Below are 51,427 nucleotides of genomic sequence, written 5' to 3' on the forward strand. Positions count from 1 at the left end.
CCGTGTTTCGCGACTTTCCGCCCTGCCTTTGCCTCATCCGGTTCGGCCTTTCGGCCCCGGCTGCGGCGACTCGGTTAAAGTACCGGGTGTTTCGGGCTTGTGTCAAATCGCCGTGTTTTGCGATTCTGCCACTTTGCCTTTGCCTCATCCGGTTCGGCCTTTCGGCCCCGGCTGCGGCGACTCGGTGAAGTTACCGATGCTTTCGGGTTTGTGTCAAATCGCTCCGGACTCGCCGGCGACTGCCACTCTTTCCAACCTTACCGCACTGTTTTCGGGCTCTGTCCTCGGGGGGTCTGCGCCCCCTCGGAGGATCCTGGGCCCGCCAACCATCGGTTCTTCCGTTCCGATCAGGCGGTAAGGAGGAACTATACACGAGGGATCGGGGGTGTGGACGCACCCCGCCCGCCACATGCATCGCCGGCCTACCGGGCCTGGCGCAACGGCCGCCCACGGCGCTCGCGGCCCCCGGTCGACCCGCCGGGCGCAGCCGGTCGATCCGCACGACGTGCCGCCCCGGTCCGCGCTGAATGTGTGAACAGTCCGTTCCGATGAACGTGCGGACGCCGAATCCGCTACAAACCCACCGGTGTGCGGACGTCGGCCAGGACGGACCGCGGTGCGATCCCCACGGGATGGTTCAGCGGCTCGAACGGCCTACCGGCGCGAGCGGTCGCCCGCCAGCTCTGGTCGCTGCGCCGCCCAGCGCGCCCAGGCGGCCAACGCCTCGTACAGGCGCGCGCCGCCCTCTATCGCGATACGCAGTGACCTCTGTTGTGGCGTGTCCGGCACATTTCCCTGGTCGGCGGCATCGGCGTACGTCCGATACCTGCTGGCTGCGGCGGCGAAGAAGTCGGCCTCCCGCACCAGATGTGCGTTGAGGTCACCCGGGTCCATCAGCCAGAAGAAGAAGGACCGCAGCAGCGGCTGCAGCCGGGTGGTGTGGTCGACCTCGGACGGCTCGCTCAGCCAACGCCGGATCTCGGCCAGGCCGGCGTCCGTGATGCGGTAGGCCTTGCGGCCACGCGGCCCCTCACTGTCGATCTCGATGAGTCCGTCGCTGGCGAGGCGGCTCAGCTCGCCGTAGATCTGGGGATGCCCGGCCGGCCAGACTGCCCCCAGCACCTGCTCGAACCGTCGGGTGAGGTCGTAGCCACTGGCCGGCCCTTCGGCCAGCAGGCCCAGCAGCCCGTGACGTAGTGACACTCAGATACCTCCCGCCGCCCCATCGCTACGTAGCGTAACCGAGAAGCTGTCGGCGAGGGGCCGAGATGAGGCAGCGAGGAGGCCGCGAAGAGCTGCGCGGAGTCAGTAATGCCGACGGCCGGGTGCGGCCCCCTGTCGGAGGAACCACACCCGGCCGTCCTGCCCGCCCGGGCCGTCGATGCGGCCGGCCGGACACAGCACCGGATCGGGCGATCAGCCCGCCTTGTGCTTCTCGATCTCCGTGGTGAGCTGCGGGACGACGTTGAACAGGTCGCCGACCAGCCCGTAGTCCGCGAACTCGAAGATCGGGGCCTCGGGGTCCTTGTTGATGGCCACGATCGTCTTCGAGGTCTGCATACCGGCCCGGTGCTGGATCGCACCGGAGATGCCGACCGCGATGTAGAGCTGCGGCGACACGGTCTTGCCGGTCTGGCCGACCTGGTTCTGGTGCGGGTACCACCCGGCGTCGGTCGCGGCGCGCGAGGCACCGACGGCGGCACCGAGTGTGTCCGCCAGCTTCTCGACCAGGCCGAAGTGCTCGGCGGCACCGAGACCACGCCCACCGGAGACCACGACCTGCGCCTCGGTGAGGTCGGGCCGGCCCGACTTGGCCTCGACGACACGGTCCACGATCTTCGCGCCCTTGGCGGCGTCGGAGATCGCGATGTCGACCGTGGTCTCCGCCGGAGTCGACGGCGCGGCCTCTGGCGCGGTGGAGTTCGGACGAACGACGACGATCGGGGTGCCCTTGGTGACCTTCGAGCTGACGATCGTCGAACCGCCGAAGATGCCCTGGGTGGCCGTGAGGTCCGGGGCCAGCGCGGTCGCGTCCCAGATCAGGCCCGAGTCCGTCCGGGCGGCGGTGCGGGCCGCGACCTCGCGGGAGTCCGGCGTCGCGGCGGCCAGCACGGCGACCGGCGACGTGTCGGCGACCAGCTTCGACAGGACCTCGGCCGCGGGCGCGCCGATGAAGTTCGCGACGTCGTCGGACTCGACCACGTAGATCTTCGCGGCGCCGTACTGGGCCAGGTAGTCCTTCGCCTTCGCGAGGGTGCCCGGGGCGCCCAGGAACACCGCCGACGGCTCGCCCAGGGTGCGGGCCAGGGTCAGCAGCTCGGCCGTGACCTTCTTCGGCTCACCGTCGGTGTGCTCGACGAGAACAAGTACTTCAGCCATCGAACAGCCTTCCTCAGATGAGCTTCTGCGCCGCGAGGAACGAAGCGACCTTCGCGCCGCCGTCGCCCTCGTCCTTGACGATGGTGCCACTCTGCCGCGGCGGTGCCGGCTGCGACTCAACGACCGTGGAGGCTGCGCCGGCGAGGCCGACCGAGGCCGCGTCCAGGCCGGCGTCCGCCGCCGAGAGCTTGGTCAGCGGCTTCTTCTTGGCCGCCATGATGCCCTTGAACGACGGGTAGCGCGGCTGGTTGATCTTCTCAACCACGCCGACGACCGCGGGGAGAGCCGCCTCGACCAGGGCGTAGCCGTTGTCGGCGAGGCGCTCCACCGTGACCTTGCCCGCGCCCGGGTCGACCGTGACCTTGCGGGCCTGGGTGAGCTGCGGAAGCCCGAGCCGCTCCGCAAGCAGGGCACCCATCACACCGCCACGGGCGTCGGAGGCCTCCGACGACGTGATGACGAGGTCGGGCGAAAGGGTGGAGATCACCTTGGCGAGCGCGGCGGAGGTGGCGAGCGCGTCCGAGCCGTGCAGCGAGTCGTCGCTGAGGTGAACCGCCTTGTCCGCACCCATCGACAGCGCCTTGCGGATCGTCTCGACGGCCTTCTCGGGCCCCATCGTGACGACCGTCACCTCGCCGCCGTGGGCTTCCTTGATCTTCAGAGCCTCTTCGACCCCGTACTCGTCCATCTCGTTCATGACGTTGTCGACGCTCTTGCGGTCGACGGTCTTGTCCGAGGCGTCGAGCTTCTTCTCCGCCCAGGTATCGGGAACCTGCTTGACGGTAACGACGATGTTCACGCCTTGGGGCCTCCGTAGCCAGCAAAATCGATGTCGCTCCTCCCCGCATCGTCGCATCTGACGCGCGCACGTGCCCGATGATCCCGGCCCCGGCACAGCGGCCCCCGGGGCCGTTCCCCGGGGCGCCCGCGCCCCCTGGACGACATCCGCGGACATGGACCGGACGACCGGAACACGCCACACCAACGGGATGTCCCTACACAGTCAGGAGATTCCCACCGGATACCGCTGGCGCGGCCGGGATGACGGCGGTCGGCTCCACCTTCGACCAGGGCGTGGAACTGTGAGGTGCCACATACCGCGGGCCACCATGTCGCCCACCCTTCCCGCCGTCGTCGGTGCGGGCGCAGAAAGTACAAGGGTCCCCAGTCCCGGCATGACCGTGCATTGTGTCCCTCTAATGCACACCCCCTTCCTAAATGCGTGACCGATCGGCTACTTTCTGCCCTGTGAGGTCGTCGCGGGCCGACAACGGAGGCCCTCCGGCCACGCCCACGTAGACGGGGGAGACGTAGACATGGTCACGGACGAGCTCACTGCCAAGGCGTCCCCGGAGCAGCGGCGGCCGGGGAATCCGGGCCGGTCGGGCCGCACCTCCACGGGGCCGGAGAAACAGGCCGGCGCGCCGCGGCAGTCGGCGACACGCCCAGCGGCGGGAGCGCCGCGGCAGCCCGCCGTCAGAAGCACCACCGCTACCACCAAAGCCGCCACCACGACCGGGACCTCCGCGGCTGGGACCGCCGCAGCTGGCGCCTCCGCAGCTGGGACCACGGCGACCGGAGCCACCGCGACCGACCGCGATCCGGCCGCACCGGGTCTGTTCGCCCGCCTGCTGGCCGAGGCCGGGATCTCCGACACCCGTTTCGCCCGCCAGGTCAACAACCGCGCCAGAACACAGCGCCGCGTCGAGCTCGGGCTCGCCCGGACCACCGTCGGCCACTGGCGGCGCGGCATGAAGCCGCGGGACCCGATGGTCGCGGAGCTGGCCGCCGCGGAACTCTCCGCCGTGGTCGGCTATCCGGTTCCGCCGGCCGACCTCGGCTGGCGAGGCGAGGGCTACGAACGCGACGACCTGGGCCTCGCCGTCGCAGACCTGCCTGACGACACCCTGAGGACACTCGCGGGACTTTCAGGACGAGACATGCGGCGACGTGACGTGCTCCACGACGGGGCGGCGTTCGCCGCCACCGCCTTCGCCGACCCGGTTCTTTCCAGCCTGACCGGTGTCATCAGCCGCATCACGGGTGGCACACCCGCGTCCCCGTCCGGGGGCGCGATGATCCGCGACATGACGGCGACCTTCCGCCGGCTCGACGCCCGGTTCGGCAGCAGCGAGATCCGCCCCCAGGTCGTCGCCTTCCTGCACGACCGGACCCGGGCCGCGGTGGACGGCCCCGCCGACACCGACACCTTCAGCGCACTCGCCGAGCTGGCGCAGCTCAGCGGCTGGCTCGCCCAGGACTGCAACCGCCACGCCCTCGCTCAGCGCTACTACATCCAGGCGCTGAGCCTCGCCGAGCACGCCGAGGACGTCATGATGGCCGGCAGGGTTCTCTCGGCCATGAGCGACCAGGCCGCCGCGCTGGGGCACCATCGGCACAGCCTGGCGCTCGCCCGCGCGGCCATCGACCGGGCCGCGCGGCAGTCGGCACCCCCCGTTCAGGCGATGCTGCAGGACCGGCTGGCCTGGGCCCTGGCCCGCAACGGCGACGAGTCCGGCTGCATGCGCGCGCTCGCGGAGATGGAACGGGTGATCTCGCGGGAGCCGGGCGAGGCGCCGTCCTGGGCCGGGCACTACAACTCCGGCGACGTCGCCGAGTGCCAGGGCCACTGCTTCATGCTGCTGGGAAAGTCCGCCGTCGCGGAGCAACGGCTGCTGGAGGCGCGCTACCTGCAGGGCGAGGCCCGCGCCCGCAGCCGTGCCTACGCCGAGGCGGACCTCGCGCTGTCCTACCTGCGGCGGCCGCGGCCCGATCTGGAGGCGGCGATCGAGGCCGGCTACCAGGCAGTCGAACTGGCCGGGTCGGTCTCGTCGACCCGAATCACCAACAAGCTCACCGAGCTGGACGAGGCGATCGCCGGATTCTCCAAGGTGGTCGCCGCGCGCGAATGGCGCAACCGGGTCAGCGACGTGGTGGATCGCGGCCGGGAGCAGCCGCGGGTCACCACGGGCTGACAGGCCGCCAGGGGCTGACCGGCCGCCAGACCCGCCCACGCCCTCCCCCAGGCCGGCGCAGCCGCGAAACGACCACCACGAAACGACCACGGCGAACTCGCGCCGGACGCTCCGGTCCGACCCGCGGCGGATGCTCCGTCCGACCCACTGCCGGGCGCTACGCGGTGACCAGTCACGCTTGTCGGGTGAGTCTCGCGAAGGACGTCGGCCGGCGCCTGGGCCTGCGCGCCCCCTCAGCAGGCGGCCGCCTGGCCGCCGGTGGCGACGGCGACCAGCCAGGCGGCACCGGTGGCACGGGCGGCACCGGTGGCACACCGGCGGTCCCCGCCGTCGGACCGACCGGTGCCGGCGGCGGCCGTGGCGGTACCGGCGGTGGCGGTTCCGGCGGCCCGGCGGGACGGCGCGGGGGCGCCGGGGGAAGCGGTGGCACCGCACCGTCCACTGTGACGGGGCGGGAGCTGCTGGTCGCCGCCGCGTGGCTCGTCACGGCCGTTCTCGCCATCATCGCGGTCGGGCGGCTCGTCCACCTCGACGACGCGATCACCTGGCCCTACACGGTGGCCAACGCGCTGACGCCGTTGCTCTATCTGCCCGTGTACGCCGCCCTGGCCGTCGGCTTCGCGCTGCGGCGCGGCCGCCTCATGATGCTCTGCGGCCTGGTCGCGGTGGCACACCTGTTCTGGGCGGTGCCGGAGCTCTTCCCGGGCGGTCCGGAGAACGCCCCACAGGGCTCGGCCCGGCTGCGGGTGATGACGGCGAACCTGCTGTACCACAACGCCGAGGCGGGCCGCCTCGGTGACCAGATCCGCCGCGCCAGCCCGGACGTCCTCGTCCTCGTCGAGCTCTCGCCGCTGACGCTGACGAAGCTGCGCGATTCGGGTGCGCTCGCGGACTACCGCTATTCGGAGGTCCACCCCCAGGAGGGCGCTTTCGGCGCGGCGGTGTTCTCCCGGTTCCCGCTCTCGGACGCGGCGACGCCCGAGGTCGCCGGGTACGCCTCGCTGCGGGCGACGGTGCGGGTCGACGAGCGCCGGTCGTTCGTCGTCCACGCCGTGCACACCATCGCGCCGACGAGCGGGGAGTACGCGCGGGCATGGCGCGACCAGCTTGACCACCTGCGGACGGAGGTGGAGGCGTCCAGCCTCCCGGTTGTTCTCGCCGGGGACTTCAACGCGACCCGTGACAACCGGCCGCTGCGTGAGCTGGTCTCCGCCGGCGTACGCGACGCGCATGACGTCGTGGGCGCGGGGTGGACCCCGACCTGGAACGCGAGCATGTTCGCGGTTCCGCCGATCGCCCGGATCGACCACATCCTGGCCTCACCGGCCTTCGCGATCACCGGCTACCAGGTCGGCTCCGAGTTCGGCAGTGATCACAAGCCGGTACTCGCCGACCTGGCCATGCGCTGAGCCCAGGCTGCGCACCGCGGTCCCACCGGCCCGCGCCTTCGGGCTGCGGCACCGACTGGCGCGGCTACCGGTCAAGATCTGAGGATCATGGTCGTCACAACGACCGAAATCCTCAGTTCTCCGACGGACCAGGCCCCCGAGGGCGGGTCTACCGCCCGACGAAGTCGGCCTTGCCGGGGCCGTTCGCGATGAACGAGTCCATCCCCAGCCTGCGGTCCTCGGTGCCGAACAGGCCGACGAACAGGGCCGACTCCAGCCGCAACGCCTCGGAGAGGGCGAGCTCGGAGCCGTCGTCGATCGCCTGCTTCGCCGCCGCGAGGGCCAGCGCCGGGCCGGCCACATACCGCCCCGCCAGCCGCAGAGCCTCCGCGTACACCTCGCCGGCGGGCACGACCCGGTCGGCGAGGCCGATCGCCTCCGCCTCGGCGGCGCGCACCTGCCGGCCGCTGAACACCAGGTCCTTCGCTCGGGCCGGACCGACGAGCCGGGGCAGCCGCTGCGTGCCGCCGGCGCCGGGGATGACACCGAGCGTGATCTCCGGCAGGCCGACCTTGGCGTTGTCCGCGAAGACCCGGAAGTCGGCGCACAGCGCGAGCTCCAGCCCGCCGCCGAGGGCCCAGCCGGTGACGGCGGCGATGACCGGCTTCGGGATCCGCGCGATCAGCTCGAAGACACCGGTCAGATCACGGACCCAGCTGGCGATGCCGGCGACGTCCAGCCCGGCCATCTCCTTGATGTCCGCCCCCGCGGCGAACACCTTCTCGCCGCCGTAAAGGACGACCGCACGGATGTCGCGACGTTCGGTGGCCTCCTGGACCGCGACCCGCAGGTCGGCGGTGAGCGCGGCGCTCAGCGCGTTCATCGGCGGACGATCCAGCCTGACCGTCCCGACTCCGTCGGCGACCTCCAGCCGCACGAGCGCCATCCCGAACCTCCACCTCGCCGTGAAACCGTGGGCCGCGCATCCGCACCGTGGCCGCGACCACAGCCGGGACCGTGACTGTGCCGTGACCCCTCGGGGACCTGGCAAACCCTAGCCGAGCCGGCCCCGTCGGCGGGGCGGACAGCGTCGAGGGTCACCGCTCGCCGCCGGTTTCATGGCAGCCGACGATGGGCAACCCGCAGCCACCCGCCTCCACCCGCCTCCACCCGTAGCGCCCACCTCGACCCGAGGCAGGCCGGCGGCGGCCGGTGTGATCACGGCGGGTAAGTAGCGAACCCCGGACCGCGTCGATCCGAACAAGGATCCAAGCAAGGAAGTGACGCATCTCACTTGTCTGACCGACAGGACACGTTTCCAGGACCAGCCGGCTCGCCCGCGTTAGCGTCGAAGCCATGATCCGTCCCGGCAGCGCGCAGTCGCTCGGCGTCCGCTGGGACGGGGCCGGCGTCAACATCGCCGTCGCCGCACCGCACGCCGAAGCCGTCGACTTCTGCCTCTTCGACGACGTGGACGGCACCGGCGAGCGCAGGCACCGACTGCCCGAGCGGGATGGCGGCGTCTGGCACGGCTACCTCGACGGGGTCCGCCCGGGCCAGCTCTACGGCCTGCGCGCGCACGGCCCGTACGCGCCGGAGCTCGGCTACCGCTACAACCCGGCGAAACTGCTGCTCGACCCGTACGCGCGCCAGGTGACCGGCGACTTCGTGCCGCATCCGGCGGTGCACGGGTACTCCGACGGTGATCCGTACGGGCGCGAACCGGACGACCGCGACTCGGCGCCGTATGTGCCGAAAGGCGTCGTCACCGGGACGGCCACCGGCCCCGACCCCACCGCGAACCGGCCGGGCATCGGGTGGTCCGACACGATCGTGTACGAGATGCACGTCCGCGGCTTCACCCGGCGCCACCCCGCCGTGCCCGAGCCGCTGCGCGGAACCTACGCGGGCCTGGCGCACCCGGCGGTCATCGACCACCTGCGCCAACTCGGGGTCACCGCCGTCGAGCTGCTGCCCGTCCACGCCCACATCTCCGAGATGTCGCTGCTCGAGCAGGGACTCACCAACTACTGGGGCTACAACACGCTGGGCTTCTTCGCCCCCCATCCGGGCTATGCGGCCACCGCGGACCCGGTGGGCGAGTTCCGCGCCATGGTCGCGGCGCTGCACGAGGCCGGCCTCGAGGTACTGCTGGACGTCGTCTACAACCACACCGCCGAGGGCAACGAGCGCGGGCCGACGCTCAGCCTGCGCGGCCTCGACAACGCCGAGTACTACCGGCTGGAGCCCAACGACCCGCGGCGCTACCGCGATGTGACCGGCTGCGGCAACACCGTCGACCCGACGTCCCCCTATGCCGTGCAGCTGATCTGCGACTCGCTGCGGTACTGGGTCGCCGAGATGGGGGTCGACGGGTTCCGGTTCGATCTCGCCACCGCGCTCGCCCGCGCCCCGGAGGGCTACGACCCGGCCGCTCCCCTGCTCACCGCGATCCACGCCGATCCGCTCCTGGGCTCGGTGAAGCTGATCGCGGAGCCCTGGGACCTGGGCTGGGCCGGCTACCAGGTCGGTGCGTTCCCCGCACCGTGGTCGGAGTGGAACGGCCGGTACCGCGACACGGTGCGGGACGTCTTCAGCGGGCGCACCGGAAGCGTCGCCGATCTCGGGTACCGCGTCACCGGCTCGTCCGACCTGTTCGAGCACGACGGCCGCCGGCCCTGGGCCTCGGTGAACTTCGTGACCGCACACGACGGCTTCCCGCTCGCGGATCTCGTCTCGTACCGGGAGAAGCACAACGAGGCCAACCTCGAGGGCAACCGGGACGGCGAGTCGGAGAACCGGTCGGCGAACTTCGGCGCCGAAGGCCCGACCGACGACCCGCAGATCCTGGCGACCCGCCGGCGGGTGCGGCGCGCGCTGATCAGCACGCTGCTGCTGTCCGCCGGCGTGCCGATGCTGGTGGCGGGCGACGAGCTGGGACGTTCGCAGCAAGGCAACAACAACGCCTACTGCCAGGACAACCCGGTCTCCTGGCTGGCCTGGCCGGCCTGGTCCACGGACGTGCGGGCGCCGGCGGACAGGGAGACACCGGCGGACGGAGAGACACCGGCGGCTGGCCCGGCCCAGGCGGGCTCAGACCCGGACGGCTCAGACCCAGTCGATGTGGACCCGGCCGGCTCGGACCCGGCGCTGCTCGCCCTGGTCAGCGGGCTCACCAGGCTGCGGCGGACGTCCCCGGTGCTGCGCCGGGAGCGGTTCTTCCGCGGTGGGGCGGTCGACGGCGACATCCTGCCGGACATCACCTGGTTGCGGGCGGACGGCGCGGTGATGTCACCGGCGGACTGGAACGCCCCACAGGTGGCGATCCTGGTGGCCCACCTGGCCGGCACGTCGATCGAGTGGTCCGATCCGGCCGGGCAGCCGATCGCCGGGGACAGCCTGCTGCTCGTGATCCATCCCGACGGCGTGGACGGACCGCTCGTGCTTCCCGGCGAACCGTGGGCCGCCGGCTACGAGCTGCTGCTGGACACCGCCGAGGACGACCTCGCCGGCTTCCCCGGCACGATCGACGCACCGCGGCGGTCGCTCGGCCCCGGGGAGACCCTGCTCGTCCGCGGCCACGCCGTCGTCGTCCTGCGGGCACTGCCCGCGCGCCGCGCCACGGTGATCCCCGCATCCGGTGCGGACACGGGGATCACCGAGCCAGGCGAGCCAGCGGCACAGCCCGAACAGCCCGAACAGCCCGAACAGCCCGGGCCAGCCGAACAGCCCGGGCCGGCGGCGCAGTAGCGAACCTCGGTCAGGGGTTGGTGACCAGGCCCAGCTCGGCCGGGCTCGCGAGGAGCGGGTGGCGTGGCAGCACCCGCACCGTGTAGCCGAACGGACCGGTCCGCCCCAACGGGATGGTGCCCTCGAAGCGGTGGCCGTGGCCGCCCTCACCCTCGCCCTCGCCCACCTCGCGCAGCGAGAGGGTGCTGGCGGTGAGGATGCGGTCGGTCTCGTCCACCCGGCCGTACGAGGCGATCACGTCGACGTCGGCGAGGTCCAGGCCGCCGAGGTCGACGGTCGCCCGGACGACCAGCGACTGGCCCACCTGGGGGGTGTCGCCGAGTCCCGCGGAGTCGACGTTGAGCACCCGCACGCCCGACCAGCCCGCGCGCACGCGCTGCTTCCACGCGGCGAGATCACGGGCACCCGCCAGGTCATGCTCGGTCGCCTGGCTGGCGGAGCGGCCGGCCGGCACGTAGTAGCGCTCGACGTACTCGCGCACCATGCGGGTGGCCAGCACCTGCGGCCCGAGGGTCGACAGCGTGTGCTTGACCATCGCCGTCCACCGCGGCGGGTGGGCCGACGGCACCGGCCGGTCGTAGAAGCGCGCGGTGACGGTGTTCTCCAGCAGGTCGTACAGGGCCGCCGACTCGATGTCGTCGCGCCGGTCGGGGTCCTCCACACCGTCCGCGGTCGGGATCGCCCAGCCGTTCTGGCCGTCGAACATCTCGTCCCACCAGCCGTCCCGGATGGACAGGTTCAGGCAGCCGTTGAGGGCGGCCTTCATCCCGGACGTGCCGCACGCCTCCAGCGGGCGCAGCGGGTTGTTCAGCCAGACGTCGCTGCCGGCGTAGAGGTAGCGGGCCATGCCGATGTCGTAGTCCGGCAGGAAGACGATCCGGTGCCGCACGCCGGGGCTGTCGGCGAACTGCACGATCTGCTGGACGAGCAGCTTGCCGCCGTCGTCCGCGGGATGCGCCTTGCCGGCGATGACCATCTGGACGGGGCGCTCGGCGTGCAGCAGCAGGCGCTTGAGCCGCTCGGAGTCGCGCAGCATCAGGGTCAGCCGCTTGTAGGACGGCACCCGGCGGGCGAAGCCGATCGTGAGCACGTCGGGGTCGAACACCGACTCGACCCAGTCGAGCTCGCCCGGCGCGGCACCGCGCTGCAGCCACGACGCGCGCACCCGGCGCCGGATCTCGGCGACGAGCTGTTCACGCAGCTCGCGGCGGGTTGCCCAGATCGCTTCGTCGGACACCCGGTCGAACTGGGCGAAGCCGGCGGCGTCACCGCTGAGCAGGCCGGGACCGGTCTGACGGTCCGCGAGCTCGACGACGGCGCGGGACACCCAGGTCGGTGCGTGCACGCCGTTGGTGACGGAGCCGATCGGCACCTCGCTGTGGTCGAAGCCGGCCCACAGCGCGGCGAACATCTCACGGCTGACGATGCCGTGCAGGCTGCTGACGCCGTTGGAGCGCTGGGCGAGCCGCAGGCCCATGTGGGCCATGTTGAACACGTTGGGGTCAGGCTCGGCGCCGAGTTCGAGGACCCGCTCGACCGGCACGCCGGGCCAGGTGTTGTCGCCACCGAAATGCCGCGCGACCAGGTCCTTGGGGAAGCGGTCGATACCGGCCGGCACCGGCGTGTGGGTGGTGAACAGCGTGCCCGCGCGCGCGGCCTCCAGGGCCTCGTCGAAGCTCAGGCCGGTCTCGGTCAGCTCGCGGATGCGCTCCAGCCCGAGGAAGCCGGCGTGCCCCTCGTTGGTGTGGTAGACGGTCGGGGCGGGTTCCCCGGTGACCGCGGAGTAGGCCCGCAGCGCCCGGACGCCGCCGATGCCCAGCAGCATCTCCTGCAGCAGCCGGTGGTCGGTCCCACCGCCGTAGAGCCGGTCGGTGACGCTGCGTTCGGCGGAGGAGTTGTCCTCGACGTCCGAGTCCAGCAGCAGCAGCGGAACCCGTCCGACCTGCGCCTTCCAGATCTGCGCGTGCAGGGTGCGGCCCTCGGGCAGGCCGACGGCGACCTTCACCGGCACGCCGCCCGAGTCGGTGAGCTGGGTCAGCGGCAGGCCGTGCGGGTCGATCCCGGGGTAGCGCTCCTGCTGCCAGCCGTCCCGCGACAGCGACTGGACGAAGTAGCCGGCCCGGTAGAGCAGGCCGACCCCGATGATCGGCACCCCGAGGTCGCTCGCGGTCTTCAGGTGGTCGCCGGCCAGGATCCCCAGACCACCGGAGTACTGCGGCAGCACCTCGGTGATGCCGAATTCCGGCGAGAAATAGGCGATGGCGCGCGGAGCGTCCGCAATCGCCTGCTTCTGGTACCAGCGATCGGTGGTCAGGTAGTCCTGCAGGTCGTCCGCGGCGTCGGACAGCCGGCGAAGGAACTTCCGGTCCGTCGAGAGCGCCACGAGACGGTCGTGGTCGACCTCTCCGAGCAGCCGGACAGGATCGCCCTTGCAGGCCCGCCACAGCTCCGGATCGACGGACTCGAACAGGTCCAGCGTATCCGGATGCCACGACCAGCGAAGGTTCAGAACCAGCTCTCCCAGAGCAGCGAGCTGCTCTGGGAGCTGGGCACGGACAGTGAATCGGCGCAGCGCTCTCACGAAACGGGAAGCCTAAACAGGGAGCATGAACTTCCCGCACCCGGGTTCGGCGCGGCGGTAAAGAAGCGGGAACAACTTCGCCGCTATCCGCCCAGGACGGCTACTCGTCCGGGGCGGTGGCGACCTTCGCCGCGAGTGCGGCCATGACCGACGGGTCGCGCAGGGTCGTGACATCGCCGAGCTCACGGCCTTCGGCGACGTCCCGGAGCAGCCGCCTCATGATCTTCCCGGAGCGGGTCTTGGGCAGGTCCTCCGCCCAGATCACCCGCCGCGGACGGGCGAGCTTGCCGATCCGGTGGGCCACGTGGTCACGAAGCTCCGCGATCATGTCGTCGTCGCCGACCTGGTCACCGCGCAACGTCACGAAGGCCACGATGGCCTGGCCGGTGTCGGCGTCGGCCTGGGCCACGACCGCGGCCTCGGCGACCGCCTCGTGCGAGACGAGCGCCGACTCGACCTCGGCGGTGGACAGCCGATGACCCGACACGTTGATCACGTCGTCGATCCGGCCGATGATCCAGAAGTACCCGTCGGCGTCGAGGCGCGCCGCGTCCCCGACCAGGTAGGTCCGCGGGCCGAAGCGGGAGAAGTACGTCTGGACGAACCGCTCGTCGTCGCGGTAGAGGGTGCGCAGCATCGACGGCCACGGACTGGTGATCACCAGGACGCCGGTGCCCTCGGCCAGCGGCTCACCGTCCTCGGTCAGCAGCGCCGGGGTGATGCCGGGCAGCGGCCTGGTCGCCGACCCTGGCTTGGTCGAGGTGATCCCCGGAATCGGCGAGATCATGATCGAGCCGGTCTCGGTCTGCCACCAGGTGTCCACGATCGGGCAGCGCCCGCCGCCGATCACCTCGTGGTACCACAGCCACGCCTTCGGGTTGATCGGCTCACCGACCGAGCCGAGCACCCGCAGCGAGGACAGGTCGTGGCGGGCCGGGTACTCGGCGCCCCACTTGATGCACGCCCGGATCGCCGTCGGCGCGGTGTAGAAGATGGTGACCTTGTATTCGGCGATCAGTTGCCACCAGATGTCGAAGTCCGGATAGTCCGGCGCCCCCTCGTACATCACGCTCGTCACGCCGTTCGACAGCGGTCCGTACACGATGTAGGAATGCCCGGTGATCCAGCCGACGTCGGCCGAGCACCAGTAGACGTCCGTCTCCGGGTCGAGGTCGAACACCGCGCGGTGGGTGTAGGTCGCGCCGAGCAGATAGCCGCCGGTCGTGTGCAGAATGCCCTTCGGCTTCGCCGTGGAGCCGGAGCTGTAGAGGATGAACAGCGGGTGCTCGGCGCCGAGCGGCGCCGGCGGGCACACCGGGTCCGCCGCGGCGAGCAGCTCGTCGTACCAGACGTCCCGCCCGGCGCGCATCGCCGTCTCGACCCCGCCGACCGGGCCGGTGGAGCGCACGACCACGACGTGCTCCAGCTTCGGCAGGTCCGCCATCTCCTCGTCCACGCCGGCCTTCACCGCCGCCGTGCGGCCCTTGCGGCGCGCCCCGTCGACGGTGATCAGCACCTTCGCGTCGGAGACCTCCATGCGCTCCCGCACCGCCGACGGCGCGAACCCGCCGAAGACCACGTTGTGGACCGCGCCGATCCGGGCGCAGGCCAGCATCGCGACCGCGACCTCGGGGATCATCGGCAGGTAGATGCCGACCACGTCACCGGCGGCGACGCCCAGCGAAAGCAGGCCGTTGGCCAGCTTCTGCGTGTCGGCGAGCAGCTCGGCGTACGTGACGTCCCGGCGCTCGCCCTCCTCCCCGCGCCAGTGGTAGGCGACCCGCTCCCCCAGCCCGGCCGCGACATGGCGGTCCAGGCAGTTCGCCGACACGTTGAGCTCGCCGTCGTCGAACCAGCGGTAGAACGGCGGGTTCGTGTCGTCGAGCACCCGGGTGAACGGCTTGTCCCAGCTCAGCAGCTCCCGGGCCTTCGCCGCCCAGAACCCGACCGGATCCGCGGCCGCGTCCCGCGCATCGGCCTGCTCGGGCTGGCGCGGCGTGAAACCGGCCGGCGGGTCGAAGCTCTCGACCGCCAGCAGCCGCGCAAGCTCGGCCTCCAGCTCACCGCCGGCGGAGCCGGCACCGGCCCGGTTGGCATCGCCCGTGTCTGTCGCGGCCATGGATTTCCTCCCACAGGCGTCTGCGTGGTCAACCCCCGTGTTTCCACGGTGTATCACGACGTCCCCGGTACGTCCCAGGCCCGCACGGCCTTCGAGCGGCGAGCGGTGCACCGCGGGCGGCGGACGGTCCGGCGACCGAAGAACCGTCCGGTGCCGGACGGACGCCACCGGACAGACGCCACCGGACAGACGACGGGCGACGGGCGGTCAGGCGGTCAGGCGGTCAGGCGGTGGACGGCTGTCCGGCACGCACCCAGGAGTGCAGCAGGCCGAGGAGTTCCTCGGAGGCGAGCAGCCCGGTCCCGCTCGTCACCGTCAGGTTCGGCGCCGCCCAGCCCAGCTCGTGCAGCTCACCGTGCGCCGGGCGCACCGCCCGGTCGGCGGCGGACAGCATCGGCATGTCGAGCACGGAGTCACCGGCGGCGAACACCCGGGACGCACCGGCGCGGCGAGCGACCTCCGCCACCGCCGCCTGTTTGGTGAGCGGTCCCGGAACCAGGTAGACCTTGCGCCCCTGGGACGACAGCGACCACCCGGCGGCGGCCACCTCGGCGGCGACCTCGGACAGGTCCGGAATCATCTCCCGGCTGTGCGCGACCAGGTAGACGAACAGGTCGTCGGCCACCCGGACCAGCCGGGCCCAGTCCTGCGTCCCGAGCCGTTCGGCCAGTTCGAGCACCTGGGCCAGCGGGGCGCACCCGTCGGCGAGGCGCCCGGCGATCTCGTCGGCCCACACCGGATCGGGAACACCGTCGACGAGCAGGTGCCCGCCGTTGGCCGCGACCGCGTACCGGGGCCGCAGCCCCAGGTCGACCCGCTGGTACTGGGCGAGGGTGCGGGTGGTGACCGGGGTGAAGACCGCCGTCCGGTGCAGGTCGGCCAGCAGCCGCAGGCTCACGTCGCTGGAGAACGAGTAAGCGGCGCCGTCGATCTGCTCGACTCCGGTGACCTCGGGTTCCGCGGCGCCGGGCGCCAGCCCGAAGTGCCTGCGGGAGAAGATCAGCGTCAGGTCGAGGTCGCAGGCGAGCAGGGCGGTGCCGGCGCCGGCGCCCGTGCCGGCCCCGGCAGCGGTGCTGACGGTCGTCATGCCACCGGCCGCCAACGCGCCGCCGGCGTGTGGAACACCGGCCCGTCACCGGACTCGGTGCGGACCGGCCGGACCAGGCCGACGCAGGAGAACGGCAGATCCGCCATCTCCTCCACCGGAACTCCGCGCGCCTGCGCGAGCGCGAGCACGTGGGCGAGCTCGTCGAGCCGGTCGGGCGCGACCAGGATGCGCCACGGCACCCGGCGCAGCAGCACCCGGGTGGCCTCCCCGACACCGGGCTTCACCATGATCACATCCGGGATGTCGAACTGGTCCGCGATGCGCTCGACCGCGGCCCAGCCGTCCCAGGTCGGTGTGCGGTCGGCGGACCACAGCCGCGGCCACTCACGGTCGACCTCGTCCGCGACGTCGTCGAACCAGCCGACGATCGTGTCGACGAAGTGCTGCGACAGGTCGTGCTCGGCCAGCTCCCGGTAGAACTTCGCGCCGTGGAAGTCGTCCGGGCCGATGTGCTCGGCGTTCAGGACAGTGCGGCTGACCAGGCCGCTGACGGTCGAGTTCAGGCAGGCGCTGGGGATCAGGAAGTCGTCGCGGGTGCCGAACAGCGGCACGCACCGGGCCGGGTCCGCGAGCACGGCGAGGGTTTCGTCGAGGCGCAGGTCGGGCCCGAGCCCGCGCACCGCGTCGGTCAGCACCCTCGTCATCACGCCCTTGCCGGTCCAGCCGTCGACGAACTGGACCGCCTCGGGGTCGTGCCGGTCGGTGATGTGGCGCACCGCGTTCAGGTCGAGGCCCCGGTCCTTGATGACCGAGATCGCGTAGTGCGGGACGTCGAGGCCGTGCCGGAACAGGTACCAGCGCCGCATCAGGATGCCGATCGGCGTGCCCGCCCGGGCGATCGACGCGAGCACCGGAGCCGGCTTGGTGTGCCGGACGAGCTCGGCCACGATCCCGGTGGCCAGCGCCACCCGCCGCGCCGAACGTTCCAGCGCCTGCCGGTAGATGTCCAGGTACGCGGCATCGGGCTGGTATTCGATCGGCAGGTCCTCGGAGTAGTGCCGGCCGGACTGGAAGCCCTCCTCCCGGTCCTCCGTCGGCCGTTCGAGGTTCGCGTCGCTCAGGTCGGTGAGCAGGAAGGTGACGTCCTCGGGCAGGTAGGAGCCGGAACCGATCAGCGGCCGGCCGCCGGGCCCGAGGGGCTGGGAGAAGCTCATACGGCACCTTCCGCGGGGTGCCCGCCAGCCGCCGGCGCGGGGCGGGGAGGCACGTGGCTGGGAATGGTCACGACGGTCACCGGTGCGCAGGCACCGAGCGCCACGACGAGGCCGTCCACGGCGGGGGCGCCGGGCACGGGCCCGCGGCCGTCCAGTGCCGCGTCGACGACGACCACGATGTCCTCGTAGCGTCCGGGCGCCACGTTGTAGACGTGGCTGACCCGGGATGGGTCGTCCGGCGCGGGGAAGGTCAGCGCCGATCGGATGGCGTACCCGTCCACGTCGAGGGGGTGCACCGGCGAGCGGGTGGTCGACTGGTAGAAGATCCGGCGTTCGGTGCGCTCCGCCAGGCACTGCGCGAGGCGCATCGGCACGTACATCAGCTCCTCGGTGCCCAGGACCAGGATGTCCCCGCCCGCGTTGGGGTCACCGCCGCGGGCGGCGCCGATGCCGGCCAGCACCTCGTCGGCCACGGCGGGGAGCTCCGCGGTGAGCCGCTCCCGGGTGTGCTGGGACCAGCCGTGCCGCGCGCCGTCCGGCAGACCGGCGGGCCAGGGCACCGTGACCCGGGTGACCGCGCCAGCCGGGCCGGCGGAACCCGCGTCGCCGGCGGCGCCACTGGCGGCATCAGCGCCAGCGGCGATGTCAGCGCCAGCGGCGGCGCGTGCCGAGCCGTCGGCCGCGGGTCCGGGTGCCGGTTCGGGCGCGGCGGCGGTGCCGACGCTGCCGCGGATGCGGGTGGCCCGTTCGGTGACGTCCACCGGCACCGCGACCGTCGCAGCGACCAGCGAGACGACGTCGATGCGCACCCCCAGCTCGGCGGCGAGCGCCGCGAAGGCGGCCCGTGCGGCCGGTGGCCGGGCGTCGACGAGCGCGGCCACCGCGTAGTCCGTCCGGGGGGCGAACGCGTGCAGGATGCGGATGGTGCCGAGCGCGGTACGCCCGGTGGACAGTTCGTCGTCGACGAGGAGCAGCCGCCCGGGCTGGGCCAGCACCTCCGGGTCCTGCGGCATGAGCCAGTGGTGGGTCGCGTGCGAATGGGACTCGACGAACTCCAGCAGCGGCGTACTGCCCGGGACCTGCCGGCGCGTCGTGTGCAGGTAGTGGCTGTTCGGCAGTCCGTCGGCGACGGCGTGGCCCAGCGCGGTGGCGGTCTCGCAGTAACCGATGACGATCGGCACCGGCGCCGCCGCGGGCCCCGGCCCGGCCCACCGGCCCGGCTCGGGCAGCGCCCGGACCAGCGCGGCCAGGCGGGCGCCGGCGTCGAGCGCGACCTCGGGTGGCACTGGGAGATGCTTGCCGAGCACCCGGCTGACCAGCAGATGGGCGCGCCGGGGGTTACGCCGCAGCGCGAGTCCCACCAATCGGCGCAGGGCCAGCTCGTCGAGCTCGTCGGCCGGCTCGCCGCCGCGGATCTCCACGCCCAGGCCCAGGGCCTCCCACAGCCAGTCCTCGTCCGCCAGGTTCGCGGCCAGGTTCGCGGCCGGGGTTTGCGCCGGCGGGTCGGCCAGGTGATCGGCCGGCTGCCCTGCCGCGCCGTTGCGGGTGCCCTCGCCGGGCATCACCGCCGTCAACGGAGTGCGTCCTGAGTGGCCGCCAAGACGTCGACGAAGGTCAGGTGCTCGCGCAGCACACCGAAGGCCCGCGCGCGGCGCCGGACGGCCTCGGCCCACAACCGGTGCGGGCGAAGCTCGTTCATCTTGTTCTCATAGCTGCTGGCCCGAACCCCGCCCGCGTCGCCGGCAAGAATCACCTCCGCGTCCTCGTACTCCTCCTGGGTGACCACGTGGAGCGCCTGTACCGCCGGCACATGGCTCGGATGGATCACCGTCTTGCCGATCAGGCCGTTTGCCTTGTCGAGAACGACCTCGCGAATGAGGCGGTCCAGGTCGGCCGAGACGAGCTCGGACCGGATACGCGCTCCGCGCTCGCTGCCCTCGATCAGGTCCGCTTCCTCGAACGGCGTGACTCTCAGTGCACTGACGAACAAACGCTCCGGCTGCGCGAAGTACTCCCAGACCGGCCCGGTGACCACATGGTCGCCGCCCCGGGCGCAGATATTCACGATGTCCGCGATGCAGTCCCGCACGACGGCGATGTCGTAGATCGTGAGGTCCCGGTCACGACGAAGCCCGAACAGCCCGGAGAGATCTGTGGCCCCCAACCGCACCGCCAGCACGTTGTCCGCGTGCTTGTCGATCAGGCGCCGCACCCCGCCCAACGCGTCGACCCTGGTTTCGCGGAAAATGACCGACGGGCTCTCCAGCACCGGCATCGCCCACAGCGGGCGGCCGAGAACCTCCGAACCGCGCAGCACCTCCTCCAGCGCCGCCTCGCCGTTCTCGATGCCGAACTTCGGCAGCACGAAACCCGCGAGAAGTCCGCGGGCCGCCTCGCCCATACGGGCCAGCAGGGTCGACATCTGGGTGACGGTTCGTACCCGGATGAACAGCAGCGGCACGCCATCGCCACAGGTCGGCGGATCCTTGCCGAGCTCCGTCAGGGCCGCGATCACGTTGTCCTCGGCGTCGACCACCTCGTGGTCGGCGATCGCGTCCTCCAGGCAGAGGACCATCGAGGTCACCCCGGCCGCCACCTGCCGCCGGACGTCCCTGGCCAGGCGCGGCCTGGTACCCGGGGCGTAGAGGGTCGCGCCGAGGGCGGTGGCCACCAGCCGACGGTCGTCGCCCGTGACGATCTCCTGGGGAGCGCGGTGGAACAGCGCCCCGGCCGTATCGCCGTCGAGGAAGCTGAAATGACGCAAACTGCGCGCTCCTGTCAGATCGATCCGACGGTGAGGCCGAGGGCGCGACCGTGCAGGTCGCAGGGCCTCCGGCGGGGCCTGGGGCCCGTGGCGCTGACGGTACCCCGACCTTTCACCGATCCGGGACGAAACACCACACGACGACTGGGTGGACAACTCCTTGTCCGACGGCAAACGGGCCGCCGCCCCTGACAGGAGGCGACGGCCCGTTTCACCGACATGTCGTTGTCACCCACCGGGCGGAGCCGGAGGTTCACACCCCGGACCGCTCCGAACCGCTCCGGTCAGAGATCCGGTCGGATCCGGCCACCCGCCGTGGATCCGCTCGCACCCGCCGGTGTGATCGGACCAGATCACACGGAGCCGAACAACTTCCGATAGAGGGTGCCGGCCTTCGGGTTCTGACCACCGTTCTGAATGGTCGAGCAGACGTTCCCGGGAGCGGCGTCATGGAAGTACGCCTCGTACGCCATCACATCGGCGTTCGCCTTGAACGTGTCGTACATCTTCTGAATGTAGAAGGGGTTGTCGCCGCCACCGCCGCGGCTGCACGAGGCGACACCCCACTCTCCGACGCCGACCTTCTTGCCGTGCTCACGGGCGAAGTTGATGAGATAGCACAGACCGTTCGGCGTGTTGCACTGCTTGTTCCACTCCGCCTCGGTCCTCGAGGCCGGGAACCAGTCGTAGGAGTCGATGCCCACATAGTCGACGTACTCGTCCCCGGGGTAGGCGGCCCACGGAGTCCCGGTCTTGGGCACCGGCGAGGCATGCGCGTTGAACGTCCAGTCGATCTTCACTTCCGGATCCGTGGAGCGGATGGCCGTGGAGATCTTGCGGAAGCAGTCACGGAACTCGGTGCCCGCGTTGTCCGCATGCCAGTACATGAAGGTCCCGTTGAACTCCCACCCGATCCGGACGATGGATGCGGCCCGGCCATTGTTCTTCAGGAAGGTGCCGAACGTCTTCCAGTACTTGTCGTATTCACCCCGGGCACACGCCGCGTTGTTGCCCTGCCCCTTCGGGAAGGTCGGCTGGCTGATGATCAGCGTGCCCTGGAAGCCCTTGTACAGGTCCAGCGGCCAGCGCGGCTCGACCATCGCGGACCAACCCTTGCTCCGGACGGTGAAGACATGCGCCACGTCGTTCGCCCGACCGCGCCAGTTACCGAAGGACAGCACCTGCGCCAGGATGTGCGACGGGTAGACACCCGACATCCAGGGCAGCCCGGAGAGCTTCCCGGGCGTGGCGGGCGTCGACCCGGTGCGCGCCGACGGCTTCGGCGCCTCGCCGGTGGACGGCGCCGGCGTCGCGGTCGGCTCGGCGGCCACCGGCTCCGACGTCACGGTGCCCTGCGTCTCGGCCGCCGGTGCGGTCAGCTCCGCGTCGACGACGTCGAGAGTGCCGCTCACCTCCAGCGCGTCCTGCCTGGCGGTCACCGTCACCCGGCCGGAGAAACCGGCAGGCACCTGGAACCCGAGAATGAAGCGGCCGTCCGTACCAGGCTGAGCCGTCGCGGAACCGCCGAGCTCGGCGGTGGCGGCGGTGACGGCGACGTCGCGGCCGGGGCTGAACCCGCGCCCCCCGACCAGCACGATGTCACCGTCGAAGAGCACGACCGTGAGACTCGGCTGGCCGTCGGTGTCCGTGTTCGCCGTCATGCCGGTCACCGGTACCGGACGGGCATCCACCGCGCCGGCCGAGCTGGCCGGGCTCGGGGAGGCGCTCGCCGCGGTACCAGCCGCGCCGGCCGGCACCGGGGCGACCAGCCCCAGCGGCAACAGCAGGGCGGTCACGACCAGCAGCCCCAGCCGCGCCCCGCGGCCGGACCCGTGCCACCGAGGGCCTGGTCGACGAAACCGTGGGGTGTTCTCGGAATTCCGGCGGAAGCCGGTTCGGGATGAGCGGTCGACCTGAGGGGTCGGTCGGCCGCCGGATGTCAGGGCCATGCTCGCGCGCCGCCTTTCGGTCGTGGCGTGGATCATCGGCGGACAAACGGCACCCGGCACACGCGGCAGACCCGATCACGGGTCAGCCCACGGCTCGTCCCCTCCGGGCCACCACCGCCGTGGCGAGATCCCAGCGCGCCGCATCGGTGCCAGAGCCGACCGAGTCCGACGGATTCTCCGGCTACACCGGCCGGATCACGGATGAATCCGGCCATACTCCGTATGAGTGATTGGGCTCATCGTAAGGGACTAACCAGAACGGGGGTGGTCCTACCGGAAAATATCTGGCGCGACGAAAGAAAAACTTGAGATCATCCGCAGCCCAATCACCGTCGGTTTAAGTAACGGATACACAACGGTGTGGATGATGTCCGGGTCGCGGTCCACCCGGTCGACAACGGGAGAAATTCGTCGCGGTTCGACCGAGACGCCGCCGCCGAACCGCGAATGTGCTTTGATGCGCGACCTACCCGGAGCCGGTAGGCGATGTCAGCGGATGACGAGCTGGACGTCCTCGGGATGGTCGACCCACAGCGCCGGCCCGTCCGGCGTCACCACCGGGAGAAGGCGGATACCCCACGGAAGCTGCGCGCCTTCGAGCGTGACCTCCATCGTCCACGAACCCGCGTCCGACGCCGCCTGCAGCTCCGCGAGAACCTGCCCCTCGGCCGGCGTCGTGGGCGGTTCCTCCCCGGGGCGGGCGACGAGCACGAGTCGAGGGACCGGCCCGGTGGACCGCACCTGCACCCGCAGCGTCCGGCGCCGCCAGCCCGCCTTCGCCACGGAGTACGACACCGAGGTCAGCCCATTCAGATCCGGTATGACCACCTGCCCGGTGGGCTGGCTGGGCGGGGGGGCCGCCGCGGCGGCGGCTGCCACGTCAGGCCGCCATTCCGGCGGCGTCGCACCCGGCCTGGCCTGTTGCGGCCCGGCGTCACCGCCCGCGCCCGAGATCTCGGTGACCGGCATGTCGACGGTCGCCGGCCCAGGCATACCGACCGTTTCCGGCCCAGGCATGCCAACCGTCGCCGGACCAGGCATGCCCGCCGTCGCCGGACCGGGCATACCAACCGTCGCGGGTCCAGGCATGCCCGCCGTCGCCGGACCGGGCATACCGACCGTCGGCGGCCCGGCCGGCACCCGGTACGCACCCGTGGCCGGCGCGACACCGGCGAGATCCGCGTCCACCCGCGCCGACGCCATCAGGGGCTCGGCGGGGTGCGGTATGCCCGGAACCCCGCTTGGAGCGGATCTGCGCGGCTCGATCAGCGCTGTCGCCGGTGATGGCACCGGCATCGGTGGTACAGGCGCCACCGGCACTGGCACCGGCGCCTGCACCGGCATCGGCGATGCAGGCGCCGTCGGGGTCGGGGTCGGCGCCGGCGTGACGTCGATGACCACCGGCTGGGTGCCCGGCGAGACGGCTGGCAGCGGGGCGCGGCCGATCGGTGGGGAGGCGACCCGGCCGGAGGAATGATCAATCGGCGACAACGGCGACATCGGTGACATCGGTGACATCGGCGGAGCGGGCGCGGCCGGCGGCCCGACCGGGGGCGCGGCCAGTCGGTGCCGGACCGACCGCCCGATGATGCCGATCTCACCGACGACCGTGACCGGCACGTAGATCAGTTCACTCGCCCCGTGGTCACGTTGGACAGCGGCGTCCCGCAGCTGGCCGTGCCGGCTCGCGCCGACCAGCCGCAGCGGCGGAAGCAGTTCGGCCAGCGGTACTTCCGTGCCCTCCGGTCCCAGCAGCGCCAACGGCCCGGAACCCACACCGGCGATCGTCGGGCCAACGCCCGGCACACCCGACACGCCGATCCCGCCCGACACGCCGATCACACCCGCGGCGCCAGCCGCGGCATCGACCGGTACGGCGACCGCGTACACCCGCACCTGCGCACCGGTCCGGGCGGTCCAGCGCAACGCGATCTGGTCGTGCTCGGCGCCGGCCAGCAGATCGGTCACCGGCCGCGGGCGGGTGACCACCCCGAACTCCGCCTGCGCGCCCGCCGTGCGGGCGGCGTTGCCGTCGACGTCCACGTACTCGACGAACGCGCGGTAGTGGTAGCCCACGCCCGGCAGCACGTCAGGGTCCAGGAAGCTGCTGCCGGTGACCCGGGCCCGGCGGGGCGGCGTGGTGACGGTGGACTCCGGGTCGACCATCCGCTCGATCGTCACGGTGTCCGCCGGCCCGCTCGGCCGCCAGGTCAGACGGACGCCGGTCGGGGTCGCCTCGGCCCGCAGGTCGGCGATGTCACGCACGGCGATGAGCGGCGCGGTGCTCACCGGTCTGGACTGCCGTTCCCCGGACAGCGCCGTCACCTCGTGGCGCACCGTTCGCCACGCCGGCGCGCCGGAGTCGGCGAGCTCGGTGGCGCCGGTCGTGCCCAACGCCCGCCGGTCGACCTGGCCCGAGCCCGGGTCGACGACGATCCGCTCCACCCGGTAGCTGACCGGCCCGGCGGACGCGGACGGCCGCCATCGCAGCAGGACGGCGTCGTCCGCCAGCACGGAGGTCAGGTCGGTCGGCGGCTGCAGCGGCAGCGCCGCCAGCGCGGCCAGCGCGTCATGGCTGTCCGCCGCGGTGGCCAGGACCGCGACGAGCGCCGCCTCCTGCTGGTCCGACGACAGGGCCCGCGCGGCCTCGACCCGGCGCCGGATCACCGCCTGCTCCGCGGTCAGCTCCCCGAGCACCTCGGCCGGCAGGCGGCCGTCCGGCCCGGGGACGTCGGCGGCGCGGGCCACCAGCCAGCGGGCGCGTTCGACCGCCGCGTCCGGGCGCAGGGTGGCACGTTCCTCGGCGAGGGCGCGCCAGCCCGCCTCGGTCGCCGCGAGCGCGGCCCGCACCAGGGAGTCCAGTTCGTCCGCCGCCTGGGCCGCGCTGTTGCCCGCGGCCGGTCCGGCTGCCGCCAGCGCCGCGCGGACCCGGCTCAGACCGTCCCGGGCGGCCCGGGGCCGGCCGTCCTCAAGCGCCTGCCGAACGACGGTCAGCGCGTCACCGGCGGCTCTGACCTGGCGCAGGCTGTACCCGCATCGCCGGCAGGTCACGGCCGCCGCCTCGGTGAGCGAGCCGCAGGCCGGGCAGTCGGTGTACAGCTGTGTGTCGCAGTACCGGCAGGTCGTGGACCCGCCGACCGGCTCGGGACGCCCGCAGCCGGGGCACAGCACGTAGTCGACGGCGCCGCCGGTGCTCACGGCGGCGCCGAGATCGCGGGCGATGCCGATGATGACGCTCTTCACCTGCTCGGTGCCGAGGCCACGGCCCGCGGCCAGCGCCGCCCGGACCAGCCCTTCGTAGGCGACCGCGGTCAGCTCCCCGTCGAGTACGACGTGCTCCTCGACGGCCGGCCGCAGCTCGTCCGCGACGTCGGCTGACAGGCCGGCGGTGTAGGGGGCGGGGTCGCTTTCGATCAGCCGGGACCGCACCATCGCGAGCAGGTCGGCCGTGAGGGTCTTCTCCCGGTCGTGCGGGCGGCGGGCGTTGCCGGCGGCGACCGACTCCCAGGCGGCCCGGATCCGCTGGGGCCCGGCGTCCGGCGCCACCCCCAGGAAGTCCCACAGCGAGGCGGTGCCGACCAGGTCACCGCCACGCAGCACCCGAAGGTCCTCGAGGCGTTGCCGGATCTGGCTGCGGACCTCGGGGGCGAGCGGCGCGGCCCCGCCCTGGTCACCGTCGGGTAGGACCTTCTCCCGGGCCAGCCGGGCGTCGAACTCCGGATCGCTGACGCCGGCGGCGGTGGCGAGGCGGCGCAGGCCCGCGATCCGGGATGCGGGGATACCACCAAAACGATCACGAAGCGTGACGAGGTAGCCGTCGAGCTTGGCGAGCCGCTCGGCGTCGCCGCTGCGCCGCGCGTCAAGCACCCGGGCCTGCAGGCGGATCCGGAGGTCACCGTCCAGCAGCGGCGTCTCCCATTCACCACGCCGCCGGACGAGCTCGGTCGCAAGCGCCGCGTACTTCGCCGAGTTGCGTTCGCGCTGAAGGAAGGCGACCACCCGGGCGAGCTGCGCGGCCACCTCCGAGTCGGTGTGCTCGCGCCGGGGATCGAGGTCCGCGATCAGGAAGGGGTCGGCGGTGTCGACCGGCGTCCGGGCGCGCAGCGCAGCCAGCACCCGTCGCCGGTAGCCGCTGCCGTCGAATGCCGCGCTCACCGCTCCACCCTCGTTCCGCCGCCGCCCGCAGGCTCTGGCCTTGCCCCTTCACCGACGAGCGTACGGATCCCGGCCCGGTCGGCGGTCACGGTGGTGCTCGTCTCCACTGTTCCACCGTCACCTGGCCGCCGCGGGTGCGGTCAGTCCCGCTGTTTGAGGAGACTGACCTTCGCCGACTCCTCCGTCTTCATGCTCTCGCTGCCGACCCCGGCCGTGACCCGGAGCACCAGCGGCTCGGACGCCCCGACATGGGTCGCGGTGACCTTGATGGTCTGGTCGCGCCCCATCTCGAAGCTGACCTCGACCGGGGTGCCCCGCGGGTGGCCGGCCGGGATGCCGCTGATGGCGCCGGCCACGATCACCTTGTTGTCCTCGATCCGGGTCGACTCGACCCCGGTGCCCTGCTCGAAGACCCGGATGTCGACCTCGGCCTGGTCGTCGGAGATCGTGTAGAAGGTGCGCTTCACCTCGATCGGCAGGGCGTCGTTCTGGTGGGCCAGGAACGCGGCGACCGCCGAGCCGCGGTCCTCCGCGAAGATCCCGAAGCCACGGGACGTGACGTCCGTCACCCGGGTGCGAACCAGATCGACCACCGAGGACGTCGTCAGCCCGGCGGCGGACGCGCTCGCCGCCGCGGCGGCCTCGAGGTCACCGGTCGCGGCGGCGTCGAGGGACTGGTCGGGGCGCAGCTTCCCGCTGGCCACGAGCTCCTCGCGGACCTCACGCTCCAGCGCCTTCTTCTGCCCGTAGACCGCGGCGCCCTTGGCCACGGCGAGGTCCGGGTCGGCGAGCCGGCAGGTGAGGCCGAACGCCTCGCCGAGACGGCGGGACACCGCCGGCAGCTTGCTCATCCCTCCGACGAGAAGGCACAGGTCGATGGTGTCGACGCCCTTCTCCTTCGCCCGCTGCAGGACGGAGCCGGTGAGGTCGACCGTGCGCTGCAGCAGCGGCGCGGTGATCTCCTCGAGCGTCGCGCGGGTGAACGTCACGCTGCACCGCTTGCCACCGTGCACCACCAGGACGTCCACGCTCTCCCGGCCGGACAGCGCGAGCTTGGCGTCCTCGGCCGCGGTGAGCAGCTCCTGCTCGTCGTAGACGTCGTCGAGGGGGTCACCGGCGTCCGGCTGCTCCTGGACGAACTTCTGCGCGAGGTAGCGGACGATCTCGTTGTCCCAGTCGGCGCCACCCAGCTCGTGGTCACCGTCGGTGGCGACCACCGTGATGTCGTTGCCGTCGAGGCGGATCACCGTCGTGTCGAAGGTGCCACCGCCCAGGTCGTAGACGAGCACGGTCGAGGCGGACTGGCCGTCCTGGGCGAACCCGTAGGCGAACGCGGCGGCGGTCGGCTCGTTGATGATGTCGACCACGTTGAGGCCGGCGAGCTCCCCGGCGAGCTTGGTCGCCTTGCGCTCCTCGTCACCGAAGTAGGCCGGGACGGTGATCACCACATCGGTGACCGGCGTTCCGGTCGCCCGCTGCGCGTCCGCGGCGAGGGCCTTGAGCACCAGGCTCGACACCGAGGCGGCGCTGTACTCGACGTCGTGTGCCACGAACCGCCAGTCCGAGGCGCCCATGTGCCGCTTGACCAGCCGGGCGACGTCGTCGGGACGGATCCGGGACTGGCGCTTGGCCTGCGTGCCGACGACGAAGGAGCCCGCGGGCCCACCGTCTCCCGCGGCACCGCTCTCGTCGAAGAGGACCACCGACGGCGTGGTGGGCTGCGACTCGATGTTGCGGATCACATCCGGGCGGCCGTATTCGTCGACCTGGGCGATACATGAGTAGGTGGTGCCCAGGTCAATTCCGAACACCTTGGTGCCTGCCACCGTCTGATCTTCCCTTCCACTGACGACTGCTGCCACCGACACCCCCGCGACCGGCGACGCGACACCCCACCGACGGGCCATCCGGGACATCCGGGCCATGCCGCCGGCCTCGCCGCCGACAGTGCTCGAAGTCGGCCTCTGCCTCATGATGATGACGGGGTGGCCAACCGCCGCTGAAGGCGGCCGTCCCACCGAGCGCGGCAGGCGGCCTCCGATGCCTCGGCACGATGTGCGCAGTCACCCGGCGCCGGGCGCGCTCAGGCGCCCGGGGGCGGTGCGCTCAGGCTCCCCGGCCCGCTGCTCAGGCCCCTCGGCGGGGTGCTCCCAGCGTGCTCCGCGCCGTGCGGTCAGCGTGCTCGGCGCCCTCGATACACCTCGGTCTCCGCCGGGCGGACGACCGTCGACTCGCCGCGGACGAAGCCGGGACGGACCGTCCGCGCGACGCTCCCCTCCAGCGCCGGGTCGTCCGTCTCGACCCGACGGACGCCCAGGAACCGCCCCGGATCGAACGCGTCACCGACCTCGGGCGAGAACGGGCGGACGTCGGCGGCCAGGTCCAGCACCTGAAGCAGCTGCTTGCGCAGTATCCCGGCGACGCTCTGGCTGTCATCCCCGCCGAGGCTGCTCATCTGGTCGTAGAGGCGAACGAGGCCACGCAGCAGCGGTGCGATCGCCTCGTTCAGCTCACCGCCGCGCAGCCGCCCGTTCTCCGCGTGGAGGCGATCGACGAGCTCCGCGTCGTGCCTGCGCAGCCGGACGAGTTCGTCCACCCGCTCGGTCAGACGTTCCAGCGCCTCGATGGTCCGCTCCCTGTCCGCCGGACCGCCGTGGTTCGACCCGCCCACGGCGACCGCGGTGTCCGTCCTGTCGGCGTGGCCAGCCGGGCCACCGCCGGGGCCGCTGGCGTCCTCGGAGGCCCCGCTGCCGCCCGCCTCGCCCCAGGGCTGGCCGGCGCCGTCCGCGGGCCCGTGCCCGAGCCCGGGCAGCGCCGGGGCCGGCAGATCCGGCGGGTTCGCCGCGGACGGATCGAAGGTGCCCGGCGCGGTGCCGGCATCCGGGCCAGGAGCTGGCGCCCCGAGTGGACCGCCGCCCACGCTGGTACCACTGCTCCCTGCGTCTGAACCGCTGCCTGTGCCGGGACCATTGACCACACCGGGACCATTGACCACGCTGACCTCGGCGGGTGGGACCGCCGCGGCGGAATCGCCGACGAGCGGAGGCTGCACGGTCGGCTCCGCCACGGCACCGGCGGCCTCGGCAGCCTCGGCAGCCTCGGCGGCGGACGACACCACCACCCCGTGCATCGGAGCGGCGCCGGTTGTCGGGGCCGTCGGCGGGAAATAGCCGGACGGCAGGGCCGGGTCGTGCGCCAGGTCCGAGCCGGTGCCCGGAGCGACGTCGACGTCATCGGCGGCGCTGGCTGCCCTGTCCCGGGTTCGGGCGCTGCCGCCGAGGATCTCGTAGTCCAGCAGGTCGAACTCGTCGCCGCCGGCGGGGCGAGGGGTCAGGCGCCGGTCCTGCGTGAGGTCGGTCGGCTGGGTGGGCGGTGACGCGGGCTCGAAAATGCCCGGTTCACCGCGGCGAAAAAAGTCGATCTTCTGCGCGGGCATCGGCGGGAGATCGCCGGTGCTGCCACCCCCCGCCCCGCGTTCGGCCGCCCGGCCCTGCGCGGGACCGCCACCGGGCTCGTGAAGCCCAGCGTGCTCGTGAAGCCCAGCGTGCTCGCCGAGCCCGCCCTGCTCGCCGGACTGTCCATGCCCGCCGAGCTCACCGGGCACCGCGGCGGCCCTCGGAAGCCTCGCGGTGAAGGATGCGCCGAACGCGCCGGGCGGGATCACCGACCGGGGCGCTCGCCCCGGGCCTGAGTCGACCGGCGCCTCGCGGTCGCCTGCCGGGTCCTGCTCGCGGGCGCCACGGTGGGGAACGTCGTCGGAGTAGGGCAGCCCACCCGCGTACTCCGCCGGCCTGCCACCGTACGGCTCGCCGTCGACGTAGTCCTCATAGCTGCCCGTGCCACCGTAACCGCCGGTGCCGTCGTAACCGCCGGTGCCGTCGTAACCGTCGGCGTCGCCGCGCCAGTCGGCCCGCTCGTAGCCGCCACTGCTTCCGCGTCCATCGGTTCCAGGGGTGCCGTAGCCGCCGGCAGCCGCGTGACCACCGGAACGCTCGTAATCACCGGAACGCTCGTAAGAGCCGGAACGGTCGTAGGAGCCGGAACGGTCGTAGGCGCCCGCGTCCTCGTAGCCACCGGTGCCCTCGTAGCTGCCGGAGTCCTCGTAGCTGCCGGCGTCCTCGTAGCCACCGGGACCGTCGAACCTGGCCGCGTCCCGGTAACCGGCGTATCGCTCGGCCGAGCCGTACCTGTCGGTGGCGGAATGCCTTGCGCTGGCAGGGTTCCTGTCGCTGGCGGGGTTCCTGTCGGTAACGAGGTGCCCGTCGGCCGACGGTTCCGCCCGCTCGTAGCCGGCGGCCGGGTAGCCGCCGTCGTCGTCGTGACCGGACGGGTAGTCCGCCTCCGGATCGCCGGCCCCACGGTCCGGCGGGCCGTACCCGGCACGCTCGTAGCTTTCCGACGCGAACACCGACCCCCGGCCGCCGCGTGCGCTCGCGGCCGGTCCGTTGCGTGCCGGGTAGCTCGGCGCCCGACGCCCGACGGGCGCCGGTGCCACCTGGCCGTGGCGGCCGTAACCACCACGGCCCGGGTCCGTGCTGTCCTCAGCCTCGTACCAGGACGGCCCGCGACCCGAGTCGTCCACCGCGGACCGGTCGGAGTCCACCTCCGCCGACGGCTCCGGCGGGTCCGCCGGCCCAGCGGCCTCCGGGGTCGGGTCGGGCGCGAACCAGCGGTACCCGCTGGCCTGCTGCCCGCCGGAGCCACTGGCGGCGGTGCCCGGTTCACCCGGGCCGGACGACCCCGTGCGCGAGGAACGGCGTGGCTGGAACATCGAGTAACGCCCTTCCCCGGCGGGTGGTGGCACTGGACGGATCATCCTGCTACAAGGCTCCCGGTCAGGGCTGACGCCGGGCCGGTGTCCCCACCCGGCCGTCGTCCGTGCTCCTCGGTCACCGCGCCTCGGTCACCGCGTCGCGCCGCTGCGCCTGGTCGATGCGCACAGCCTGCCCGGTTACGACGATCCTCTCAACTCCCCCCGTGTCCCGACATTCCGGTCACTTCCGGCCGGCGGTCCAGTTCAGGCCCCACCCGAAGGCACTGTCCAGCTCCCGGTGGCCGCCGACGTAGCGGACCTCGCGGCTGACGGTGAAGTCGTTGCCGGTGTTCGTGAGCAGGGCGATCGCGCACATGCGGGAACCACCCGCCTTCTCGTCCAGATGCACCTCGATCGGCGCGCCCTGCGCCGGGGTCAGCGTCACGACCGCGTTCGCCTGGTCGAAGGAGGCCACGCCCTCGTAGATGAAGGCGAACACCAGCAGCCGGCGGATCTCCCCGATCCGAGCCAGGTTGACGTGGAGGTTCTCGCCGCCCGCCGTCGCGCCGGTGCGGTCGTCGGCGTCGAGCTGGACGTAGGGCGGGTTGTCGAAGGAGCCGAAGGCGTTGCCCAGCGCCTGCACGACACCGCGCCGTCCGTCCGCCAGCTCGAACAGGCAGGCCAGGTCGAGGTCGATCCCGCCGCCCGCCGCGCTGAGCACCCGCTTGAGGAAGCCGCCCTTGGCCGCGCCGGAACCCGCCCCGTTCTGGGACCAGTTGAGATTGACGTGAAGCCGGCCGCCGCCGCCCTGCTTGCTCAGCGAGACGGTCGGCGCCGACTTGGTGAGGGTGACCTTGCTCAGCGACACCGGCGCTCCGGCCGGCGGCGCCGCTGGTCGCTTGCTGTAGTCGATGCCCATGGTCCGCTCCTTCGCGGTTGGTGGGTTTCCATCAATGGCGGCGGTCGATGACCGCCCTTTTCCATCTCACTTGCCACGGTCAGGATTGCCGCGAGTCCGAGTCGACGACGGAAAAGGCTCGCCGAATGACCGCCGCCAGCCGGGTGTCCGTCCGTCAGCTGGAGGTTCCGACGGGCGAGGCCTTGTCGCCGCCACCGCCCAGGCCACCGGAATCGACCGCGCCGTCCGGGTCCTGGCCGTCCGGGCCCGTGCCGCCGGCACCGGACTCGATCTCGGCCGCCTTCCGCTCCTTCGCACGGAAACGGATGGACGACAGCAGGGCCAGTCCGATGAACGCGACACCGATCAGGCCGGTGACGACCTCGTGAACCTCGGTCTCGATGGAGACCGCGAGGATCACGGCCAGCGCGCCGATCGCATAGTGCGCACCGTGCTCGAGGAAGACGTACTCGCTCAGCGTCCCGCGCCGGACCAGATACACCGTGGTGGACCGGATGTACATGGCGCCGATACCGAGACCGGTCGCGATGATGAAGATGTTCTGCGAAATCGCGAACGCACCGACCACACCGTCGAACGAGAACGAGGCGTCGATCACTTCCAGATAGAGGAACAGGAAGAAGGCGGCCCGGCCGGTCGCGAGAACCAGATCCGGTGTGCCGGTCCGGCGCTCCGCCGAGGCGGAGCCCGTCGCCTGCGCCGACGTGCCCTGGCCCGCGTCCTCCTCCTCGTCCTCGTCGTCGTCCGCGCCGATCCCCCGAGCTTCGAAGAACTCGCCGAGCCCGCGCACGCCGAGGTACGTGGCGAGGCCGGCGACACCGGCCGTCAGCACCTGCTGAGTGTGATCACCCGAGAAGGCCTCGGCGACGACCAGCAGGGCGACGAGCCCCGTCACGACGGACAGGACGTCGAGCTGGCCGGCGCGGCGCAGCGGCTCCTCCAGCCACCGGAGCCACTGGATGTCGCGTTCGGGGTCGAACATGAAGTCCAGGAAGATCATGAACAGGAAGATCCCGCCGAAGGCCGCGATCGAGGGATGCGCCTCGTGCAGCCGCGCCGCGTATTCGGCCTCGTCGTTGAGCGCGAGATCGAATACGTCCACCGGGCTCAGGTGTGCGGTCAGGGCCACGATCACGATCGGGAACAGCAGCCGCATCCCGAAGACCGCGATGATGACGCCGAGGCTCAGGAAGAGCCGCTGCCAGACCTCGCTCATCCGCCGCAGGATCGTCGCGTTGATCACCGCGTTGTCGAAGGACAGGCTGATCTCCAGGACGGCGAGGATCGCCACGATCGCCGCGGCGTCCCCGCCGCCGATCACCCCGGCGGCCGCGATCCCGATCGCAGTGATCGCGAACGACCAGCCGAATATCCGAAGTACGTGCACTTTTTGCGAACACCTCCCGGACCGACTCACTATGCTCCGACAGGCATTCGCGGGCGGGAACCGCGGTCCGTACCGGTCCCGCCACTCATAACATCACCGCGTTGTCACCGGACGTTGCGTCCGGTTCACCGGGCCGGGCCGATGCGGTTGAGCGCATCGTATTCAGCCAGAGCCCGGCTGGCACTACCAAAATCTGACGAAACGCCGACCTTGACGCCGGCCACGGCTGGGGGAAACCTCACAGAAGGCCTGGAAAGGATCCCACCGGGCGCCAGCCCTGATCCCGCCGGTCGACGGGATCAGGACCACCGGCTCGGGCCACCCCGGGTGTGGACCCCCACCGGAGGAGTGGCCGTTCGGGCCGACCGCTCAGACGTTGACGCCGTAGTCGCGGGCGATGCCGGCGAGACCAGAGGCGTAACCCTGCCCAACCGCGCGGAACTTCCATTCCGCTCCGTGCCGGTAGACCTCACCGAAAACCATCGCGGTCTCGGTCGAGGCGTCCTCGGTCAGGTCGTAGCGCGCGATCTCGGCCTGGTTCGCCGCGTTGACGACCCGGATGAACGCGTTGCGCACCTGGCCGAAGCTCTGCGACCGGTTGTCCGCGTCGTAGATCGAGACCGGGAAGACAATTTTGTCGATCTCGGCCGGCAGGCCGGCGAGGTTGAGGTTGATCTTCTCGTCGTCGCCCTCGCCCTCACCCGTGAGGTTGTCGCCCTGGTGCTCGATCGCACCGTCCGGGCTCTTGAGGTTGTTGAAGAAGACGAAGTGCCCGTCCGACACGACCTTTCCGTCGGGCCGGCAGGCGATCGCGCTGGCGTCCAGGTCGAAGTCGTCACCTGTGGTCGTCCGGACGTCCCAGCCCAGACCGATGACGACGTTGGTGAGACCGGGCGCCTCCTTGGTCAGCGACACGTTGCCGCCCTTGCTGAGGCTGACTCCCACTGCTCCTCCAGATTCGATGTTCAGGTTCGATGGTTCAGGTCCGATGTTCTGGTTCGACGTACCGCACGTTCGTCAGGCCGAGGTCCACCGACCCGCCGATGCCGCGCCCGCCCCACACGCTCGTCCCACGCGCGCCCCCGCGCCCCGGCCGGGAACAGCCACGCCAGCAGCCACGCCGGGCCGGCCGAGGACCGGCCGCACCACCCAGGGGTACGGGCGGCGGCAGCCTACTGCGTCACACATCACGCCCAAGGCCGCCCACGGGACCGGAGTGTCCGCCCACCAGCCTCGTGAGCCCCGGGTGCCCACCGCTGTCACAGAGCCACCCACGGGCGCCACCCGGGCGCCGGTACGCCGGCTCCGGGGCAGCCGCCCCACGGCCGCGCGCAGCCCCACCGGCGTGCGACCGCCACGGCGGCCGGCCCGGGTACCCGCGAGGGAGACGGGCGACACGGACGTATCCCCCGCTCGGCGCGGGCCGGCGACGCCTCGCCTGTCCGGTGTCACGCATCCCCTGTCCGGTGCGGTGGTCGATGAGAGTTCGTGTTCAGCGGTTCCGCGGCGAACACTTCTGTGCCCAGCGAGACGAACGACGGTTCGGTGTAGTTCCCGGATCGCCGAGCCTGCCACCACTTATGGCGCACCGATGCCGGAAGGTCTGTCACCCATCCGACACACCGTCACAACCGCTACGTGACACCCGCCGCCCCGGGCACACGCCGTCAGAAATACCCGCGACACAGCTCGAGGCCCACCCGGGACGAACCCGCCACCAGCCCCCACGGATCACACCGCCGGATCAACGTGGACAATATTCCCGACGGAAGGTTAACGATCTGAGCAAGCCGGGAACATCGGTCAGGACCGTGGCCATCGGGGCAGCACAACCAGGCACACCACGACCGCAACACAGACCCATCCGGTGGTTGCACGCAGTTCACGTGGCGGTGCCATCGAACGCCATGTACAGGGTCGACCATTGAGTCGTGGTTCGTCTGGATAAGGTCCCCATGATGATCGGACGTTCAGTAGGCCGGGTTGTCATCTCCGACGTGCGCCCGGTCGTCTCCTGTGGCCAGTGGCCGTCGCGGGCGGTGGAGGGGGAAACCCTCACCGTCAGCGCGACGATCTTCCGTGAGGGTCATGACCTCATCGGAGCAAATGTCGTTCTTTCCGGTCCCGACGGTCAGGGTGCCCCGTTCACCCGCTTGAAACTGACCGGCGCGGGCACGGACCGTTATGAGGCCGACCTCGTCATGGGGCGCGCGGGCCTGTGGGGCTTTCGCGTCGAGGCCTGGGCCGATCCGGTCGCCACCTGGCGGCACGGCATCGAGCTCAAGGTCGGCGCCGGCCAGACCACCGACGAGCTCGCCGTCGACTTCGAGGACGGCGCACGGCTGTTCCTTCGGGCGTTGCCGGGCCTGCCGGAGCCCCGGCGAGCCGAGCTCGCGCACGCGGTGGCGGTGCTGCGCGATGACCAGGTCACCGATCCGCACGCCCGCATCGCCCCGGCCTGCGCGCCGGAGCTGGCCGCGCTGCTCGACGCTCACCCGCTGCGCGAGCTGGTCACCCGCTCCCCCCTGCACCGCGTGTGGGTCGACCGGCCGCGCGCCCTGTACGGCAGCTGGTACGAGATGTTTCCGCGCTCGGAGGGTGCGAGCCTCGACCCGCCGCGCTCGGGAACCTTCCTCTCCGCCACGGAACGGCTGCCGGGCATCGCCGCGATGGGTTTCGATGTGGTCTACCTGCCGCCTATCCATCCCATTGGCGAGGTCAACCGCAAGGGCCCGAACAACACGCTGGTGACGGGGCCGGATGACCCGGGTTCGCCGTGGGCCATCGGCAGCGTGCACGGCGGACATGACGCCGTGCACCCCGATCTGGGGACATTGGACGATTTCGACCTCTTCGTCGCGCGTGCGCGTTCCCTCGGCATGGAGATCGCACTCGACCTCGCACTGCAGTGCGCGCCGGACCATCCCTGGGCCAAGCACCATCCGGAATGGTTCGTGGTCCGCAGCGACGGATCGATCGCCTACGCGGAGAATCCGCCGAAGAAGTATCAGGATATTTATCCGCTGAACTTTGATGCCGATCCGATCGGCATCTACCACGAGATCCTCCGCGTGGTCCGGTTCTGGACGGCGCGAGGCGTGCGGATCTTCCGTGTCGACAACCCGCACACCAAGCCGGTCGAGTTCTGGGAATGGCTCATCGGCCAGGTCAAGGCCACCGAGCCGGACGTGCTGTTCCTCGCCGAGGCGTTCACCCGGCCGGCGATGATGCACACCCTGGCCAAGGTCGGCTTCACCCAGTCCTACACGTACTTCACCTGGCGCAACGAGCGCTGGGACCTGGAGGAGTACGCCCAGGAGCTGGTCGAGTCGGCGCATTACATGCGGCCCAACTTCTTCGTCAACACGCCGGACATCCTGCCTGAGTACCTCCAGCGCGGCGGGCCCGCCGCGTTCCGGATCCGGGCCGTCCTCGCGGCGATGCTCTCCCCGACCTGGGGCGTTTACGCGGGGTACGAGCTGTTCGAGAACACCCCCGTGCGGCCGGGCAGCGAGGAGTACCTCGACTCGGAGAAGTACCAGTACCGGCCGCGCGACTGGGCCGGTGCCGAGCGGGCCGGGACGAGCCTGGCGCCCTACCTCACCCGTCTCAACCAGATCCGCCGTGACCATCCGGCCCTGCACTGGCTGCGCAACCTGAGCCTGCACCAGTCGGACGCACCCGAGATCATGGCCTTCTCCAAGCGGCTCGCCGACGAGGACCTGGTGATCGTCGTCGTCAACCTCGATCCGCACATGGCGCGGGAGACCACGGTGCGCCTGGACATGCCCGCCCTCGGGTTCGACTGGGGCGACACCTTCACGGTCCACGACGAGTTCACCGGTGCGTCCTACCAGTGGGGTCGGGACAACTACGTGCGTCTGGACCCGAGCGAGCCCGCCCACGTCCTGACCGTACGGCGCCACGCATGAGCGGCTCCGAACCGTTCGCCGAGGAGGCGCTGCGGGAGACGGCGGCCGCGGGCGGCGAGGCCGAGTCCCCCCGCGACCCGCAGTGGTTCAAGCGCGCGGTGTTCTACGAGGTGCTCGTGCGGGGCTTCGCCGACTCCAACGGCGACGGGACCGGCGACCTTCGCGGTCTGATCAGCAAGCTGGACTACCTGGAGTGGCTCGGCGTCGACTGCCTGTGGCTGCTGCCGATCTACTCCTCGCCGCTGCGCGACGGCGGCTATGACATCGCCGACTACTTCCAGATCCTCCCGGAGTTCGGCGACCTGGGCGACTTCATCAACCTGGTCGACGAGGCCCACAAGCGCGGCCTGCGGATCATCGCCGACCTGGTGATGAACCACACCTCGGACGAACACCCCTGGTTCCAGGCCTCCCGCTCCGATCCGGACGGCCCCTACGGCGACTTCTACGTCTGGTCCGACACCGACGACAAGTACCCGGATGCCCGGATCATCTTCGTCGACACCGAGAAGTCGAACTGGACCTGGGATCCGGTGCGCGGCCAGTACTACTGGCACCGGTTCTTCTCCCACCAGCCCGACCTCAACTACGACAACCCGGACGTCCAGGAGGCGATGCTCGAGGTCCTGCGCTTCTGGCTGGACCTGGGCCTCGACGGGTTCCGCCTCGACGCCGTCCCGTACCTGTACGTACGGGAGGGGACGAACGGGGAGAACCTGCCGGAGACGCACGAGTACCTGCGCCGGGTCCGCAAGGAGATCGACGCCAAGTACGCCGACCGGGTCATGCTCGCCGAGGCGAACCAGTGGCCGTCGGACGTCGTCCAGTACTTCGGCAACGACGACGAGTGCCACATGGCGTTCCACTTCCCGCTGATGCCGCGCATCTTCATGGCGGTACGCCGGGAGTCCCGCTACCCGATCTCGGAAATCCTGGCCCAGACTCCGGAGATCCCGCCGAACTGCCAGTGGGGGATCTTCCTGCGCAACCACGACGAGCTGACCCTGGAGATGGTCACCGACGAGGAGCGCGACTACATGTACGCCGAGTACGCGGCGGACCCGCGTATGAAGGCGAACATCGGGATCCGGCGCCGGCTCGCCCCGCTGCTCGACAACAGCCGGGACCAGATGGAGCTGTTCACCGCGCTGCTGCTCTCCCTGCCCGGCAGCCCGGTGCTGTACTACGGCGACGAGATCGGCATGGGCGACAACATCTATCTCGGTGACCGCGACGGTGTGCGCACCCCGATGCAGTGGTCCCCGGACCGCAACGCGGGGTTCTCGACCACCGATCCGGCCCGACTGTACCTGCCTGTGATCATGGACCCGGTGTACGGATACCAGGCGCTGAACGTCGAGGCCGAGCAGCGGATGTCGACCTCGTTCCTGTCCTGGACCAAGCGGATGATCGAGGTCCGCAAGCGGCATCCCGTCTTCGGGCAGGGCAGCTACACCGAGCTCGGAGCATCCAATCCGTCGGTGTTCGCGTTCGTCCGTGAGTTTGGTGACGACCGGGTGCTCTGTGTCGCGAACCTGTCCCGGTTCGCGCAGCCCGTGGAGCTGGATCTGCGGCGGTTCGCCGGGCTGGTCCCGGTCGAGCTGATGGGCCGGGTGCATTTCCCGGCGGTCGGCGAGCTGCCGTACCTGCTGACGTTGCCCGGCCATGGGCACTACTGGTTCGCGCTGACCAGTTCGGGGGAATTCACGCCTTAGGCGGTACGACGATGTTCCGCCCGGCACCTGCCCCCGGGCGGGACGGACCGGACCAGCCCGGAGCGATCCGGGCGGGCCCGGCCGGCCGGTCAGCCGCCTGTCTCCAATGTCGGCCTTGATGTTCCCAGGGGCGGACGTCACGATTTGTTCTCCTGGAACTCACGCTCCGGGCAGATCACGGGAGCTCGGCGGCTGCGCCTCGATTCGACCGGGGCGCTCCGCGGCTCCGAGGGCTCGCCGCCGGCGGATCGCGGACCGGGCGGACGACAACGCGACACGACGCGCAGGGAGGTCGAGCATGACGGACCAGCACTCCGAGCTCGCGGACCTGCTCGCGGACTGGCTGCCACGGCAGCGCTGGTTCGCGGGCAAGGGCCGGGCAGGTGGGCGGCCGCGCGTCGTTCAGGACGTCCAGCTGAGCTCAGGTGGGAACACAGGCACGAGCACGGCGACGAGCACGAGCACCGGCACGGCCGCGTCGTCGACAGCCACGTCGTCCACGGCCACGGGCACCGACACCGGCACCGGCCCGGCCGCGGTGCTGCGCCTGCTGGTGGTCGAGGTCGAGTTCGACGACGGAGGGCCCGCCGACTACTACCAGGTTCCGGTGGTCATCCGGGCGGACTCCCCCTTCGGCCACGACACCTTCCTGATCGGCGAGTCGTCGATCGGCCTGGTCTACGACGGCCTGCGCGACACCGACGGCAACGCCGCCCTGCTCGCCTACCTGCGGCGCGGGGCGAGCCGGGAGGGCCTCACCGCGACGACCGTGGAGACGCTGGACGAAGGCGAGCTCCCGGCACGCTCGATCGGCGCGGAGCAGTCGAACACCTCGATCGTCTACGGCGAGGCCTACATCCTGAAGGTGTTCCGCCGGCTGTGGCCCGGCATGAACCCCGACCTGGAGATCACCCGGGTCCTGGCCCGGGCGGGCAGCGAGCACGTGGCACGCCCGGTCGCCTGGCTCTCCGGCCAGCTGTCCGGCGTCCCGACGACCTTCGCCTTCATGCAGGACTTCCTGCGCACCGGCGCCGAGGGCTGGCTGCTGGCACTGGCCAGTGTCCGCGACCTGTACGCCGAAGGTGACCTGCACGCCGACGAGGTCGGTGGCGACTTCGCCGCCGAGGCCGAGCGCCTCGGCGCCGCCACCGCCCAGGTGCACCGGCACCTCGCGGCCGCCCTCCCGACCCGGCCGGCCGACCCGGCGGCGCTGTCGACGCTGGCCGACTACCTGCACCGGCGCCTCGACGACGCACTGGCGGCCCTCACCGAACTCGCGCCCTTCGAGGCGGCGCTGCGGGCCGCCTACGACGAGGTCCGCACGGCGCGGCATCTGGGCCCGTTCCAGCGCATCCACGGCGATCTGCACCTCGGCCAGGTGCTCCGGGTGGAGTCCGGCTGGGTGCTGTTCGACTTCGAGGGTGAGCCGGCCCGGCCGGTGCCCGACCGCACCCAGCTCGAATCCCCGCTGCGCGACGTCGCCGGCATGCTCCGCTCCTTCGACTACGCCGCCCAGTCGATGCTGCTGGAACGGCCCGACGAGCCGGCGCTGGCCTACCGGGCGCTGGAGTGGGCCGACCACAACCGTGACGCGTTCTGCCGCGGCTACGGCGCCGAGTCCGGCCGCGACCCCCGGGACGACCACGCCCTGCTGCGCGCGCTCGAGCTGGACAAGGCCGTGTACGAGGTGCTGTACGAGACCCGCCACCGGCCAGGATGGATCAGCATCCCGCTGCGGTCGGTCGAGCGTCTCACCAGCGAGCCGGCGGGGCGGGGCGCGGCGGCGCCCGCCCTGGAGGGCTCGGACCACGCGTAGTAGCCGGGACCTCGAAGGCGAGGTCCCGATCGGGGACGACGAGGTCCCGACCAGGAGAGAAGGACAGGTGGCCGTAGTGGACGATCCCGACGACGTGGCGCGGAACGGTTCCGTGAACGGGCGCCCTGACCTGGCGCGGCTGTCGAGGTTCACCGACACCGCGGTCGTGGACCGGCCCGACTCGCCGGACGCGCCGGACCCGGCCAGCGCCCCCCGGGTGGACGTGCCCCGCGAGGAGCTCGACCGCCTCGTCGGTGGCGCCCACCACGACCCGCACACGGTCCTCGGCGCGCATCCCGCCGGCGCCTGGACGATCCTGCGCACGCTGCGCCCCGACGCCACGGCCGTGACCGCGCTCGTGGACGGCGTCCGCCACCCGCTGACCCGGCAGCACAGCGGCGGGGTGTTCGCCGGCACGGTCCCCGGCCGTCTGCCCGACTACCAGCTCGAGGTGAGCTACCCGGACTCGACCTACGTCGTCGACGACCCCTACCGCCACGGCCCGACCCTCGGCGAGATCGACCTGCATCTGATCGGCGAGGGCCGGCACGAGCGGCTCTGGACGGTGCTGGGCGCCCATGTCCGCCAGCTGCCCGTCGCCGGTCGCGACACCCCCGTCGCGGGCGTCAGCTTCGCGGTGTGGGCGCCGAACGCCCGCGGCGTGCGGGTGGTGGGCGACTTCGACTTCTGGGACGGCCGCGCCCTGCCGATGCGCTCCCTGGGCTCGACCGGTGTCTGGGAGCTGTTCGTGCCCGGCGTCGAGGCGGGAACCCGCTACAAGTACGAGATCCTCGGGGTCGACAGCGTCTGGCGCCAGAAGGCCGACCCGGTCGCCTTCGCCACCGAGCTGCCGCCCGCCACCGCCAGCGTCGTGCACGAGTCGCACTACACCTGGCAGGACGCCGACTGGCTCGACCAGCGGGCCGCGACGGCCTGGCACGCGGCGCCGATCAGCGTCTACGAGATGCACCTGGGATCCTGGCGGCGTGGCCTGACCTACCGGGAGCTCGCCGCGGAGCTGCCGGAGTACCTGCTGGAGAACGGCTTCACCCACGTCGAGTTCCTGCCGGTCGCCGAGCACCCGTTCGGCGGGTCCTGGGGCTACCAGGTCACCTCGTACTACGCGCCGACGTCCCGTTTCGGCAGCCCGGACGACTTCCGCCATCTCGTCGACACGCTGCACGCCGCGGGCATCGGCGTGATCGTGGACTGGGTTCCCGCCCACTTCCCTCGGGACGCCTTCGCCCTCGGCCGCTTCGACGGCACCGCCCTCTACGAGCACCCCGACCCGCGCCGCGGCGAGCAGCCCGACTGGGGCACCTACGTGTTCGACTTCGGGCGGCCCGAGGTGCGCAACTTCCTGGTCGCGAACGCGCTGTTCTGGCTGGAGGAGTTCCACGTCGACGCGCTGCGGGTCGACGCCGTCGCCTCGATGCTCTACCTGGACTACTCCCGTCCGTCCGGCGAGTGGGTCCCGAACGTGCACGGCGGCCGGGAGAACCTGGAGGCGGTCGAGTTCCTGCAGGAGGTCAACGCCACCGTCTACCGGACGGTGCCGGGCGCCATGATGATCGCCGAGGAGTCGACGGCCTGGCCCGGAGTGACCCGCCCGACGCATCTCGGCGGCCTGGGCTTCGGCTTCAAATGGAACATGGGCTGGATGCACGACACCCTCGACTACGAGTCGAGGGCACCGGTGTTCCGGACGTACCACCACCACCAGGTGACGTTCTCGATGATGTACGCCTACTCGGAGAACTACATCCTGCCCTTCAGCCACGACGAGGTGGTGCACGGCAAGGGATCGCTGCTGCGGAAGATGCCGGGGGACCGCCGGGCGCAGCTGGCGGGCCTGCGCGGCCTCTACGGCTACATGTGGGCCCACCCGGGCAAGCAGCTGCTGTTCATGGGCTGTGAGTTCGCCCAGGACAACGAGTGGAGCGAGGCGACCACGCTGGACTGGCACCTGCTGGGTGACCACGGGCACAGCGGGGTGGCACGCCTCGTGCGGGACCTCAACCACACCTACCGGCGGACCCCCGCGCTGTGGGAACGCGACACCGAACCCGACGGCTTCTCCTGGATCGACGCGAGCGACGCGGCGAACAACGTCCTCGCGTTCGCCCGCTGGTCCGCGAACGGCGAGCAGGTCCTCGCCTGCGTGACGAACTTCTCCGGCGCCGGCCATGTCCGCCACCGCCTCGGCCTTCCGTACGCCGGCCGGTGGCGGGAGATCCTCAACACCGACGCGATCGACTACGACGGCGGCGGCATGGGCAACCTCGGCGCTGTCACCGCGACACCGGTCTCCGCGCACGGCCTGCCGGCCTCGGCGGAGCTCACGCTGCCCCCGCTGGGCACGATCTGGTTCCTGTACGACCCGGAGAACCCGCCCGCGGCCGAAGTCTGACGCAGCGGCCGAGCAGGACCTGAGGATTCTGGTCGCTGGTACGACGAAATCCTCAGGTCCTCGGCGCTCGCCCGCGGTCGTGCGGTCAGACCGGTGGTCGTGCGGTCAGAAGAGCGCGGCGGCCAGCGCCCGCCGGGCCGGGGCGACGGCCGGCTCGCTGTCACCGAGGGCCTGGAACAGGCCGACGAGGTGCGCCCGCACCTTCTCCCGGTCCTCTCCGGACGTCCGGCGAACGAGCTCCACCAGCCGGCTGAAGGCCGTGGCCGGGTCGCCCTGGGCCACCGTCAGGTCGGCCACGGCAAGCCCCGCCTCGACGTCGTAGGGGTCGGCGGCGAGCCGCTGGCGCAGCCAGCCGGCGTCGTAGCCGCTCACCCGGCGCAGCAGCTCCACCTGGGCCAGGCCGATGGCCGCGTCCGGGTCGGCGGGCGTCTCGGCGAGCTGGGCCTGGAATGCGGTCGCCGCGGCGTCCAGGTCGCCACGGGCCATCGCGTCGTGGGCCTCGGCGAGGTGGGGCGGCGGGGCCGCGCCCGCGGGCCCGCCCGGCAGCTCACCCACCGCGCTGAGCAGCTGGTCCAGCCAGCCGCGGACCTCACGCTCGGGGACGGCGCCGGTGAACTCACCGACGATCCGGCCGCCGACGACCGCCTTGACCGCCGGAATCCCCTGCACACCTGCCGCCTGGGCCAGGCCGGGGTTGGCGTCCACATCGACCTTGGCGAGCACCCAGCGCCCGCCGTCGGCCGCCGCGAGCCGCTCCAGCACCGGGCTGAGCTGCTTGCACGGGCCGCACCAGGACGCCCAGAAGTCGAGGACGACCGGCACCTCCATGGACCGGCCCACGACCTCGTCGTTGAATGTCTCCTCCGTCACATCCACGACGACCGGCCCGGTGGCACCGGTGGTGGGTGCGCCGGCCGGGGCACCGGCCGGACCTGCACCGGGCCGCCCGACCGGGGGCGGCGGCGGTGCGGGCTTGGGGTCGAGGGGCACGGCGCCGGCGAGGCGCAGACCGCCGAGTGTGTCGGGCATTCGGCCCGGCCCGCCCCTGCGCGGCGAGCCGGGTGGGACAGGTGACCTCCGCTGCATGGCTCCATCGTTGCACTCGGTGGACGCGGGTCGGGTGCCACCGGTCGACTTTTTCCCGCGTGGCCATCCACAGCGGCCACACAGCGACCACACAGTGGCCCCGCGGTTGCCTTCCGGTGGCCCCGCGGTGACCCAGAAACCTCGGCGGACCCGCCGGCCGGCGTCAGCCGGCGGCGAGATGCCGTTCGACGCTTGCCACCTTGTTGTGCAGGGCGTCGGTGACACCCTCACGAAGATCGGCCTTGAGCACCAGGCTCACCCGCCCACACCGGGCCGCGACGGCCTCGGTGGCCTGCCGGACGACCTCCATGACCTCGGCCCATTCACCTTCGATCATGGTGAACATCGCGTTGGTCTCGTTGGGCAGCCCGGACTCACGCACGACCCGGACCGCCTCGGCGACCGGTGCCGCGACCTCCTCGCCGAGACCGATGGGGGTGACGCTGAAGGCAACAAGCATGTGGACAGACCTACCACGCCCACCCTGTCCCGGCCGGACACTCGCCACACCGACAGATCTCCTGGGCGACGACACTGTCACCATCGGTTGATAACATCGGCGAATCAACCCGCCAACACCAAACCCGGGACAACGTCCGCTGACGGTACGCCCTACCATGACCCGCCGTGGGGTGGATGCAGATTTATGACGAGACGGACGAGGCCTAGGTGGGGCTGAGTACCCTGCTCGAGACGCTGACGGATCTTGTGGTGATCGTCGGCGGGGACGGCCGCGTCCGCGAGATGAGCAGCAGTGCCGCCGCGTTCCTGGGCGATCGGGTCGGCACCACGCCGCACCTGCACGAACTGTCGGGTGTGGTGGAGCCCGGCTGTCTCTCCGACCTCGCGAGCCCCGTGTCGCAGGCGCTGACCCGCACCGCGGCATGGCGGGGCACCGTGTGGCTGATCGACGTCGCGGGGGCGGTGGCGCCGTACACGGTGACGGCCAGGCTGGATCCGGCGGGCGGGGTCGTCATCGTCGCCCGGGACACCGTCGACGCCCGTGCCCGCGGCGCCGCGGAGCGGGAGTCCCGGTCGAAGGACGAGTTCGTCGCCCGGCTCGGGCACGAGCTGCGCACGCCGCTCAACGCGATGCTCGGGTTCGCGCAGCTGCTCGAGCTGGAGCCGCTCACGCCCGACCTGCACGAGGACGTCGAGCGCATCATCACCGGCGGCCGGCACATGCAGGCACTCATCGACGACGTGCTGGACCTGGCCCGGCTGCGAGCCGGGCGAGGAGACATCAACAAGGGGCCGGTCAACGTCCTGGACATCGTCCAGGGCGTGGTCGAGCTGGTCGAGCCGCTGGCGGAGCGGCGCGGTATCCGGCGGGTCATCCAGCCGGCCCGGCCGCTCATCGCCGATGCGGACCGCCGCCGCCTCTGGCAGGTCCTGCTCAACCTGATCGGCAACGCGCTGAAGTACGGGCGGGAGGGCGGCAGCGTCCGGGTCGGCATCGTGCCGGTGACCGGCTCGCGGATCCGCATCGAGGTGGAGGACGACGGCTTCGGGCTCTCCCCGTCCGCGTTGTCCCGGCTGTTCCGGCCGTTCGAGCGGCTCGGCGCGGAGGACACCGGCGTCGAGGGCAGCGGGCTGGGGCTCGCCCTCTCCCAGGCCCTTGTGACGGCGATGGGCGGCGTACTGACCGTCGCCAGCAGGCCGGGGGTGGGCAGCGTCTTCGCGGTCGTCCTCGACGCCGTCGACGTCCGCTACGACCACGCGGACGAGGATCCCCAGGAGGCACCCGGCGAGCGTCAGCTCGAGCCTGGTGGCCTGCGCGTGGTCCACATCAGCGGCGATCCCGGGCTGCGCGAGCTCGTCACCGACACACTCGCCAGCGCGCTCGGGGCTGACACGATCAGCGTCCCGCGTGGGGCGCTGGCGGTGGAGGCCATCCGGCGGGCCCGGCCCTCGCTGGTCCTGCTGGACGGCGACCTGCCCGACGTGACCGCCGCCGACCTGTTGCCGCGGCTGGCGGCCGACCCTGTGGCCGGGACGGTGCCGGCGCTCGTCCTGGCGGCCGAGGCGGACCCGGACGAATGGACCCGCCTGCGCCGGGCCGGTGCCAGGCAGATTCTGGGCATGCCGCTGGATGTCACAACTCTGATCGCCGCGACATCCCAGCTCACGGCACCCTAGTACCGCGCCCGCGCGCGGCCGGCGACTGCTGCGCTGGACAAGATCAGGGGATTTCGGTCGTTGGAGAGCCCGTAGCAGAATGACGAACCTTGGGCGGCCGTTGCCGCCGGGCACGCCTGGCGACCCGCAAGGGTGAAGGATTTCGGTCGTTGGAACGACAAAAATCCTTCACCCTTGCGACTTGCCAAACCGGGGCGCTCAGCCGGCCACGCCGGCCAGCAGGGTGTCCGCGGCCGTGTAGGGGTCGAGCTGGCCGTCGGTCACCTGGCGGGCCAGCTCGGCCAGCCGCTGCCCGTCGTCGAGGCGGCCCAGCCGGGCGCGCAGGCCGGCCAGCGCGATCTGGGAGATCTCCTCTCCGGCGCGCCGCAGCCGGCGCCGGCGCAGCACGCCACTGGCCCGCAGCCACGTCTGGTGGCGCTCGATGGCGGCCACCAGCTCGGGCAGGCCCTCCCCGCTCACGGCCGCCACCCGGATGACGTCGGGGTGCCAGTCCTCCAGCCCCCCGCCAGCCCCGGTAGCCCCGCCATCGGCACCGGCACCGGCACCGGCGAACGTGGTGTCGGCGATCGACTCGCGGGGCCGGCCAGCCATCCGGACGGCCGTCACGACATCGCGGTAGGTGTGGTCGGCACCGGGCCGGTCGGCCTTGTTGACGACCAGGATGTCGGCGATCTCCATGATCCCCGCCTTGGCCGCCTGGATGCCGTCACCCATCCCCGGGGCCAGCAGCACCAGGGTGGTGTCGGCGAGCGCGGCGACGTCGACCTCCGCCTGGCCGACGCCGACGGTCTCCACCAGCACGACGTCGAACCCGGCGGCGTCAAGGACACGCAGCGCCTGTGGGGTGGCCCAGGAGAGCCCGCCGAGGTTGCCGCGGGTCGCCAGCGAGCGGACGAACACGTCCGGATCGCTGGCGTGCTCGACCATCCGCACCCGGTCGCCCAGCAGCGCACCGCCGGTGAACGGCGAGCTCGGGTCGATGGCGAGCACGCCCACCCGCAGACCCGCGGCGCGGTACGCACCGACCAGGCCGGACGTCGACGTCGACTTGCCCACCCCGGGTGCCCCGGTGAGCCCGATCACCCGGGCTCGGCCCGTGTGCGGGGCGAGCAGGGCGCTCACCTCGCGCAGGGCCGCCGAGGAGTCCTCGACGAGCGAGATGAGGCGGGCCACCGCGCGGCGGTCCCCCGCCAGCGCGGCAGCCGTCAGCTCCGCCGGATCGGCCCAGGCGGCCCGGGCGGCCCGTACGGAGCCGGCGCTCACGCCTGGGCCGGTACGCGCAGCACCAGCGCGTCGCCCTGACCGCCGCCGCCGCACAGCGCGGCCGCGCCGACACCGCCGCCGCGACGCTGGAGCTCCAGGGCCAGGGTCAGGGCGATCCGGGCGCCGGACATGCCGACCGGGTGCCCGACGGCGATCGCGCCACCGTTGACGTTGGTGATGTCCGGGCTGATCCCCAGCTCGCGAATCGACTGGATGCCGACGGCGGCGAAGGCCTCGTTGATCTCGACGAGGTCGAGGTCGGCCGGGGTGAGCTTCTCCTTCGCGAGCGCGGCCTTGATCGCTTCCGCCGGCTGCGACTGCAGGGAGTTGTCCGGACCGGCGACATACCCGGCGTGACCGATCTCGGCCAGGATCGGCAGGCCCAGCTCCTCGGCCTTCGCCCGGCTGGTCACGATCACGGCGGCGGCGCCGTCGGAGATCTGGGAGGCGTTGCCGGCGGTGATCGTCCCGCCGTCCAGGAACGCGGCACGCAGCTTCGCCAGCGCCTGCGCGGTGGTGTCGCCCCGGACGCCCTCGTCGGCGCTGACGATGATCGGCTCGCCGCGGCGCTGCGGAACCTCGACCGGCACGATCTCGTTCTCGAACAGGCCGTTCTTCGCGGCGGCGGCGGCCCGCTGGTGCGACAGCGCGCTGAACTCGTCCTGCTCGGCGCGGGTGAGGTTGTAACGGGCGTTGACGCGGTCGGTCACGGTGCCCATCGAGACCTGGTCGAAGCCACAGGTGAGCGCGTCGGCCGCGATGGCGTCCGTGACGGTGGTGTCGCCGTACTTCACGCCCGGGCGCAGCGCCGGGATCAGGTGCGGCGCGCGGGTCATCGACTCCATGCCACCGGCGACGACGACGTCGAACACGCCCTGGTTGATGTAGGTGTCGGCGAGCGCGATGGCGTTGAGGCCGGAAAGGCAGACCTTGTTGAGGGTCATCGCCGGAACGCTCAGCGGTACGCCGGCCTTGGCCGCGGCGTGGCGGGCGGCGGCCTGACCCGAGCCGGCCTGGATGACCTGACCCATGATCACATACTGGACGGCCTCGGGTGACAGCCCCGCCCGCTTCAACGCACCGGCGATCGCGATCCCACCGAGCTCGACGGCGGTGAAGTCCTTGAGGGCGCCGGAGAGCTTGCCGACCGGGGTGCGGGCACCGGCCACAATCACAGAACCAGGCATGACGCCTCCTCGGGTTCACGGGTACCGGTTGGCGCGGTACCGGCCCGCCACGGCCACCGGGTGGTGCTCGCGACCGCGGGCCGCGCCGCTCACACCACGGCTGGCCGGGTGGGGGGATGAGAAACCAAAAAACTCTCCCAGCCACAATAACGTGATCTTGGTGCACGTGCCGGGGACGACAGCCGCCGGCGACCGGGCACCGCTGCCCCGGTGACAGCCTCGGGCCGGCGGCGGTTCACCCACCACCACGGCGGATTCCGACTCGCCATCCGGCCCGGCCGCACGACTCGTGAGCCGGGCCACAGCCGGTGAGTCACATCACGCGGAGGTCAGGACCAGGACGGAGGTCAGGACAAGACCGAGGTCAGGACAAGACGGAGGTCAGGACAGGGCGGAGAAGGTGCCACAGCTCGGCGCGAACAGGGTGCCCACGCTCGACCCGGTCACCACATCCTGGGTCACCTGGCCCGCGACCAGCCCGTCCGGTGTGATCTGCACAGCCGTGGTGACGGTCTGGTACGAGATGCCATCCGACGAGGTGCCCGAGATGAGCCGCAGCCCACTGCCGTCGCACTGGAAGCCGAAGGCGCTGTCCTCCCGCACCCCGGAGGCGATGCGAAGGGCGGACCCGCCCACGGCTTGGGCCTGCGAGAGGACTCCGCCGGCGGCGTAGCGCAGCAGCGCGTACTCGTCGATGTTGTCCCGGCTCGAGGTGCGGACCAGGACCTCCGCGAAGCCGTCGCCGTTGGCGTCCACGACTGCGTGAATGGTCGGCAGCTGCAGGTTCGGCAGGTCGACCGAGCCGGGCTTTCCACCGCGGGAGAAGACGACCTCGACCTTCGTGCCATTGAGCCGGACCGTGTCCGCGGTTCCGTCGCCGTCCACGTCGTTCGCGAGGGCGGGCCGGTGCGACGGCGACGGCAGGGTCAGGGAGCCGGAGCCGCCCTGCCCGGTGGTCGCGCTCGCCGCCGGGCTGGACGCAGTGGTGCCGGGTCGTGGGGTCGAGCTGGTCGCCGGTGGTGGCGTGGTGGTGTGCTGCGACCTGGTCCCGCCGGAGGGACGAGTGCCGCCGCCCGCACCACCGCCACCGACGGAGGGACCGGCCGACGGGCCCGCCGTCGGCTCGACCATCGACGAGACCAGTGGCGGCCCGGCCGGCTCCACGACCTGCTCGGACGACGACTGCGGGCGGACGGCCACGAACGCCAGCGCGATCAGGGCCGCCATCACCACGCCGCCGGTTGCCATCAGCGGCATCCGCCACCATCGCCGGCGTTCCACTCCGGCGCGGATCTGGTGCAACGCGTCCGGCGAGGGCCGGATCGGCTCCACCGCCGCCCGCAGGAGCCGGGTGAGCTCCTCCGGTTCGAGCCCGCCGTTCACCGCAGGCCCTCCAACTTGCCACTCAGGGCCGCCAGCCCGCGTGAGGTGTAGGCCTTCACCGATCCGACGCTGCAACCCATGACCGCGGCGGCGTCAGCCTCCGACATGTCCGCGTAGTAGCGGAGCACGACCGCCTCTCGTTGCCGTCTGGGCAGCTCCCGCAGCGCCTGCACGACCGCGGCGCGCTCGACCAGAGAGTAGGCCCCCTCCTCGGCGCTCGCGGCGTCGGGCATCGGCTTGGGTGCGTGCTTGAGAGCAACCAGTCGACGACGGAGCGTGGATCGTGCGAGATTGACCACTGTCTGACGGAGGTAGGCAAGCGCCTTGTCCCTGTCCTGCAGCCGCCCCCAGGCGCCGTGAACCCGGATGTAGGCGTCCTGGACGACCTCCTCGCACAGCCCGATGTCATCCAGCAGCAGCGCGGCGAGACGGACAAGGGATCGGTAGTGCTCGGAGTACAACGCGGTCAGAGCGGCGTCGGCGTCCCGCGCGACAGCGCTACGGGCGGCGTCGCTCCGCGCAGGCACGGGTCGCCACCCTTCCACGACTGTCATGGGCGCGGTCACGGAAAGTCTGACGCGCGCCGAGCCTCCAAGGTTGTCCCAGAAGTTCTATCGCGTCGCGCGGCGCACTGACACCCCTCAGTTCATCTGGCCCGCCAACCCGCGGGTCGACCAGGCCGGGCGGGCTCCATCCGCCCTCGGTCCCCCGACCAGCACAGCCGGAGGTAGATCGATGATGAAGCACATCCTGGACGCGATCATGACGGGCGGGCAGCGGTCGCCGGAGCGACAGGCGGAGTTCGCGTCGCTGGCGGTGCCGGAGTCGTATCGGGGTGTGGTGGTGCGGAAGGACGAGGTGGGGTTGTTCGAGGGGCGGGTGTCGCGGGACAAGGATCCGCGGGAGTCGTTGCATGTGGATGAGGTGGCGACGCCGGAGTTGGGGCCGGGTGAGGCGTTGGTGGCGGTGATGGCGTCGTCGGTGAACTACAACACGGTGTGGACGTCGATTTTCGAGCCGTTGTCGACGTTCGGTTTCCTGGAGCGGTATGGGCGGACGTCGCCGTTGGCGCGGCGGCATGATCTGCCGTATCACGTGGTGGGGTCGGATCTGGC

Annotated in this window: 31 protein-coding genes and 1 pseudogene; 9 read left to right on the forward strand and 23 right to left on the reverse strand. The window is 71.7% G+C overall.

All coding sequences use genetic code 11. The features are described from left to right. Positions 1 to 654: 654 nt before the first annotated feature. The 3 genes from AWX74_RS35970 to AWX74_RS35980 form a co-directional block, all read right to left on the reverse strand. Complete coding sequence (locus AWX74_RS35970; RefSeq protein WP_091286067.1) at positions 655 to 1,203, reverse strand: PadR family transcriptional regulator; 549 nt, start codon at positions 1,201 to 1,203, stop codon at positions 655 to 657. A 213-nt stretch (positions 1,204 to 1,416) separates the two neighbouring features. Beyond that, the gene (locus AWX74_RS35975; RefSeq protein WP_006544090.1) at positions 1,417 to 2,379 is read right to left on the reverse strand and encodes an electron transfer flavoprotein subunit alpha/FixB family protein; all 963 of its coding nucleotides are present in this window, start codon (positions 2,377 to 2,379) and stop codon (positions 1,417 to 1,419) included. Between the two features lie 13 nt (positions 2,380 to 2,392). Next, positions 2,393 to 3,178 carry an electron transfer flavoprotein subunit beta/FixA family protein gene (locus AWX74_RS35980; protein WP_006544089.1) on the reverse strand — a complete coding sequence of 262 codons (786 nt, stop codon included), beginning with the start codon at positions 3,176 to 3,178 and terminating at the stop codon, positions 2,393 to 2,395. Positions 3,179 to 3,695: 517 nt separating this feature from the next. On the opposite strand from AWX74_RS35980, the gene AWX74_RS35985 reads away from it, so the two are divergent. After that, entirely contained in the window at positions 3,696 to 5,354 is a 1,659-nt protein-coding gene (locus tag AWX74_RS35985) for an NsdA family TPR-like regulatory protein (RefSeq protein WP_091286071.1), read from the forward strand. A 185-nt stretch (positions 5,355 to 5,539) separates the two neighbouring features. Then, complete coding sequence (locus AWX74_RS35990) at positions 5,540 to 6,763, forward strand: endonuclease/exonuclease/phosphatase family protein (protein WP_242666579.1); 1,224 nt, start codon at positions 5,540 to 5,542, stop codon at positions 6,761 to 6,763. A 148-nt stretch (positions 6,764 to 6,911) separates the two neighbouring features. Here the strand turns inward: AWX74_RS35990 and AWX74_RS35995 are convergent, their stop codons facing one another. Next, the gene (locus tag AWX74_RS35995; RefSeq protein WP_091286074.1) at positions 6,912 to 7,688 is read right to left on the reverse strand and encodes an enoyl-CoA hydratase/isomerase family protein; all 777 of its coding nucleotides are present in this window, start codon (positions 7,686 to 7,688) and stop codon (positions 6,912 to 6,914) included. A 410-nt stretch (positions 7,689 to 8,098) separates the two neighbouring features. Here AWX74_RS35995 and glgX point away from each other — a divergent pair, with 410 nt between their 5' ends. Beyond that, positions 8,099 to 10,492 (forward strand): glycogen debranching protein GlgX, encoded by a 2,394-nt coding sequence (gene glgX, locus AWX74_RS36000; RefSeq protein ID WP_091286078.1) that lies wholly within the window; start codon positions 8,099 to 8,101, stop codon positions 10,490 to 10,492. 10 nt (positions 10,493 to 10,502) lie between these two features. Here the strand turns inward: glgX and glgP are convergent, their stop codons facing one another. The 13 genes from glgP to AWX74_RS36065 form a co-directional block, all read right to left on the reverse strand. Then, on the reverse strand, positions 10,503 to 13,073 hold the full coding sequence (gene glgP, locus AWX74_RS36005) for an alpha-glucan family phosphorylase (RefSeq protein WP_091286082.1): 2,571 nt from the start codon (positions 13,071 to 13,073) through the stop codon (positions 10,503 to 10,505). 100 nt (positions 13,074 to 13,173) lie between these two features. Continuing rightward, the gene (gene acs, locus AWX74_RS36010; RefSeq protein WP_091286086.1) at positions 13,174 to 15,192 is read right to left on the reverse strand and encodes an acetate--CoA ligase; all 2,019 of its coding nucleotides are present in this window, start codon (positions 15,190 to 15,192) and stop codon (positions 13,174 to 13,176) included. 223 nt (positions 15,193 to 15,415) lie between these two features. Next, positions 15,416 to 16,279 carry an HAD family hydrolase gene (locus AWX74_RS36015; protein ID WP_091286143.1) on the reverse strand — a complete coding sequence of 288 codons (864 nt, stop codon included), beginning with the start codon at positions 16,277 to 16,279 and terminating at the stop codon, positions 15,416 to 15,418. Beyond that, entirely contained in the window at positions 16,276 to 17,454 is a 1,179-nt protein-coding gene (locus tag AWX74_RS36020; RefSeq protein WP_091286089.1) for a cysteine protease StiP family protein, read from the reverse strand. The genes AWX74_RS36015 and AWX74_RS36020 overlap by 4 nt, the downstream gene beginning before the upstream one ends. Further along, entirely contained in the window at positions 17,451 to 19,028 is a 1,578-nt protein-coding gene (locus tag AWX74_RS36025; protein ID WP_091286093.1) for a phosphoribosyltransferase family protein, read from the reverse strand. Before AWX74_RS36025 ends, AWX74_RS36020 begins: the two co-directional genes overlap by 4 nt. Then, positions 19,025 to 20,218 carry an HpcH/HpaI aldolase/citrate lyase family protein gene (locus AWX74_RS36030; protein WP_091286096.1) on the reverse strand — a complete coding sequence of 398 codons (1,194 nt, stop codon included), beginning with the start codon at positions 20,216 to 20,218 and terminating at the stop codon, positions 19,025 to 19,027. The genes AWX74_RS36025 and AWX74_RS36030 overlap by 4 nt, the downstream gene beginning before the upstream one ends. A 353-nt stretch (positions 20,219 to 20,571) precedes the next feature. Next, positions 20,572 to 22,014, reverse strand: a complete 1,443-nt coding sequence (locus tag AWX74_RS36035; protein WP_242666580.1) for a glycoside hydrolase family 26 protein — start codon at positions 22,012 to 22,014, stop codon at positions 20,572 to 20,574. Between the two features lie 642 nt (positions 22,015 to 22,656). Next, positions 22,657 to 26,322 carry a hypothetical protein gene (locus AWX74_RS36040; protein ID WP_091286103.1) on the reverse strand — a complete coding sequence of 1,222 codons (3,666 nt, stop codon included), beginning with the start codon at positions 26,320 to 26,322 and terminating at the stop codon, positions 22,657 to 22,659. A gap of 140 nt (positions 26,323 to 26,462) precedes the next feature. Further along, complete coding sequence (locus AWX74_RS36045; protein WP_035957283.1) at positions 26,463 to 28,148, reverse strand: Hsp70 family protein; 1,686 nt, start codon at positions 28,146 to 28,148, stop codon at positions 26,463 to 26,465. Positions 28,149 to 28,495: 347 nt separating this feature from the next. Next, positions 28,496 to 31,138: a hypothetical protein gene (locus AWX74_RS41005; protein WP_193209821.1), complete on the reverse strand. Its 2,643-nt coding sequence runs from the start codon at positions 31,136 to 31,138 to the stop codon at positions 28,496 to 28,498. A 178-nt stretch (positions 31,139 to 31,316) separates the two neighbouring features. Further along, complete coding sequence (locus tag AWX74_RS36055) at positions 31,317 to 31,994, reverse strand: TerD family protein (RefSeq protein ID WP_091286106.1); 678 nt, start codon at positions 31,992 to 31,994, stop codon at positions 31,317 to 31,319. Between the two features lie 154 nt (positions 31,995 to 32,148). Beyond that, entirely contained in the window at positions 32,149 to 33,381 is a 1,233-nt protein-coding gene (locus tag AWX74_RS36060; RefSeq protein WP_091286109.1) for a DUF475 domain-containing protein, read from the reverse strand. Between the two features lie 369 nt (positions 33,382 to 33,750). Beyond that, positions 33,751 to 34,326, reverse strand: coding sequence for a TerD family protein (locus AWX74_RS36065; protein WP_006543933.1), 576 nt, complete (start codon positions 34,324 to 34,326; stop codon positions 33,751 to 33,753). A 1,010-nt stretch (positions 34,327 to 35,336) separates the two neighbouring features. On the opposite strand from AWX74_RS36065, the gene AWX74_RS36070 reads away from it, so the two are divergent. The 4 genes from AWX74_RS36070 to glgB all read left to right on the forward strand — a co-directional run bounded on the left by AWX74_RS36070 (position 35,337) and on the right by glgB (position 43,254). Beyond that, the gene (locus AWX74_RS36070) at positions 35,337 to 37,313 is read left to right on the forward strand and encodes an alpha-1,4-glucan--maltose-1-phosphate maltosyltransferase (RefSeq protein WP_091286112.1); all 1,977 of its coding nucleotides are present in this window, start codon (positions 35,337 to 35,339) and stop codon (positions 37,311 to 37,313) included. Beyond that, a complete protein-coding gene (treS, locus tag AWX74_RS36075; protein ID WP_091286115.1) occupies positions 37,310 to 39,028 on the forward strand; it encodes a maltose alpha-D-glucosyltransferase in 1,719 nt (572 codons plus the stop codon). Before AWX74_RS36070 ends, treS begins: the two co-directional genes overlap by 4 nt. 298 nt (positions 39,029 to 39,326) lie before the next feature. Then, on the forward strand, positions 39,327 to 40,844 hold the full coding sequence (locus AWX74_RS36080) for a maltokinase N-terminal cap-like domain-containing protein (protein ID WP_091286119.1): 1,518 nt from the start codon (positions 39,327 to 39,329) through the stop codon (positions 40,842 to 40,844). Positions 40,845 to 40,920: 76 nt separating this feature from the next. Continuing rightward, positions 40,921 to 43,254, forward strand: a complete 2,334-nt coding sequence (gene glgB, locus AWX74_RS36085) for a 1,4-alpha-glucan branching protein GlgB (RefSeq protein WP_165615931.1) — start codon at positions 40,921 to 40,923, stop codon at positions 43,252 to 43,254. A gap of 105 nt (positions 43,255 to 43,359) precedes the next feature. Here glgB and AWX74_RS36090 read toward each other — a convergent pair whose 3' ends face one another. Both AWX74_RS36090 and AWX74_RS36095 read right to left on the reverse strand, forming a co-directional pair. Beyond that, positions 43,360 to 44,283: a tetratricopeptide repeat protein gene (locus AWX74_RS36090; RefSeq protein ID WP_091286126.1), complete on the reverse strand. Its 924-nt coding sequence runs from the start codon at positions 44,281 to 44,283 to the stop codon at positions 43,360 to 43,362. A 220-nt stretch (positions 44,284 to 44,503) separates the two neighbouring features. Then, on the reverse strand, positions 44,504 to 44,800 hold the full coding sequence (locus AWX74_RS36095; protein ID WP_035954275.1) for an MTH1187 family thiamine-binding protein: 297 nt from the start codon (positions 44,798 to 44,800) through the stop codon (positions 44,504 to 44,506). 209 nt (positions 44,801 to 45,009) lie between these two features. On the opposite strand from AWX74_RS36095, the gene AWX74_RS36100 reads away from it, so the two are divergent. Beyond that, positions 45,010 to 46,479, forward strand: a complete 1,470-nt coding sequence (locus AWX74_RS36100) for an ATP-binding response regulator (RefSeq protein WP_091286129.1) — start codon at positions 45,010 to 45,012, stop codon at positions 46,477 to 46,479. Between the two features lie 198 nt (positions 46,480 to 46,677). Here AWX74_RS36100 and meaB read toward each other — a convergent pair whose 3' ends face one another. From meaB to AWX74_RS36120, 4 genes are all read right to left on the reverse strand, one after another. Continuing rightward, positions 46,678 to 47,742, reverse strand: coding sequence for a methylmalonyl Co-A mutase-associated GTPase MeaB (gene meaB / locus AWX74_RS36105; protein ID WP_091286132.1), 1,065 nt, complete (start codon positions 47,740 to 47,742; stop codon positions 46,678 to 46,680). Beyond that, positions 47,739 to 48,929: an acetyl-CoA C-acetyltransferase gene (locus tag AWX74_RS36110; RefSeq protein WP_091286136.1), complete on the reverse strand. Its 1,191-nt coding sequence runs from the start codon at positions 48,927 to 48,929 to the stop codon at positions 47,739 to 47,741. The genes meaB and AWX74_RS36110 overlap by 4 nt, the downstream gene beginning before the upstream one ends. Positions 48,930 to 49,310: 381 nt before the next feature. Further along, positions 49,311 to 50,312, reverse strand: a complete 1,002-nt coding sequence (locus AWX74_RS36115) for an FG-GAP repeat domain-containing protein (RefSeq protein ID WP_091286138.1) — start codon at positions 50,310 to 50,312, stop codon at positions 49,311 to 49,313. After that, positions 50,309 to 50,866 (reverse strand): SigE family RNA polymerase sigma factor, encoded by a 558-nt coding sequence (locus AWX74_RS36120; RefSeq protein ID WP_050796088.1) that lies wholly within the window; start codon positions 50,864 to 50,866, stop codon positions 50,309 to 50,311. Before AWX74_RS36120 ends, AWX74_RS36115 begins: the two co-directional genes overlap by 4 nt. 184 nt (positions 50,867 to 51,050) lie before the next feature. Between AWX74_RS36120 and AWX74_RS36125 the strand changes: the two are divergent. Next, positions 51,051 to 51,427 (forward strand): annotated as a pseudogene (locus AWX74_RS36125) (crotonyl-CoA carboxylase/reductase); the annotation flags it as partial.

Origin of the sequence: Parafrankia irregularis (assembly GCF_001536285.1) — a bacterium.
Taxonomy (GTDB): Bacteria; Actinomycetota; Actinomycetes; order Frankiales; family Frankiaceae; genus Parafrankia; species Parafrankia irregularis.

What these genes read in the sequence shown, in the direction of transcription:
- AWX74_RS36055 (WP_091286106.1), bottom strand. Translation starts at nt 31,994, where the DNA reads ATGGGCATCGACTACAGCAAGCGACCAGCGGCGCCGCCGGCCGGAGCG.
- AWX74_RS35995 (WP_091286074.1), bottom strand. Translation starts at nt 7,688, where the DNA reads ATGGCGCTCGTGCGGCTGGAGGTCGCCGACGGAGTCGGGACGGTCAGG.
- acs (WP_091286086.1), bottom strand. Translation starts at nt 15,192, where the DNA reads ATGGCCGCGACAGACACGGGCGATGCCAACCGGGCCGGTGCCGGCTCC.
- AWX74_RS36120 (WP_050796088.1), bottom strand. Translation starts at nt 50,866, where the DNA reads ATGACAGTCGTGGAAGGGTGGCGACCCGTGCCTGCGCGGAGCGACGCC.
- AWX74_RS36095 (WP_035954275.1), bottom strand. Translation starts at nt 44,800, where the DNA reads ATGCTTGTTGCCTTCAGCGTCACCCCCATCGGTCTCGGCGAGGAGGTC.
- AWX74_RS36110 (WP_091286136.1), bottom strand. Translation starts at nt 48,929, where the DNA reads ATGCCTGGTTCTGTGATTGTGGCCGGTGCCCGCACCCCGGTCGGCAAG.
- AWX74_RS36020 (WP_091286089.1), bottom strand. Translation starts at nt 17,454, where the DNA reads ATGAGCTTCTCCCAGCCCCTCGGGCCCGGCGGCCGGCCGCTGATCGGT.
- glgX (WP_091286078.1), top strand. Translation starts at nt 8,099, where the DNA reads ATGATCCGTCCCGGCAGCGCGCAGTCGCTCGGCGTCCGCTGGGACGGG.
- AWX74_RS41005 (WP_193209821.1), bottom strand. Translation starts at nt 31,138, where the DNA reads ATGATCCGTCCAGTGCCACCACCCGCCGGGGAAGGGCGTTACTCGATG.
- treS (WP_091286115.1), top strand. Translation starts at nt 37,310, where the DNA reads ATGAGCGGCTCCGAACCGTTCGCCGAGGAGGCGCTGCGGGAGACGGCG.
- AWX74_RS36090 (WP_091286126.1), bottom strand. Translation starts at nt 44,283, where the DNA reads ATGCCCGACACACTCGGCGGTCTGCGCCTCGCCGGCGCCGTGCCCCTC.
- AWX74_RS36070 (WP_091286112.1), top strand. Translation starts at nt 35,337, where the DNA reads ATGATGATCGGACGTTCAGTAGGCCGGGTTGTCATCTCCGACGTGCGC.
- AWX74_RS35985 (WP_091286071.1), top strand. Translation starts at nt 3,696, where the DNA reads ATGGTCACGGACGAGCTCACTGCCAAGGCGTCCCCGGAGCAGCGGCGG.
- AWX74_RS35975 (WP_006544090.1), bottom strand. Translation starts at nt 2,379, where the DNA reads ATGGCTGAAGTACTTGTTCTCGTCGAGCACACCGACGGTGAGCCGAAG.
- AWX74_RS36015 (WP_091286143.1), bottom strand. Translation starts at nt 16,279, where the DNA reads ATGACGACCGTCAGCACCGCTGCCGGGGCCGGCACGGGCGCCGGCGCC.
- AWX74_RS36080 (WP_091286119.1), top strand. Translation starts at nt 39,327, where the DNA reads ATGACGGACCAGCACTCCGAGCTCGCGGACCTGCTCGCGGACTGGCTG.